At 64.7% G+C, this 56,188-nt stretch carries 52 protein-coding genes (2 of these 52 running past the window's edge); 25 read left to right on the top strand and 27 right to left on the bottom strand.

The genetic code is table 11. The features are described 5' to 3' along the window. Positions 1 to 231, top strand: the end of a protein-coding gene (locus tag TP2_RS01750; protein WP_038072675.1) for a LysM peptidoglycan-binding domain-containing protein. Its footprint begins 1,014 nt before the window's first position; only the last 231 of its 1,245 coding nucleotides appear in the window; its start codon lies off the left edge, out of view; its stop codon occupies positions 229 to 231. A 138-nt stretch (positions 232 to 369) separates the two neighbouring features. Continuing rightward, positions 370 to 2,220, top strand: a complete 1,851-nt coding sequence (locus TP2_RS01755) for an ABCB family ABC transporter ATP-binding protein/permease (protein WP_038072679.1) — start codon at positions 370 to 372, stop codon at positions 2,218 to 2,220. Positions 2,221 to 2,485: 265 nt separating this feature from the next. Here TP2_RS01755 and TP2_RS01760 read toward each other — a convergent pair whose 3' ends face one another. After that, complete coding sequence (locus tag TP2_RS01760) at positions 2,486 to 6,040, bottom strand: efflux RND transporter permease subunit (protein WP_051692106.1); 3,555 nt, start codon at positions 6,038 to 6,040, stop codon at positions 2,486 to 2,488. Next, a complete protein-coding gene (locus tag TP2_RS01765) occupies positions 6,037 to 7,182 on the bottom strand; it encodes an efflux RND transporter periplasmic adaptor subunit (protein ID WP_051692107.1) in 1,146 nt (381 codons plus the stop codon). The genes TP2_RS01760 and TP2_RS01765 overlap by 4 nt, the downstream gene beginning before the upstream one ends. Before the next feature lie 186 nt (positions 7,183 to 7,368). On the opposite strand from TP2_RS01765, the gene TP2_RS01770 reads away from it, so the two are divergent. From TP2_RS01770 to der, 3 genes are all read left to right on the top strand, one after another. Beyond that, positions 7,369 to 8,046, top strand: coding sequence for a hypothetical protein (locus TP2_RS01770; RefSeq protein WP_038072680.1), 678 nt, complete (start codon positions 7,369 to 7,371; stop codon positions 8,044 to 8,046). Between the two features lie 82 nt (positions 8,047 to 8,128). Next, positions 8,129 to 9,460 carry an outer membrane protein assembly factor BamB family protein gene (locus TP2_RS01775; protein ID WP_240473681.1) on the top strand — a complete coding sequence of 444 codons (1,332 nt, stop codon included), beginning with the start codon at positions 8,129 to 8,131 and terminating at the stop codon, positions 9,458 to 9,460. Between the two features lie 49 nt (positions 9,461 to 9,509). Continuing rightward, positions 9,510 to 11,027, top strand: coding sequence for a ribosome biogenesis GTPase Der (gene der / locus TP2_RS01780; protein WP_038072681.1), 1,518 nt, complete (start codon positions 9,510 to 9,512; stop codon positions 11,025 to 11,027). Between the two features lie 86 nt (positions 11,028 to 11,113). Here the strand turns inward: der and TP2_RS01785 are convergent, their stop codons facing one another. Together TP2_RS01785 and serS are read right to left on the bottom strand one after the other, a co-directional pair. Continuing rightward, a complete protein-coding gene (locus TP2_RS01785) occupies positions 11,114 to 11,326 on the bottom strand; it encodes a hypothetical protein (RefSeq protein ID WP_038072682.1) in 213 nt (70 codons plus the stop codon). Between the two features lie 82 nt (positions 11,327 to 11,408). After that, the gene (serS, locus tag TP2_RS01790) at positions 11,409 to 12,698 is read right to left on the bottom strand and encodes a serine--tRNA ligase (protein WP_038072684.1); all 1,290 of its coding nucleotides are present in this window, start codon (positions 12,696 to 12,698) and stop codon (positions 11,409 to 11,411) included. A gap of 201 nt (positions 12,699 to 12,899) precedes the next feature. Between serS and TP2_RS01795 the strand changes: the two genes are divergently transcribed. The 3 genes from TP2_RS01795 to TP2_RS01805 all read left to right on the top strand — a co-directional run bounded on the left by TP2_RS01795 (position 12,900) and on the right by TP2_RS01805 (position 18,241). Then, positions 12,900 to 13,880, top strand: coding sequence for an efflux RND transporter periplasmic adaptor subunit (locus TP2_RS01795; protein ID WP_038073328.1), 981 nt, complete (start codon positions 12,900 to 12,902; stop codon positions 13,878 to 13,880). Then, positions 13,870 to 17,127: an efflux RND transporter permease subunit gene (locus TP2_RS01800; protein WP_051692109.1), complete on the top strand. Its 3,258-nt coding sequence runs from the start codon at positions 13,870 to 13,872 to the stop codon at positions 17,125 to 17,127. Before TP2_RS01795 ends, TP2_RS01800 begins: the two co-directional genes overlap by 11 nt. A 229-nt stretch (positions 17,128 to 17,356) precedes the next feature. Beyond that, positions 17,357 to 18,241, top strand: coding sequence for an HNH endonuclease (locus tag TP2_RS01805; RefSeq protein ID WP_240473682.1), 885 nt, complete (start codon positions 17,357 to 17,359; stop codon positions 18,239 to 18,241). A gap of 7 nt (positions 18,242 to 18,248) precedes the next feature. Here TP2_RS01805 and TP2_RS01810 read toward each other — a convergent pair whose 3' ends face one another. From TP2_RS01810 to TP2_RS18820, 3 genes are all read right to left on the bottom strand, one after another. Next, positions 18,249 to 19,295, bottom strand: coding sequence for a YeeE/YedE family protein (locus tag TP2_RS01810; protein ID WP_038072688.1), 1,047 nt, complete (start codon positions 19,293 to 19,295; stop codon positions 18,249 to 18,251). 45 nt (positions 19,296 to 19,340) lie between these two features. After that, a complete protein-coding gene (locus TP2_RS01815) occupies positions 19,341 to 19,646 on the bottom strand; it encodes an ArsR/SmtB family transcription factor (protein WP_038072691.1) in 306 nt (101 codons plus the stop codon). A 196-nt stretch (positions 19,647 to 19,842) separates the two neighbouring features. Continuing rightward, on the bottom strand, positions 19,843 to 20,310 hold the full coding sequence (locus TP2_RS18820) for a YbbN family protein (protein ID WP_240473683.1): 468 nt from the start codon (positions 20,308 to 20,310) through the stop codon (positions 19,843 to 19,845). A gap of 98 nt (positions 20,311 to 20,408) precedes the next feature. Between TP2_RS18820 and TP2_RS01825 the strand changes: the two genes are divergently transcribed. The 10 genes from TP2_RS01825 (at position 20,409) to TP2_RS01870 (ending at position 29,980) form a co-directional block, all read left to right on the top strand. Further along, complete coding sequence (locus TP2_RS01825; protein WP_038072693.1) at positions 20,409 to 21,146, top strand: cytochrome c biogenesis CcdA family protein; 738 nt, start codon at positions 20,409 to 20,411, stop codon at positions 21,144 to 21,146. 17 nt (positions 21,147 to 21,163) lie between these two features. Next, positions 21,164 to 21,718: a thioredoxin family protein gene (locus TP2_RS01830; RefSeq protein WP_038072696.1), complete on the top strand. Its 555-nt coding sequence runs from the start codon at positions 21,164 to 21,166 to the stop codon at positions 21,716 to 21,718. A gap of 234 nt (positions 21,719 to 21,952) precedes the next feature. Then, a complete protein-coding gene (gene soxX / locus TP2_RS01835) occupies positions 21,953 to 22,432 on the top strand; it encodes a sulfur oxidation c-type cytochrome SoxX (RefSeq protein ID WP_038072697.1) in 480 nt (159 codons plus the stop codon). A gap of 34 nt (positions 22,433 to 22,466) precedes the next feature. After that, positions 22,467 to 22,886, top strand: coding sequence for a thiosulfate oxidation carrier protein SoxY (gene soxY, locus TP2_RS01840; RefSeq protein ID WP_038072699.1), 420 nt, complete (start codon positions 22,467 to 22,469; stop codon positions 22,884 to 22,886). 23 nt (positions 22,887 to 22,909) lie between these two features. Beyond that, positions 22,910 to 23,239 carry a thiosulfate oxidation carrier complex protein SoxZ gene (soxZ, locus tag TP2_RS01845; protein ID WP_093469887.1) on the top strand — a complete coding sequence of 110 codons (330 nt, stop codon included), beginning with the start codon at positions 22,910 to 22,912 and terminating at the stop codon, positions 23,237 to 23,239. Between the two features lie 132 nt (positions 23,240 to 23,371). Further along, positions 23,372 to 24,232: a sulfur oxidation c-type cytochrome SoxA gene (gene soxA / locus TP2_RS01850; protein WP_051692110.1), complete on the top strand. Its 861-nt coding sequence runs from the start codon at positions 23,372 to 23,374 to the stop codon at positions 24,230 to 24,232. Positions 24,233 to 24,383: 151 nt separating this feature from the next. Next, entirely contained in the window at positions 24,384 to 26,075 is a 1,692-nt protein-coding gene (gene soxB, locus TP2_RS01855) for a thiosulfohydrolase SoxB (RefSeq protein WP_038072705.1), read from the top strand. A gap of 59 nt (positions 26,076 to 26,134) precedes the next feature. Next, the gene (soxC, locus tag TP2_RS01860; RefSeq protein ID WP_038072706.1) at positions 26,135 to 27,445 is read left to right on the top strand and encodes a sulfite dehydrogenase; all 1,311 of its coding nucleotides are present in this window, start codon (positions 26,135 to 26,137) and stop codon (positions 27,443 to 27,445) included. Next, on the top strand, positions 27,426 to 28,547 hold the full coding sequence (locus tag TP2_RS01865; protein ID WP_038072707.1) for a c-type cytochrome: 1,122 nt from the start codon (positions 27,426 to 27,428) through the stop codon (positions 28,545 to 28,547). The genes soxC and TP2_RS01865 overlap by 20 nt, the downstream gene beginning before the upstream one ends. A gap of 194 nt (positions 28,548 to 28,741) precedes the next feature. After that, on the top strand, positions 28,742 to 29,980 hold the full coding sequence (locus TP2_RS01870) for a glycerate kinase type-2 family protein (protein WP_038072708.1): 1,239 nt from the start codon (positions 28,742 to 28,744) through the stop codon (positions 29,978 to 29,980). A 252-nt stretch (positions 29,981 to 30,232) separates the two neighbouring features. Here the strand turns inward: TP2_RS01870 and TP2_RS01875 are convergent, their stop codons facing one another. From TP2_RS01875 to TP2_RS01885, 3 genes are all read right to left on the bottom strand, one after another. After that, positions 30,233 to 30,826, bottom strand: coding sequence for a retropepsin-like aspartic protease family protein (locus TP2_RS01875; protein ID WP_051692111.1), 594 nt, complete (start codon positions 30,824 to 30,826; stop codon positions 30,233 to 30,235). Between the two features lie 74 nt (positions 30,827 to 30,900). Next, positions 30,901 to 31,536: a MarC family protein gene (locus TP2_RS01880; RefSeq protein ID WP_038072713.1), complete on the bottom strand. Its 636-nt coding sequence runs from the start codon at positions 31,534 to 31,536 to the stop codon at positions 30,901 to 30,903. Between the two features lie 37 nt (positions 31,537 to 31,573). Next, complete coding sequence (locus tag TP2_RS01885; protein ID WP_051692112.1) at positions 31,574 to 31,972, bottom strand: helix-turn-helix transcriptional regulator; 399 nt, start codon at positions 31,970 to 31,972, stop codon at positions 31,574 to 31,576. A gap of 190 nt (positions 31,973 to 32,162) precedes the next feature. On the opposite strand from TP2_RS01885, the gene TP2_RS01890 reads away from it, so the two are divergent. From TP2_RS01890 to TP2_RS01905, 4 genes are all read left to right on the top strand, one after another. Beyond that, complete coding sequence (locus TP2_RS01890) at positions 32,163 to 32,390, top strand: twin-arginine translocase TatA/TatE family subunit (protein WP_038072716.1); 228 nt, start codon at positions 32,163 to 32,165, stop codon at positions 32,388 to 32,390. A gap of 72 nt (positions 32,391 to 32,462) precedes the next feature. Next, on the top strand, positions 32,463 to 33,002 hold the full coding sequence (gene tatB / locus TP2_RS01895; RefSeq protein WP_038072723.1) for a Sec-independent protein translocase protein TatB: 540 nt from the start codon (positions 32,463 to 32,465) through the stop codon (positions 33,000 to 33,002). Further along, positions 32,999 to 33,868, top strand: coding sequence for a twin-arginine translocase subunit TatC (tatC, locus tag TP2_RS01900; RefSeq protein WP_038072725.1), 870 nt, complete (start codon positions 32,999 to 33,001; stop codon positions 33,866 to 33,868). The genes tatB and tatC overlap by 4 nt, the downstream gene beginning before the upstream one ends. Beyond that, complete coding sequence (locus TP2_RS01905) at positions 33,865 to 34,707, top strand: ATP-binding protein (protein ID WP_038072727.1); 843 nt, start codon at positions 33,865 to 33,867, stop codon at positions 34,705 to 34,707. The genes tatC and TP2_RS01905 overlap by 4 nt, the downstream gene beginning before the upstream one ends. A gap of 27 nt (positions 34,708 to 34,734) precedes the next feature. On the opposite strand, the gene TP2_RS01910 is transcribed toward TP2_RS01905, so the two are convergent. The 3 genes from TP2_RS01910 to rocF all read right to left on the bottom strand — a co-directional run bounded on the left by TP2_RS01910 (position 34,735) and on the right by rocF (position 38,097). After that, on the bottom strand, positions 34,735 to 36,045 hold the full coding sequence (locus TP2_RS01910; protein WP_038072730.1) for an NAD(P)/FAD-dependent oxidoreductase: 1,311 nt from the start codon (positions 36,043 to 36,045) through the stop codon (positions 34,735 to 34,737). Positions 36,046 to 36,115: 70 nt separating this feature from the next. Further along, positions 36,116 to 37,165 carry an ornithine cyclodeaminase gene (locus TP2_RS01915; RefSeq protein WP_038073343.1) on the bottom strand — a complete coding sequence of 350 codons (1,050 nt, stop codon included), beginning with the start codon at positions 37,163 to 37,165 and terminating at the stop codon, positions 36,116 to 36,118. 5 nt (positions 37,166 to 37,170) lie between these two features. Further along, positions 37,171 to 38,097: an arginase gene (rocF, locus tag TP2_RS01920; protein WP_038072731.1), complete on the bottom strand. Its 927-nt coding sequence runs from the start codon at positions 38,095 to 38,097 to the stop codon at positions 37,171 to 37,173. A gap of 121 nt (positions 38,098 to 38,218) precedes the next feature. Here rocF and TP2_RS01925 point away from each other — a divergent pair, with 121 nt between their 5' ends. Continuing rightward, positions 38,219 to 38,644 carry an Lrp/AsnC family transcriptional regulator gene (locus tag TP2_RS01925; protein ID WP_038072732.1) on the top strand — a complete coding sequence of 142 codons (426 nt, stop codon included), beginning with the start codon at positions 38,219 to 38,221 and terminating at the stop codon, positions 38,642 to 38,644. A gap of 49 nt (positions 38,645 to 38,693) precedes the next feature. Here TP2_RS01925 and TP2_RS01930 read toward each other — a convergent pair whose 3' ends face one another. From TP2_RS01930 to gltX, 7 genes are all read right to left on the bottom strand, one after another. Next, complete coding sequence (locus TP2_RS01930) at positions 38,694 to 39,884, bottom strand: LysM peptidoglycan-binding domain-containing protein (protein WP_051692113.1); 1,191 nt, start codon at positions 39,882 to 39,884, stop codon at positions 38,694 to 38,696. A 54-nt stretch (positions 39,885 to 39,938) separates the two neighbouring features. Beyond that, complete coding sequence (locus TP2_RS01935) at positions 39,939 to 40,598, bottom strand: protein-L-isoaspartate(D-aspartate) O-methyltransferase (RefSeq protein ID WP_038072733.1); 660 nt, start codon at positions 40,596 to 40,598, stop codon at positions 39,939 to 39,941. After that, positions 40,595 to 41,380, bottom strand: coding sequence for a 5'/3'-nucleotidase SurE (gene surE / locus TP2_RS01940; protein WP_038072735.1), 786 nt, complete (start codon positions 41,378 to 41,380; stop codon positions 40,595 to 40,597). The genes TP2_RS01935 and surE overlap by 4 nt, the downstream gene beginning before the upstream one ends. A 128-nt stretch (positions 41,381 to 41,508) precedes the next feature. Beyond that, positions 41,509 to 42,183: an SDR family NAD(P)-dependent oxidoreductase gene (locus tag TP2_RS01945; RefSeq protein ID WP_038072737.1), complete on the bottom strand. Its 675-nt coding sequence runs from the start codon at positions 42,181 to 42,183 to the stop codon at positions 41,509 to 41,511. 86 nt (positions 42,184 to 42,269) lie between these two features. After that, positions 42,270 to 42,815 (bottom strand): DUF1284 domain-containing protein, encoded by a 546-nt coding sequence (locus TP2_RS01950; protein ID WP_420804577.1) that lies wholly within the window; start codon positions 42,813 to 42,815, stop codon positions 42,270 to 42,272. A gap of 52 nt (positions 42,816 to 42,867) precedes the next feature. Then, positions 42,868 to 44,163, bottom strand: coding sequence for a citrate synthase (gltA, locus tag TP2_RS01955; RefSeq protein WP_038072739.1), 1,296 nt, complete (start codon positions 44,161 to 44,163; stop codon positions 42,868 to 42,870). A 79-nt stretch (positions 44,164 to 44,242) separates the two neighbouring features. Then, positions 44,243 to 45,637, bottom strand: a complete 1,395-nt coding sequence (gene gltX, locus TP2_RS01960; RefSeq protein ID WP_038072740.1) for a glutamate--tRNA ligase — start codon at positions 45,635 to 45,637, stop codon at positions 44,243 to 44,245. A 112-nt stretch (positions 45,638 to 45,749) separates the two neighbouring features. On the opposite strand from gltX, the gene TP2_RS01965 reads away from it, so the two are divergent. After that, a complete protein-coding gene (locus tag TP2_RS01965) occupies positions 45,750 to 47,864 on the top strand; it encodes a ComEC/Rec2 family competence protein (RefSeq protein ID WP_240473685.1) in 2,115 nt (704 codons plus the stop codon). Between the two features lie 112 nt (positions 47,865 to 47,976). On the opposite strand, the gene lexA is transcribed toward TP2_RS01965, so the two are convergent. The 6 genes from lexA to TP2_RS01995 all read right to left on the bottom strand — a co-directional run bounded on the left by lexA (position 47,977) and on the right by TP2_RS01995 (position 52,846). After that, a complete protein-coding gene (lexA, locus tag TP2_RS01970) occupies positions 47,977 to 48,690 on the bottom strand; it encodes a transcriptional repressor LexA (RefSeq protein ID WP_038072741.1) in 714 nt (237 codons plus the stop codon). Between the two features lie 89 nt (positions 48,691 to 48,779). After that, the gene (locus TP2_RS01975; RefSeq protein WP_038073350.1) at positions 48,780 to 49,964 is read right to left on the bottom strand and encodes a molybdopterin molybdotransferase MoeA; all 1,185 of its coding nucleotides are present in this window, start codon (positions 49,962 to 49,964) and stop codon (positions 48,780 to 48,782) included. Between the two features lie 2 nt (positions 49,965 to 49,966). Further along, entirely contained in the window at positions 49,967 to 50,437 is a 471-nt protein-coding gene (gene moaC, locus TP2_RS01980; protein WP_038072746.1) for a cyclic pyranopterin monophosphate synthase MoaC, read from the bottom strand. Then, a complete protein-coding gene (gene trpC, locus TP2_RS01985) occupies positions 50,434 to 51,231 on the bottom strand; it encodes an indole-3-glycerol phosphate synthase TrpC (RefSeq protein WP_038072748.1) in 798 nt (265 codons plus the stop codon). Before trpC ends, moaC begins: the two co-directional genes overlap by 4 nt. After that, positions 51,228 to 52,250 (bottom strand): anthranilate phosphoribosyltransferase, encoded by a 1,023-nt coding sequence (gene trpD, locus TP2_RS01990; RefSeq protein WP_038072751.1) that lies wholly within the window; start codon positions 52,248 to 52,250, stop codon positions 51,228 to 51,230. The genes trpC and trpD overlap by 4 nt, the downstream gene beginning before the upstream one ends. A 2-nt stretch (positions 52,251 to 52,252) precedes the next feature. Continuing rightward, positions 52,253 to 52,846 carry an anthranilate synthase component II gene (locus tag TP2_RS01995; RefSeq protein ID WP_038072752.1) on the bottom strand — a complete coding sequence of 198 codons (594 nt, stop codon included), beginning with the start codon at positions 52,844 to 52,846 and terminating at the stop codon, positions 52,253 to 52,255. Positions 52,847 to 53,010: 164 nt separating this feature from the next. Here TP2_RS01995 and TP2_RS17815 point away from each other — a divergent pair, with 164 nt between their 5' ends. After that, positions 53,011 to 54,741 (top strand): divergent polysaccharide deacetylase family protein, encoded by a 1,731-nt coding sequence (locus TP2_RS17815; protein ID WP_051692114.1) that lies wholly within the window; start codon positions 53,011 to 53,013, stop codon positions 54,739 to 54,741. Positions 54,742 to 54,865: 124 nt separating this feature from the next. Here TP2_RS17815 and trpE read toward each other — a convergent pair whose 3' ends face one another. Continuing rightward, on the bottom strand, positions 54,866 to 56,188 hold the 3' portion of the coding sequence (trpE, locus tag TP2_RS02005) for an anthranilate synthase component I (RefSeq protein ID WP_038072753.1). The gene runs 189 nt beyond the window's last position; the window shows 1,323 of its 1,512 coding nt (coding positions 190-1,512); its start codon lies beyond the right edge, outside the window; its stop codon occupies positions 54,866 to 54,868.

Below are 56,188 nucleotides of genomic sequence, written 5' to 3' on the forward strand. Positions count from 1 at the left end.
GCGCAAGCTGTCTCGCAGGCGGGCGGCGCAGGCGATGCGGTGAAAGTGGTGCAGATCGTCGAGGGCAATACGCTTTGGGCGATCGCGCGCGAGGTCTATGGCGATGGCGTTCTTTATGTGCGGGTCTTCGATGCCAATCGCGACCAGATCCGCAACCCGGACCTGATTTACCCGGGGCAGGTCTTCACCATTCCCGCCCCCGGCAGCGCGTCCGGAGCCGCTGCGCAGTAACGCACAGGGCGATCGCGAGGCTGGACTTCGCCCCGCCAGCCGCTAGGTTGCGCGCAGGTTTCCCGCGTGGAGGGGCGCTGCCCCGCTTCCTGCGGAAGCCCCCGAGATATTTTCGTCAAGAAGAAGAGGAGGGGCGTGATGCCTCCGTCACAGATCACCACCACGGGCAAGATGAATGCTGACGAGCGTGCCCGCGGCTGGCGCACGATCCGCGCGGTGCTGCCCTACCTCTGGTCGCATGAAGCGCCCTGGGTGAAGCGGCGCGTGATCTTCGCGATGGTAATGCTGGTGATCGCCAAGATCATCTCGGTTTCGACGCCCTTCGTCTATCGCGCGGCGGTCAACACGCTCTCGGGTGACGCGGGGGCGAACCCGGCCTGGGCGCTGGGGCTTGGCGCGGTGGGGATCACGATCGCTTACGGCATGGCGCGGCTGATGACGGTGGCCTTCGGCGAGCTGCGCGATGCGATCTTCGTGAAGGTGGCGCAGCGCGCCTTGCGCCATCTGGCGCTTCAGACCTTTACCCATATGCATCAGCTGAGCCTGCGCTATCACATCACGCGCAAGACCGGGGGGCTGAGCCGGATCATCGAGCGCGGGGTGAAGGGCGTCGAGTTTCTGCTGCGCTTCATGCTATTCTCGGTGGGCCCTCTGATCCTCGAGCTGACGCTGGTGGCGATCATCTTCGCGGTGGTTTTCGACTGGCGCTATGCGGCGGTCGTCATCGTGACCATCGCCGCCTATATCAAGTTCACCTTCAAGGTCACCGAATGGCGGGTCGCGATCCGGCGCGCGATGAACCAGGCGGATACGGCGGCGAACCAGAAGGCGATCGACAGCCTTCTGAACTTCGAGACGGTGAAATATTTCGGCGCCGCCAAGCGCGAGGCCGAGCGCTACGACGAGTCGATGAAGGGCTACGAGGCGATGGCGGTGAAGACCGGGCAATCGCTGGCGGCCCTCAATGCGGGTCAGACGCTGATCATCACGGCCGGGCTTGTGACGGTGATGGTCATGGCCGCGATGCAGGTGCAGGCGGGCACGCTGACGGTGGGCGATTTCGTCATGGTGCAGGCCTATATGATCCAGATCACGATGCCGCTGGGCTTTCTCGGTACGGTCTATCGCGAGATCCGGCAGGCGCTCGTCGATATGGGCGAGATGTTCGATCTGCTGCAGCAACCCGCCGAGATCGAGGACAAACCGGGCGCAGATGTTTTGAAAGTGAAAGGCGGCGAGATCCGCTTCGAGCAGGTCGAGTTCCACTATGACAGCACGCGGCCGATCCTGAAGGGGATCTCCTTCGACGTGCCCGCCGGGCAGACGGTGGCGCTGGTTGGGCCCTCGGGCTCGGGCAAGTCGACGATCGGGCGGCTGCTGTTCCGCTTCTATGACGTGACGGGCGGCAGGATTGAGATCGACGGTCAGGACCTGCGCGACATCACGCAGGAGAGCCTGCATCAGTCGATCGGCGTGGTGCCGCAGGATACGGTCCTCTTCAATGACACGATCCGCTACAACATCGCTTATGGTCGCGCCGATGCGAGCGAGGCCGAGATCGTGGCCGCCGCAAAGGCTGCGAAGATCCATGATTTCGTGATGAGCCTGCCCGAGGGCTATGACACGGCCGTGGGCGAGCGCGGGCTGAAGCTTTCTGGGGGCGAAAAGCAGCGGGTGGGGATCGCGCGCACGATCCTGAAGAACCCGCCGATCCTGCTGCTGGACGAGGCGACCTCGGCGCTCGATACGCAGACCGAGCGCGATATCCAGACCAGCCTCAAGGCGATGGGCGAGGGGCGCACGGTGATCACCATCGCGCACCGTCTGTCCACGATTGCCGATGCCGATCAGATCATCGTTCTGGAGAAGGGCGAGATCGTCGAGCGCGGGCGCCACGAGGAGCTGCTGGCGCAGCGCGGGCGCTATGCGGCGATGTGGGCGCGCCAGTCGGCGGAAGAGGAAGACGAGGCGGAGCAGGGGGCTGCGTGAGCGAAGATGGGCACGGGTGCCTTGATGGGCGCGGGGCGACTAGCCCCGGGCCGCGCCCGTCCGGCCTTCGCGATGCTCAGGCGTTCGCCGGGGCGTCCTTCCACTGGAAGGCCGCTCGATCCCGGCTCACCCCTCCCCCCGGGAGGGCGCATTGGCGATGTCATCGCGAGCACGCGCGTCACTCAAGCTTTTGAGATAAAGCGCCCGGCCACCATTGGATCGAAGCGCCCACCCAAGGGTCGGGCGCGGCCCTCGTTTCAAAGGATCACTCCGCCGCGTCGGGCTTTGCCACCAGATGCGGTTTCACCCCTCCCTCGTGTTCGCCATCATCCCAGATGATCTCGCGGCCGCGCATCTTGCGCATCGCACGCTCCAGCGCGAGGTCGCGCGCGGCCCGGCTGTCGGTGCCCTGCATCAGCGCCGAGAGCGCCTTCGTGCCGCGATAGGCGCCGGTGTTGAACCAGACCCGGATCGACAGCAGTGCGGGCGTCAGCACCAGCGTCAGCACCGTTGCGGTGCCAAGCCCGAACACCACCGCCGTCGCGAGCTGCTTCCACCACAGCGCGGTCGGGCTGTCGATCGAATAGCCGCCATTGAGGAAATCGAGCGACAGGCCGAACATCATCGGCGTCAGGCCCGCCATCGTGGTGATCGTGGTCAGCAGAACGGGCCGCAGCCGCGCCTCGGCGGTGCGGATGATCGCCTCGAGCTGCGGCATGTAGCGGGAAAACTCCTGATAGGTGTCGATCAGGATGATGTTGTTGTTCACCACGATCCCGGCGAGTGCCACGATCCCCACGCCGGTCATGATGATCGAGAATTGCTGGCCCATCACCAGCATCCCGATCAGCACGCCCGCAGTGGACAGAACGACCGCGAGCAGCACCAGAACCGCGTTGTAGAAGCTGTTGAACTGCGCGAGCAGGATCACAAACATCAGCGCGAGCGCCCCCGCGAAAGCCTTCATCAGGAAGTCCTGACTCTCGTTCTGCTCAACCAGATCGCCCGACCATTCATAGCTGACGCCCTGCGGCAGGACGGCCTCGGTCTCGAGCCACTCGCCGAGGGCCGCGATGCGTTCATTGCCGGTGATCGGCTCGCCCGCGTCATTGGTAAGGCCGTCCAGCACATCGGCCTTGATGTCGTAATAGCGGGTCTGGTCGATCCGGTCGATCTGGCCCAGTTTCGGCGCAGGCGTGCGGGTGATGAAATTCGCCAGCGGCACGAGCCCTTCGGTGGTGCGCAGCTTCAGCGTGTCGAGGGTGGAGAGCACCCGATCCTGTTCGGGCAGGCGCACGCGGATCTCGATTTCCTCGTCGGATGAGGGCACGCGCATCGTGTCGAGCAGGATGCCGCGCGTGACCAGCTGCACCATGCCGCCCACGGTCGCCACATCCGCGCCGAAACGGCCCGCGCGGGTCACGTCCACGTCGATCACCCAGTCGATACCGGGCAGCGGGCGGGTGTCCTCGATCGCGGTGACGCCTTTCATGTCGGCCATATGCGCCTCGACATAGCGCACGGCCGCGTCGAGCTGGGCGAAGTCATTGCCCTTCAGCCGCAGCTGGATCGGCTTGCCCGAGGAAGGCCCGCGATCCTGCGCCAGATATTCGGATTTGATGCCGGGGATCGTGGCGATCTTCGCCATGATCTTTTCCATCACCACCTCGCCTTCGAGGTCCGGGTCGTCCTTGCGCTCGGCCCAGGGGATCATCTCGACCTGGATCTGGCCGATCGTGTCGCGCGGCGCGCTGGCCCCGCCATTGTTCTGGTTCAGCCCGCCTTCGCCCGCGAAGGAGAAGACCGCGCCGACGCCCGGCTCGCCAAGCGCCATTCCCTCGGCCTCGCGCAGCAGCGCGTCCTTTTCGGCCAGCGACAGGTTCCCGCGCCCGCGCACATAGATGATGGCCTGCTCGATCTCGCTATCGGTGAAGAATTGCGTGCCGTTATTGTTGCGCCCGTAATAGCCGAAGGTGAAAATCACCGCGCCCACGATCACCGCCACGGTGATCAGCGGCATGATCGGGTTGCCCGCGATCAGCGCGGTGAAACGGCCGAAGGGGCGGCGGCGATAGCCGGCCTCCACGGGTTTGGGCGCGCGCTGCGGCTTGGCGGCGGTGAAGGTGATCGAGCTCGCCATGCTCGCCAGCACGAAAAGCGCGATGCCCGGCAGCGATGCGGCAAGGTTACCCGATGCGCTATGCGTGCCCGAGAAGAAATCGGGGTTGAGCGTCAGGATCGCGCCGAGGAAGACAAGCGCCGCCGAGGCCACGGCCAGCGCAAGGCGCAGCGCATAGGGCCAGCCCTTGATGACGCGCGCGCCCATGTCGAGGCGGCGGCTCATCCGACCCGCGACGCCGCCCACGACGGGCAGATAGACCAGTGCCACCACCAGCGAGGCCGAGAGCACGAAGATGATCGTGACGGGCAGCATCCCCATGAATTCGCCCGGAACTCCGGGCCAGAACAGCATCGGCAGGAAGGCACAGAGCGTGGTGGCGGTGGAGCTGACGACTGGCCAGAACATGCGCTTGGCGGCTTCCGTATAGGCGGCCATCGGACCGGAGCCTTCCGAAATCCGCTTGTCGGCATATTCCACGACGACAATCGCACCATCGACAAGCATCCCCACCGCGAGGATCAGCCCGAACATCACGATATTCGAGATCGGCACGCCCATCGCGCCCAACAGAAGGAAGGTCAGCAGGAACGAGGTCGGAATCGCGAAACCCACCAGCAGCGCCGAGCGTGTGCCCAGCGTCGCCAGCACCACGATCATCACCAGCGCGATCGCGGTCAGAACCGAGCCCTCCAGCTGGCTGACCATCGCGCCCACCGTCTTCGACTGATCGAGCGAGATCCCCACATCGACGGCGCGTTGCAGGGGTTCCGGCCAGCGGCTTTCGGCCTCGGCCACGGTCTTGCGCAGCAGGTCCACCGTGTCGATGATGTTGTAGCCCTTGCGCTTGACGATCTGCAGCGCGACGGTCGGTTCGCCGTTGAAGCGCGCGGTGCCGGTGCGGTCCTCGAAGGTCAGGCGGATATCGGCCAGATCGCCCAGCGTGACGACACTCTCGCCGTTCTTCTTCACGGGCAGGGCATAGACATCCTGCGCGGTCTCGAAGGTGGCGGGGATTTTCACCGAAAACGCGCCGCCATCGGTCTCGACCTCGCCTGCCGCGATCAGCTGGTTATTGGCCTGCACGACATTGATCAGCTCGGGGGCGGTGACGTTATAGGCCTCGAGCTTGAGCGGGTCGATCACGACCTCGAGCATCTCGTCGCGCTGGCCCGCGATCTGGGCCTCCAGCACGGGCTCGAGCCCCTCGACTTCGTCCTGAAGGTCGCGGGCGAGTTGTTGCAGGGTGCGTTCGGGCGCATTGCCCGAGAGCGTCAGAACGACGATCGGAAACTCCGAGAAATTGATCTCGTTGATCGAGTATTTCTCGAACCCGTCGGGGAATTTTCCCTCGGCGGTGTTCATCGCGTCGCGCACGTCGGCGATGATCTTCGTCTTGTCCCAACCGAAGTCGAATTCGAGCATGACGCCCGCGTAATTCTCCTTCGCGATGCCGGTCATCTTGTCCAAGCCATCCAACCCCGCCAGCTCGGTCTCCATCGGCTTGACCAGCAGTTTCTCGGAATCGGCGGCCGAGATGCCGGGGAAGGGGACCGAGACGAAAAGCATCGGGATCTCGATATCGGGCTCGCCCTCCTTGGGCAGGCCGATATAGGCGCTCAGCCCCGCAGCGATGGAGATCACCACGAAGGCGATGACCATCCGTGCGCGGGCCGCGGCCCAATCGACGATCCCGGTCATTGCGCGCTCTCCGGCGCGGGCGTGCCGGGGACGGGCGTGTCTTCTGCAACATCGCCGGGCGCATGATCGACGAGCGTGACCGCGACGGGCGAGCCCTCGGTGACGTATTCCTGACCGACCACGATCACCGTGGCGTCTTCGGGCAGCCCCGCGAGCCAGACGCCTTCGGGCGTGTCGCGCAGGAAGGTGACGGGCGCGAAATGGGCCTTTCCATCGACCGCAAGACGCACGCCCAGCTTGCCGTCATCGTTCAGTGTCATCGCGGAAGCCGGCAGGAAATGTGCCTTGGTGCCATCGGCGGCCACGATCATCTCGACGGTCTGGCCCTCGCGGATCGAATTGTCTGCATTGGCGACCTCGGCCTCGACGCGGAAGGTGCGGGTCGCGGCATCGGCTGATTGCGAGACGAAGGTGACCCGGCCCAGAACTTCGCGGCCGGTGGCCAGACGGGCGCCGACGCGGGCGCCGTCGTGGACGCGGTCGATCTCGGTCTCGGGCACGAAGCCCACCAGCTTGATCGGGTCGAGTTGGATCACGGTTGCGCAAAGACCGCCCGAAGAGAGAAGCGCACCCAGTTCGGCCGTGTCTTCCTCGATCCGGCCCGCGAAAGGTGCTGTGATCTCGAGCCGCGCGAGTTCCGTCTGCGCGGCCTCAACGGCAGCCATCGCGGCCTCCAGCGCGGATTGCGCCGAAGCCGCGGCCGTGTCCGAGCGATACCCGCCGGCCTGCAATTTCTGTGCTGCCGTGGCGTTGAGCTTCGCCTCATCCAGCCGGGCCTGCGCCTCGGCCAAAGCGGCGGGCCGCGTGCCGGGATCGAGTTTGCACAGGATCTGCCCCTGTTCGACCTGCGCTCCCTTGCCGAGCGGTTCGGAAATCACCTTGCCGGTTGTCTCGGCGCGGACCTCGACGCGGCGCGCGGCCTCGGTCTGACCGCGTGTCAGCACGCCCTGATCGACGGGTTGCGCGGTCGAGGCGATCGCCTGCACCGGCACGGCGGGCTCGCCTTCGGCCTGCGCGGCTTGTTCTTCCTGTGTCGGGCTCGCGGCGTCGCCGAGATAGCCCATCAGCCGGTCACGCTCGAACACCAGAAGATAGAGCGCCACGAGGACGAGGATCGCGTTGAGGATCGGGATCGGGCGCATCGTGCGGGCTCCTGTGCCGTGGCTTTGGTTCTCCCCGAATACGCGCGGGTGAACCATCGAGTTCACATTACTGAGAGGAGGACGTGATCTCAAGCGCGAAGCCCCGCGACCTTGCGTCCCGCGCGGGCCTTGGCAGCGCCGGGGGAGGCGTGTAAGAGGGGCCGACAGCAGCGAGGAGAGGCACGCGTGAGCGAGACCGACAGTTTCATCGAGGAAGTCACCGAGGCCGTCCGGCAGGACAAGCTCTTTGCCGCCTTCAAGAAATGGGGATGGGTCGGCGGTGTCGTGATCCTCGCGATCGTCGGCGGCACGGGTTGGAATGCCTGGCAGAAAGAAAAGGCTCAGACCGAGGCGCGCGCCTTTGGCGACAAGCTGATGACGGCGGTGGCCGCCGAGGATCCAGGTGCGGCGCTGGCGAAGATCGACGCCGAGGGCGGCAGCCGTCTGGCGGTGCGCGACCTGATGCAGGGCGATGCCGCTCTCGAGGCGGGCAAGCCGGAAGAGGCTCTCAAATTCTATGACGCGGTCGGCGCGCAGGCCGATGTGCCGCGTTCGCTGAGCGAGCTTGCGCAGCTCAAGGCGGTGATCGCGGCGGGTGACAAGATGGATCCCGCGAAACGCGATGCGGTTCTGGCCGCGCTCGCCACGCCCGGCGCGCCTTATCGTCTGCTGGCAATGGAGCAGCAAGCGGCGGTCAAGCTTGCGGCGGGCGATCGCGACGGTGCCATCGAGATCGCGAAACAGATTCTCGCGGATGCCGGGCTAACGCCGGGCTTGCAACAACGCGCGACAGAGTTGATTGTGGCGCTGGGCGGCGAAGTGCCGACCGAGCCGGGGCAGACCGCTCCGGCGCCGCAAGAGTAAAGGGTTGAACCAAAGAGGTCTTTGCCGCGCGCGCGGGTGACGCGATCGCGGGCAGGGGATCCGAAGGGCAGGGGGAACGGGCGTGAATCTGAGCAAACAGGCGATCTGCGTTCTGGGGCTGGCTGCGGTCGTTTCGGGCTGCTCCAACAAGGAAGTGATCCTGTCGGGCGACCGCATGTCGCCGCGCGATGCGCTGCTGGCCGCAGAGGGACAGCCGGTCGTGGCGGAGGCGGATCAGCAGCAGGCCCTGCCGATCAAGCTGCCAGGTGTCGTGAGCAATGCCGAATGGCCCCAGCGTGGCGGCTCGGCGACCCATAGCCTGTTCAACGCGGCGATCGGCTCGGGGACCAACCTGATCTGGTCGGCCGATATCGGGGCGGGCAATGCGCGCCGCTACCGCATCACCGCCGATCCGATCGTGGCGGCGGGCAAGATCTTCACCCTCGACAGCCAGGCCCGTGTGACCGCGACCGCGACGAATGGCGGGCGCGTCTGGCAGACCGACATCACGCCTCCGGGCGACCGCGAGGGCGATGCCTCGGGCGGTGGCGTGGCCTATGCCGATGGCACGGTCTTCGTGACCTCCGATTTCGCCGAACTCGTCGCGATCGATGCGGCCAGCGGCGCGATCAAGTGGCGGCAATATTTCGACGCCGGGATTGGCGGCGCCCCGACCGTGCGCGATGGCGTGGTCTATGTGGTGGCGCGCGACAGCTCGGCTTGGGCGATCCGTGCCTCGGACGGCAAGGTCGTCTGGCAAATGCCGGGTCCGCCGGCAAGCTCCGGCATGACGGGCGTCTCGGCCCCGGTTGTGACGGATCGCATGGTCGTCTTCCCCTTCCCCTCGGGCTTCCTTGCAGGGGCGCTGCGTAAATCGGGCATGTCGATCTGGCAGGCGAAGGTCGCGGGTGCGCGTCCGGGCGTGGCCTATGCTTCGGTCGTGGATCTCACCGGCGATCCCGTCGTCGTGGGCGATACCCTCTATGCCGGGTCTTCGGCAGGCAAGCTTGCAGCCTTCGACGTGGACTCGGGCGAACGGCTGTGGACTGCGACCGAAGGGGCCAACAGCCCCGTGCAGGTTGCGGGCGGCTCGATCTTCCTGACTTCGGACAATGGCAAGCTGGTGCGCCTCGATGCGGCGTCCGGCGCGCAGATCTGGTCCAAGGACCTGCCTTATTACGAGAAGGAAAAGGTCAAGAAGCAGCGCACGATCACTGCCAACTATGGCCCGGTGCTCGCAGGCGGCAAGCTGTATGTGGCCTCCTCTGACGGGACGCTGCGGGTCTTCAACCCGGTCGACGGCGCGCTCATCGGCGAGGCAACGATCCCGGGCGGGGCCTCGACCGACCCGGTCGTGGCGGGCCGTACGCTTTACGTTGTGGGCGGCGACGGGAAACTGCACGCTTTTCAGTGAGGCTTTTAGGGTGTAAGGGGGCCGCTCGTATACGCCCAAGGAGGGCATCATGAGCTTTACCCTGGCCATTGTAGGCCGCCCGAATGTCGGCAAATCGACGCTGTTCAACCGGCTTGTCGGCAAGCGGCTCGCGCTTGTGGACAACATGCCGGGCGTCACGCGCGACCTGCGCGAAGGCGACGCGCGTCTGGGCGATCTGCGCTTCATCGTGATCGACTCCGCCGGTCTCGAACTGGCCGAGGATGACAGTCTTCAGGGCCGGATGCGCCGCCTGACCGAGCGCGCGGTGGAAGAGGCCGATATCTGCCTGTTCATGATCGACGCGCGTGTGGGTGTGACGCCCGCCGACGAGATTTTCGCCGACATCCTGCGCAAGAAGAACGCCCATGTGATCCTCGCGGCCAACAAGGCCGAAGGGGCCGCGGGCGATGCCGGCGCGATGGAGGCGTGGAGTCTCGGTCTGGGTGAGCCGCTGCGCATCTCGGCCGAGCATGGCGAGGGGCTCGACGATCTCTATACCACGCTGGTGCCGCTGGCCGACGAGTTCGCCGAGCGCCATGCCGCGAATGCGCCCGAGACCGATGTCATCATCGACGAGGAAATCGAGGAAGGCGACATTCCCGCCTACCAACCGCCCTCGGCCGCAAAGCCGCTGCAACTCGCGGTGATCGGCCGCCCGAACGCGGGCAAATCGACGCTGATCAACAAGATCCTCGGGGAGGATCGCCTGCTGACCGGACCCGAGGCCGGGATCACCCGTGATGCGATCTCGGTCACGACCGAGTTCATGGGCACGCCGATGCGGATCTGGGACACGGCGGGGATGCGCAAGAAGGCGCGTGTGACCGACAAGGTCGAGAAACTCTCGGTCGCGGACGGCTTGCGCGCCGTACGCTTCGCCGAGGTCGTGGTCGTCCTGCTCGACGTGAATGTTCCCTTTGAAACGCAAGACCTACGGATCGCGGATTTCGCGGAGACCGAAGGTCGCGCCGTGGTCGTGGCCGCGAATAAGTGGGATCTCGAAGAGGACAAGCCAGAGAAGCTGAAAGAACTGCGCGAGGCGTTCGAGCGCCTTCTGCCGCAGCTCAAGGGCGCGCCGCTCGTCACCGTTTCGGCCAAGACCGGCAAGGGGCTTGATCGCCTGCACAATGCGATCCTGAAGGCCCATGAGATCTGGAACCGCCGCGTTCCGACCGCAAAGCTGAACAACTGGCTGCGCGCGATGACCGAGGCGCACCCGCCGCCCGCACCGGGCGGTCGCCGCATCAAGCTGCGCTATATCACGCAGGCGAAGACCCGTCCGCCGGGCTTCGTGGTCAAGACGACCTATGCCGACAAGATTCCCGAGAGCTACGAGCGCTATCTGATCAACGGGCTGCGCGAGAGCTTCGACATGCCCGGCACGCCGATCCGTCTCTACATGCGCGATCAGGGCAAGGATAACCCCTACAAGGATCGCAAAAAGTCGATCCCGTCGCGTCTGAAGAAGCACGTCGATGCGAAGAAGCGTGCGGCCCACAAGGATGCGGCCAAGAAAGTGCGGGATTCGAAGAAGAAGGGCGACTGAGCCCGTTCGATGTCCCCATCGAGACGGTGAAGAGGCGCCGGGAGGATATCACCCCGGCGCACTTCGGCCGTAGCGCTCGGAAAGCCTCAGAGAAATCCGAGACGATCCAGCGCCGATTGCGCGGTCGCGCGCTCCTCGGCGTTTTCCGAGACGAGCGCGGCATTGATTTCGACCATCAGTTTCGAGAGGGTCTTCTCGCTGCGCATTTGGGAAATGCGCCCGGGAACCTCCTCGGCACCCAGTTCGAGAATGCGGCTCAGGGCGTGATCGCGCCCGTTTCCTGCAGTCGTTTCCGTCATTTGCAGCCCCCCGGCGACTCACTTGCTCGTGAGGAGCGTAGCCGTTTCCCGGGGGGATGTCTTGCGTCGCCGCGCCGCAGCGTCAGACGAGCTTGCCGTCCACCAGACGCGTCTTGCCGCCCAGATAGGGGTGCAGCGCCGCCGGAAGCGTGACCGAGCCATCCTCTTCCTGGCCGTTCTCCAGAACTGCGATCAGGCAGCGCCCGACCGCGAGGCCCGAGCCGTTGAGCGTCGCGATGAACTCGGGTTTGCCGCCATCGGCGGGCTTGTAACGCCCGTTCATCCGGCGTGCCTGGAAGGTGCCGCAGGTCGAAACCGAGGAGATCTCGCGATAGGTGTTCTGGCCGGGCAGCCAGACCTCGAGATCGTAGGTCTTCTGAGCGCCGAACCCCATGTCGCCAGTGCACAGCACGATGCGGCGATAGGGCAGACCGAGTGTCTCCAGCACGGCCTCGGCGCAGCTTGTCATGCGCTCATGCTCGTCGATCGCGGTCTCGGGCGTGCAGAGCGTCACCATCTCGACCTTCTCGAACTGGTGCTGGCGCAGCATGCCCGAGGTGTCCTTGCCCGCCGAGCCCGCTTCCGAGCGGAAGCAGTTGGTATGGGCGCACATGCGCTGGGGCAGGGCGTTTTCCTCCATCACCTCGCCGCTGGCGTAGTTCGTCAGCGTCACCTCGGCGGTGGGGATCAGCCACCAGCCATTGGTGGTCTGGTAGCTGTCCTCGGCGAATTTCGGGAGTTGCCCGGTGCCGAGCATTGCTTCGTCGCGCACCAGAACGGGGGTGATGTTTTCCGACAGGTCATGCTTGTCGACATGAAGGTCGAGCATGAACTGCGCGAGCGCCCGGTGCACGCGCGCGACACCGCCCTTGAGAACCACGAAGCGCGAGCCGGAGAGTTTCGCGGCCGTTTCGAAGTCCATAGCCGTACTCACGGCGGGCAGTTCGTAATGCTCTTTTGGCGTGAAGGAGAAGTTGCGCGGGTTGCCCCAGCGCTTGATCTCGACATTTTGATCTTCGTCCTCGCCTTCGGGCACATCGGCCAACGGAAGGTTCGGAACGGTCATCAGCAGGTCGCGCAGCTTGGCGTCGAGCTCGCCCGCCTCGGTCTGCATCTGCGCCACCTCGGCCTTCTTCTCGGCCACCAGTGCGCGCAGGCGCTCGAACTCGGCCTCGTCGCCCTTGGCCTTGGCCGCGCCTACCTGTTTGGAAGCGCTGTTTTGTTCAGCTTTGGCGGTCTCGGCGGCGTGAATGGCCGTCCGGCGCGCCTCGTCGAGCGCGAGGATCTCGGGCGAGAGCGGCGAGAGCCCCCGGCGCGCCAGCTGGGCGTCGAATTCGGCGGGGTTTTCGCGGATTGCGCGGATATCGTGCATCTCACTCTCCAAGACTGTTGCGGAAACGGCTTTAGCGCATGAAAGTGGGGCCGAAAACCCCCGGCGATGCGGCCATGACACAGGTCAAGGCATGAAGGCTTGCGTAATGGTCGAATTTCGCTGTATGGGCTCACATTCAAGAACCGGAATATAACCGGGTGCATTGCTGCCGTACCCGGGGGAAGGGAATCCGAGATGACGTTGAAATTCCTGCCGTTGGCATTTGCCGCGCTGCTCCTGCCGGGGATCGCGCTGGCTCAGGATGGCGCGATCAAGGTTGAACCGCAGATCGTGACGGATTGGAAATCGGTCTATGGCCAGGTCGAGGCGAAGAACACGATCGCCGCGCGGGCGCGGATCTCGGGCACCATCACGGAGCTTGACGTGACCGAGGGCGACACGGTCACGGCCGGTCAGGTGATCGGCAAGATCGTTGATCAGACCATCGACTACCAGATCGGGGCTGTCGACGCGCAGATCAACGCGCTCGAGGCGCAGCTCGCCAATGCCCAGACCGAACTCAAACGCGGCGAAGAGCTCAAGGCACGCGGGGTCTCGACCACGCAGAACGTCGATCAGCTCCAGACGCAGGTGAATGTCTATGAAGGCCAAATCGCGGCGCAGAAGGCGCAGCGCAAGGTCTACGAGCAGCAGCAGCAATTCGGCACCGTGACCGCACCGATCGACGGCAAGGTGGTCTCGGTTCCGGTGACCAAGGATGCGGTCGTGATGGGCGGCGAGACGATCGCGACGATCGGTGGGGGCGGTTTCTTCCTGCGCCTCTCGGTTCCCGAGCGCCACGCTGACACGCTCAAGACCGGGGACACGATCATGATCACCGGCCCCGAGGGCCAGCAGATCGAGGGCAAGCTCGCCAAGATCTACCCGCTGATCGAAGGCGGCCGCGTTCAGGCCGATGTGGAGGTGCCCGATCTGGATTCGCGCTTCGTTGCGGCTCGTCTGCTGGTGAAGCTGCCGATGGGCAACCGTCAGGCGATCATGATCCCGGCGAGCTATATCGTCACGCGCACCGGCCTCGATTTCGTACGTGTTCAAGAGGATGGCGGGAATATCGAACGCACCGTCGTGCCCGGCGTGCGCGTGAACATGGATGACCAGGAGATGGTCGAGATCCTTACGGGCCTCAACCCCGGCGATACGGTGGTGCCCTATGAGCAATAAGACCGAGACCGGGCCCGAAACGCCCGAAGAGGACGAGATCCACGGCAAGCTCGGGATCGCGGGCGGGCTGACCAAGGCGTTCATCCGCTCCGCACTCACGCCGCTGATGATCCTCGCCGCTGTTGCGGTGGGTCTCGTGGCGCTGATCTCGCTGCCGCGCGAGGAAGAGCCGCAGATCTCGGTGCCGATGGTGGATATCCATATCCAGGCGCCGGGTCTGAAGGCGCAGGATGCGATGAAACTCGTGACCGAGCCGATGGAAACCATCGTGCAGGGGATCAACGAGGTCGAGCACGTCTATTCGCGCACGCAGGATGATTATTCGCTGGTGATGGCGCGCTTCAAGGTCGGCACCTCTTCGGATGCCGCGATCCTGCGCGTGCATGAAAAAGTCCGTGCCAATATCGACCGTATTCCCAAGGACATCCCCGATCCGGTGATCGTGGGCCGCGGGATCGACGACGTGGCGATCGTGTCGCTGACCCTGACCGGCAAGAACGGGGCCGATGTCGACAGCAACGAACTGACCCGGATCGCGCGCGAGCTTCAGACCGAGGTCACGAAGATCGAGAATGTCGGCCTGACCTATGTGGTGGGCGATGCGACGAGCGAGATCCGGATCGAGCCCGACCCGGACAAGCTCGCGCTCTATGGCGTGACGCTGCAACAGCTCTCGAACAAGGTCACTCAAGCGAACCGCGCCTTCAACACCGGCACGATCCGGCACGAGGGCAAGCAGATCTCGCTCTCGGCGGGCGAGACGCTGGTGGCGCCAGCGGAGATCGCGGGGCTGCTTCTGACGACGCGTGACAACCGCCCCGTCTACGTGGCCGATGTCGCGAAGGTCTCCTATGTGCCTGATGCCTCCGATCATATCGTCTCGAACGTGCAGCGCGACGCGGATGGCAAGCTGGAGCGTACCCCGGCGGTGACGCTCGCCATCGCCAAGCGGGCAGGCTCGAACGCGGTGGTCGTGGCCGAACAGATCATGCATCGGGTGCACGATCTGCATGGCACGCTGATCCCCGAAAATGTCGAGGTGAAGGTCACCCGCGACTATGGTGAGACCGCGAACGAGAAGGCCAATGAACTTCTGTTCCACCTTGGCCTCGCGACCGTGTCGATCATCGGCCTCGTGCTGGTGGCGATCGGCTGGCGCGAATCCATCGTGGTGGCGGTCGTGATCCCGGTGACGATCCTGCTGACGCTCTTTGCGGCCTATGTGATGGGCTACACGCTCAACCGGGTGTCGCTCTTCGCGCTGATCTTCGCGATCGGTATTCTCGTCGACGACGCGATCGTGGTGATCGAGAATATCGCGCGACATTGGGCAATGAAGACGCCCGGCTCGCGTATCACCAAGGCGATCGAGGCTGTGGCCGAAGTGGGCAACCCCACCATCGTCGCGACCCTGACCGTGGTGGCGGCACTTCTGCCCATGCTCTTCGTGTCGGGGCTGATGGGCCCCTACATGTCGCCGATCCCGGCGGTCGCCTCGGCGGCGATGATCTTCTCCTTCTTCGTGGCTGTCATCATCACGCCCTGGCTGATGGTGAAGGTCGCGGGCAAGGCGGAGCTGCATGGTCATGGAGAAGATGACGACGCTTATGGCGGGCACAATCACGGTGGCAAGCTCGGCGCGCTCTACTCGAAATTCGCGCGTCCGATCCTGAAAACGAAGGGCCGTGCGGGGCTGTTCCTGCTGATCGTGACGGTTCTGTCCTTCGGTTCGCTGGGGCTGCTCTATACCAAGCACGTCACGGTGAAGCTGCTGCCCTTCGACAACAAGTCCGAGCTTTCGGTGGTGATCGACATGCCCGCGGGCACCTCTGTCGAGGAGACCGACTCGGTCGCTCAGCAGGTCGCGAGCATCATCACCGAGATGCCCGAAGTGATCTCGGCGCAGACCCATTCCGGGACTGCAGCACCGTTTAACTTCAACGGGCTTGTGCGGCACTACTACCTGCGCAGCCAGCCCAATCAGGGCGACGTTGAGATCCAGCTGCTGCCGAAAGGCGAGCGCGACCGGACCAGCCACGAGATTGCGCTGGAGATCCGCGACAAGATCAAGGCGATCAAGCTGCCCGAGGGCGCAAGCCTGAAGACGGTCGAGCCGCCGCCCGGCCCGCCGGTGATCGCGACGCTGCTGGCCGAGGTTTACGGGCCGACGCCGGAAGTGCGCCGTGCCGCGGCGCGCCAGATCCAGAAGGCCTTCGAGGAAGTCCCCTTCATCGTCGACGTGGATAACAGCTTCGGTATCCAGCCCGACAAGCTGCGCGTGACAGTGAATTCGGACGATCTTGAATTCTACTCGGTCTCCGAGGGCGATGTCTGGGATACGCTGGCGATGCTCAACGGCTCGACCACGGTGGGCTATTCGCATCGTGGCCAGGAGCGCCAGCCGATCCCGATCGTGATGGAGCGCTCGAAGTCGAACAAGGTGATGAACGAGAGCACGCTCTCGACTCCGATCCCGGCCAACGTTCTGCCCGGCGCGCGCGGCGTGGTGGAACTGGGCGACGTGGTGGATGTGAAGAAGGAGAAAGCCTCCTATCCGATCTTCCGCCATAACGGACGCGAGGCCGAGATGGTCACGGCCGAGCTCGCCGGCAAGTTCGAGGCACCGCTCTACGGCATGCTCGCGGTCGATGACATCATCAACAACATGCAATGGCCCGAGGGTGAGAAGCCCGTGATCTCTCTGCATGGTCAGCCCCAGGACGAAAGCCACGTGACGCTTCTTTGGGACGGCGAGTGGGAGGTGACCTGGGTGACCTTCCGCGACATGGGGGCGGCTTTCGCGGTGGCACTTCTGGGGATCTATATCCTCGTCGTCGCGCAGTTCGGCTCGTTCCGCCTGCCGCTGGTGATCCTGACGCCGGTGCCGCTGACCTTCCTGGGCATCATGGTGGGGCACTGGATTTTCCACGCGCCCTTCTCGGCCACCTCGATGATCGGTTTCATCGCTCTGGCGGGGATCATCGTGCGCAACTCGATCCTGCTGGTGGATTTCATTCGGCACGGGGCGCATGAGGGCAAGGACAAGATCGAGTTGCTGATCGAGGCGGGGGCCATCCGCTTCAAACCGATCCTGCTGACCGCAGTCGCGGCGATGATCGGCGCGGTGGTGATCTTGGCAGACCCGATCTTCCAGGGCCTCGCGATTTCGCTGCTGTTCGGCCTGCTCAGCTCGACCCTGCTGACGGTGCTGGTGATCCCGGCGATCTACCGGATCTTCAAGACCTGATCCAATCAGGTCGTCTGAAACGAAAACCGCCCGCGCGAAGACCTCGCGCGGGCGGTTTCTTTTGCCATCCATCGGTTGGGTCAATCGCGCCACGCGAGCTATTGCGAAAGCCTATTGCCGAAATCTCGAATAAATTCATTGCATTTGTTCTGAGACGGGATTTCCTGGCGTCATGGTGAAACTCGTTCTCTTGCACAAGGCGGACTCGATCTACGAGGACGAGCCGGACGTGGTCTATGACTTTCCGAGACCCTATCTGCGTGCGATGCAGGAGGCTGTCGGAGACTGGGTCGTCTATTACGAGCCTGTCAAAGCCGGGCCGCGGGGATATTTCGCCGTCGCAAAGATTGACAGCGTCATTCCCAAACCGGGGCCCAAACCGGGGGCTGAGGGGAGATTCCTCGCCTTCATTACGCCTGGAACCTACCTTCCCTTCGACTATGAGGTTCCGCGACTGCAAGGCGGACGCCCGCTCGAACAGGCACTATGCGAACTCGATGGCAGCCCGAAGAAGGGTGGTGCCGTGCAGCGGGCTGTTCGGCGTCTCCCGGAGGATGAGTTCGCGCGGATCGTCAATCTCGGTCTGCCGCAGGATCTCGAACGGCAGGAGGCGATGCGTTATGAGGCGGCAAATCCCGGCATGGCGGAAGAGCCTTTGATCTTTGAGCGTCCGGTGTTGGAAAGGCTCACACGCAGAGCGTATCGGGACGTTGCTTTCCGACGGAAAGTTCGGGATGCCTATGACTACCGCTGTGCCATTTCGGGTTTGCGCTTGCGCAACGGAGGCGGGCGCCCGGAAGTGCAGGCGGCCCATATCAGGCCGGTGGATCAGAAGGGGAGCGACTCGGTTCGAAACGGGCTCGCATTGTCGGGTACGCTCCACTGGATGTTCGACCGCGGCCTGATTTCCATCGCGGAAGACTGCGAGACCATCCTCGTGTCGCGCAACAAGGTGCCTGCCGATGTCGTCGACAGGCTTATCCGTCCTGATGGAAAACTCCTGAAGCCGACAGACCCTCGTGATCGCCCACATCCCGAGAACCTGCGCTGGCATCGGGAGAACCGATTTGGGCAGGTGATGGGGGATGAGCCGAACCCATGGGATCGGCTCTGAGGTGGACTTATTCCGGCTGGAAGCCGTGGATCAGCTGGCGCAGCCCGATCAGCCCACCGATCACGATCGAGGCGAGGGTGACGGGGGCGGAGAAGGCGAGCACCGACATCGCGCTGACGCCCTGACCGATCGAGCAGCCGAGCGCGATCGTGCCGCCAATGCCCATCAGAGCCGCGCCACCCACCTGACGGCCAAGCTCGCGCGGGTCTTCGCAGGCTTCCCATTTGAACAGGCCACGAATGAGCGAGCCGAGGAAAGCTCCGCCCAGCACGCCCGCGACGAGCCCGACCGAGAAGGTGATGCCACCCGCGGTCGAGGTCATGAAATAGAGGATCGTGCGGCCCAGCGGCGCGGTGAAGGAAGGGGCTTCGACCCCGACCTCGCCCATGCTCTCGGCGTAGATCAGTGAGGTGCCGACGAAGCTCCAGACAATCGCGAGACCCGCGGCGATGCCCCAAGCCACGCGGCGCTTGTCGGCGCGCAGGGGTTTGTAGCTCAGGCCCCAGGCAAGGAAACCGGCGGCGACGGGCAGGGCAAAGACCAACGGTGGCAGACCGGTGCGCGCCGAAAGCCAATGCGCGATGCCTTGCGGTGTCTCGGCTGGTTGCTGGTCGAAGATCAGCGTGCGCAGATGGGCGAGCGGACCCGAGAGGGTGACGAAGGCGAAGATCCCCATCACCACGACCACGACGAGCGCGCGCAGATCGCCGCCGCCGAAACGCACCAGCGCCCCGAAGCCGCAATTGCCCGCCAGCGCCATGCCATAGCCGAAGATCAGACCGCCCACGATCGAGGCGAGCGGAGACCATTTAACCGTGTGATAGAAGCTGCGCGTGATCTCGGCATAGCCCAGAGCCTCGGCGACGAAGGAACCGGTGATCGACACGGCCAGCACGACGCCCCAGAGGCGCAGGCGGCGTTGGTCCTGGCCATAGGCCGCGCTTTCCAGCGCCCCAAGCGTGCAGAAATCGCCCAATCGCGCTGCGAGGCCCAGAATGCCCCCGCCGATCAGTCCGACCATCGCCGCCCAGGCACCCATCGGAATTTGTTCCATCGCCGACCTCCATTCCAGGCGGCGCAGCCGCCCGGTCGTCTTGCCTCAGCGTCGCTCGCTGTTGCAGAACATGTCATAGATCACTTCGACGAGGCGACGCGCGCGCGGGTCCGAGAGGGTGTAATAGATCGCCTTGCCATCGCGACGGGCGCTCACGAGCCCTTCGAGACGGAGTCGGGCGAGCTGTTGGCTCACCGCCGCCTGACGCGATTCGAGGAGATTTTCTAGCTCGGTCACCGATTTCTCGCCCGAGCTGAGATGACACAGGATCATCAGGCGCCCTTCATGGGCGAGTGCCTTCATCAGATTGGAGGCATCCTGTGCGCGGCCCAGCAATTCTTCGGCATCCATGCGGGCGCATTTCCCATTGGCCGCCGAGGCGGAGGGAGTATCTGCTTGCCCATCTGGTGCCATATGCCGCACCTCTTCATCCTTCCCTTTTGCCGCGATCCATGCCGCCGCCGAATTGATCGAATGACTCAGGCTTTAGCATGGCGATTCGGCGGAACATAGTCTCGAGCCTAAAAAAACGTCATGCGACCTTTGTCTAGCCATTCGGGTCGGGCAGGTCCGCGCCCGCGTCCTGCAGCGCCTGACCCAGAAGCCCCCAGAAGAAGTCCTCGCTCGCATAACCTTCGATCCGGTCGATCTCGACCCCGTCGCGCAACAGGATGAAGGTGGGCGTGAAGAGCGGTTTGCCCTTTGTGATCGTAATGCCTTCAGGGAAAGGCTTGTGCAGGTCGACCCGCTCAAGTGGCGCAACCTGACCCTCGGGCGTTTTGGGGTAGATCGGGCCCAGATCGTGCTCCCACATGCGGCAATAGACGCAGCCGACCTGTTCGACCATCAGAAGCTTGAATTCGCTTTCGGCCGGGGCGGTTGCGGCGGCCTCGGTGCCTGTCGCGGTGACCGGCTGTGCCGTCTCCCCGTCAGCCCGTGCGTCGCGGGGCATCCCGCTCAGCCCGACAATCACCGCCGCGGCGGCGAAAATCGTATGCGATACAATGCGAGACATTGACGCACCTCCCTTTACATATAAAGATCGTAATGTGTTTGACGGGGCCGTTCAAGAATTCGGTTGGGAGGCCGGGCTTCGTCGCTTTGGGAGGTTCCATGCCGATCGATATTACCTATGGCGGTGCATTTTTCGCCGGCCTTTTGTCCTTTCTGACGCCCTGTATCCTTCCGATGGTGCCCTTCTACCTGTCGTATATGGCGGGGCTGTCAATGTCCGAACTGCGCGGTGATGGCAAGATCGCTCCGGGTGCACAGGCTCGGATGGTGGCATCCTCGGTCGCCTTCGCGCTTGGCGTGACGACGATTTTCGTGCTGATGGGCATGGGGGCGACAGCGCTCGGGGCGGCTTTCCGTGAATGGATGGGGCCGCTGAGCTGGGTCGCGGCGGTGATCCTGCTGGTGTTTGGTCTGCATTTCCTCGGCATCATCCGCATTCCGTTCCTCTATCGCGAAGCCCGCATGGAATCGAAGGCGGACCCGACGACCTTCCTCGGCGCCTATGTGATGGGCCTGGCTTTCGGCTTCGGCTGGACGCCCTGCGTGGGCCCGGCGCTTGCTGCGATCCTGATGGTCGCCTCGGGCATGGGCGAGATCTCGAAAGGGGGCTTGTTGCTCTTTGCTTACGGGATCGGGATGACGCTGCCTTTCATCATCGCGGCCTTCTTCACTCGCCCCTTCCTCGCCTTCATGGCCAAGCATCGCGCAAAGCTCGGCTATGTCGAAAAGGCGATGGGGGTTATGCTGATCCTCTTCGCGGTGCTCATCGTGACCGGTGGGCTGCGCTATATCGGCGAGTTTCTGATCAATGTGATGCCCAGCGGGAGCCTGGGCTGAAGCAAGGGAGTAAGATCATGCGTCATTTTCTGACCGCGGCTTTCACCGCTGCGATGCTGGCCCTTCCAGTCCATGCCGCCGAGATCGGCGATGACGGGCTGCACAAGGAGCCCTGGTTCCAGGAAACCTTCAAGGACATGTCCGACGACCTCGCCAGTGCCAATGATGCGGGCAAGCGGTTTCTCGTGATCTGGGAGCAGCGCGGCTGCATCTACTGCAAGAAGATGCATGAGGAAGTCTTCTCCGATCCTGAAATCGCGAAATACATCACCGACAACTACTATGTCGTGCAGATGAACCTCTTCGGCGATGTCGAGGTCACCGATTTCGACGGCGAGTCGATGCCCGAAAAGGACATGGCGATGAAATGGGGGGTGATGTTCACGCCCACCATGATGTTCTTCCCCGAGGAGGCTGGCGACGAGCCCGCCAACAAGCAGGCGGTCGCGCAGATGCCGGGCGCCTTCGGGAAGGGCACGACGATGGCGCTTCTCGAGTGGGTTAAGAATCACGGCTATGAGAGCGGGCAGAACTTCCAGAAATATGTGGCCGAGAAGGTCATGGCGAAGTGAACGCCAACTTGCCGGTCATGACGTGACTGTGATCGGCTCCTTGCCAGTGCAGAAATCGTGCTGCGAGCGCGAATGCCCCTGATTTTCCGTGGAAAATCGGGGGTATACTTTTGTATGCGTCGATATTTCCCGGCGAACATATTGGAAAATATGCGGTTTTTTGAATTTATGCATTGCGCCACTGTGACGCACTCGCTTAAAAGTGAGTCAGGGAGAGAATTTGGGAGGACTTCAATGAACCGCCACGTCGCGTGGGCCGCACTGGCCGCAACCTTCACCGCGAGCGCCGCATTCGCCGCCGAGACTGCTCCGATGGACGTCAAGTTCGACGATGCCGGCGGTGTCGAGGCATCGCTGACTGGCCAGCCGGGTGACCCTTCGAAGGGCGCCGAGGTGGCCTCGACGAAGTCGCTGGGCAACTGCGTGTCCTGTCACGTCGTGTCCGCGCTCGACGCTTCGTTCCAGGGCAATATCGGCCCCGAGCTGAACGGCGCGGGCGATCGCTGGAGCGAAGCACAGCTGCGCGGCATCGTCATTGATGCCAAGCACACGTTCGAAGGCACGGTGATGCCGGGTATGTACAAGACCGGCCCGTTCATCCGTCCGGGCGACGGCTACACCGGCAAGGCCGCGCCTGCCGATCTGCCGCCGATCCTGAACGCGCAGCAAGTAGAAGATGTGGTCGCTTTCTTGATGACGCTCAAGGAAGAGTGACCCTGTACGAGAAACCCGAGAGGAGAGACTAGATATGACCATGACCAGACGTGATGCGCTGGCGCTGGCGATGGGCGGCGTTGCCGCGACCATGCTGCCGCTGCCCGCGCTGGCCGACGCTTCGGCCGATGCGATCGCGAAATTCACCGGCGGCGCGGCCGTGGGCGAGGGTGGCCTCACCCTGACCGCTCCGGAAATCGCCGAAAACGGCAACACGGTTCCGATTTCGGTCGACGCGCCCGGCGCCACCGAGATCTCCGTTTACGCCACCGGCAACCCGACCCCGGAAGTCGCCACCTTCAAGTTCGGCCCGCTGGCCGGCTCGCAGATGGCCTCGATCCGTATCCGTCTGTCGAAGACGCAGGACGTGGTCGCGATCGCCAAGATGGCTGACGGCAGCTTCGTCCAGGCGAAATCGACCGTGAAGGTCACCATCGGCGGCTGCGGCGGCTGAGTAACGGAATCTGAGGAGTTACCATCATGGACGGCGTTAAACCCCGCGTGAAAGTGCCGAAGAAAGCTTCGGCTGGTGAATCGATCACCATCAAGACCCTGATCTCGCACCCGATGGAATCGGGTCAGCGCAAGGACAAGGATGGCAAGGTCATCCCGCGTCAGATCATCAATCGCTTCACTTGCGACTTCAACGGCGAGAACGTGATCGACGTCACGCTCGAGCCCGCGGTCTCGACCAACCCCTACATCGAATTCGATGCGAAAGTCCCGGCGGCCGGTGAATTCAAGTTCACCTGGTACGACGATGACGGGTCGGTCTACGAAGACACGAAGTCGATCGAAGTCGGCTGATCGGGCTGCGGCCCTCGCGATCGTGAGGGCCAAGGCACGCGAGGGAGCGTGCTGACAGACCAAGGACAGACCTCCGTGCCCGTTTGGGGAGATCGACGGGCACGGGGAGCACACCCAGGGAGGACACAGAACATGACGTTGCGCTTCAGCCGCACCATCCTTGCCGCCACCGCAGCCTTCGCGCTCAGCTCCGCTGCGCTGCACGCCGAAATGGCGGATGACGAACTTAACATCAACGGCGACACCCCGATCACGGTGAAGGCGCCTGCCGCCTCGCACCTGGAAGGCCATCTCGACGAGGTCTATTCGGGCTGGCTGTTCCGTACGGATGATACCCGTGCGATGGAACAGGACGATTTCGACAACCCGATCATGATCTTCGCCGAGAAGGGCATGGACAACTGGAGCGTCGCCGACGGCTCCGAGGGCAAGTCCTGCGCAGACTGCCATGGCGATATCAGCGAAGGCATGAAGGGCGTGCGCGCCACGATGCCGAAGCTCAACGCTAAGGGCGAGCTGTGGTCGATGGAAGACTACATCAACGACTGCCGTACCAACCGCATGGGCGCCGAAGCCTGGGGCTGGGATAGCGGTCCGATGCACAACATGACCGTCGCCATCTCGGTCCAGTCGCGTGGCATGCCGGTCAATGTCACGATCGACGGCGATGCCGCTCCGTTCTGGGAGAAGGGCAAGGAGATGTATTACACGCGCTACGGCCAGCTCGAGCTGTCCTGCGCCTCCTGCCACGAAGAGAACTACGGCAACTTTATCCGGGCTGACCACCTCAGCCAGGGTCAGATCCAGGCCTTCCCGGTCTACCGTCTGAAGAATGCCGGCGTTGTCTCGATCCACAACCGCTTCAAGGGCTGTATCCGCGACACGCGCGCCGAAACTTTCGGTGTCGGTTCGCCGGAATTCCACGCGCTCGAGCTCTACGTCGCCTCGCGCGGCATGGGCCTCGACATCGAAGGCGGCGGCGTCCGTCCCTGATCTTGATGCGCGGGACAGGGTTTGCCCTGTCCCGCCTTCTTTTATCCAAACATATTCAAAATTCACTATCTGTTTGATTTCGTTTGTCAATTTTTGAACTGAAAACGGCTCTGTCCGTCGTGCGGGCGGGGAAAAGAAGGAGAGAAACGGCATGATTTCCCGGCGGGAATTTCTTCAGGCGAGCTTGGCCGCCTCGACTATCCTCGGCGCTTCGGGCCTGTCGCGCTGGTCGCGTGCGATGGCGCAGCAGTCGCTCACTCAGGATCAGCTCCTCGAGTTCGAACCGCTGGGCAACGTGACGCTGATCCACATCACCGACATCCACGCGCAAGCCGTGCCGATCTATTTCCGCGAACCCGAGATCAACCTCGGCGTGGGCGATGCCAAGGGCCGCGCGCCGCACCTGACCGGCAAGGCGTTCCTCGAAGAATTCAAAATCGAGCCGAACACGCCCGAAGCCTATGCGCTGACCTATGACAACTATGTCGATCTGGCCCGCAGCTACGGCAAGATGGGCGGTATGGACCGTGTTGCGACGATCGTGAAAGCGATCCGCGCCGAGCGTCCGAACGCGATCCTTCTCGACGGTGGCGACACCTGGCACGGCTCGCTGACCGCGCTCAAGACCGCCGGTCAGGACATGGTCGACATCATGAACAAGCTCGGTGTCGACGCGATGACCTCGCACTGGGAATGGACCTATGGCGAAGACCGCGTGAAAGAGATCGTGGACACGCTGCCCTTCCCCTTCCTCGGTGCGAATATCTTCGACGCCGAATGGGACGAACCGGCCTTCGAACCCTACAAGATTTTCGAGCAGAACGGCACGCAGATCGCCGTCATCGGTCAGGCCTTCCCCTACCTGCCCATCGCGAACCCGAAATGGATGTTCCCGGACTACTCGTTCGGCATCCGCGAGGAACGCATGCAGGAAGTCGTGGACGAAGTGCGCGGCAAGGGCGTCGATCTCGTCGTCTGCCTGTCGCACAATGGCTTCGACGTTGACCACAAGATGGCGAGCCGCGTGAAGGGCATCGACGTCATCCTGACCGGTCACACCCATGACGCCGTGCCGGAGCCGGTACTGGTGGGCGAGACGATCATGATCGCCTCGGGCTCCAACGGGAAATTCGTCTCCCGTGTCGACCTCGATGTGCGTGACGGCAAGATGATGGGCTTCCGCCACAAGCTGATCCCGGTCTTCTCGGACGTGATCGAGCCCGACAAGGAAATGGCCGATCTCGTTGCGTCGACCCGCGAGCCCTACAAGGCGGAGCTGGAAGAGGTTCTGGCCGAGACCAACTCGCTGCTTTACCGCCGCGGCAACTTCAACGGCACCTGGGATGACCTGATCTGCGAGGCGATGCTCGAAGAGCGCGACGCCGAGATCGCGATGAGCCCGGGCGTGCGCTGGGGCACGACGCTGCTTCCGGGTGACAAGATCACCATGGAAGACCTGCTGACCTGCACCTCGATGACCTATGGCGAAAACTATCGCATGGAGATGACCGGCGAGACGATCAAGACCATCCTCGAGGATGTCGCCGACAACATCTTCAACACCGACCCCTACTATCAGCAGGGCGGCGACATGGTTCGCGTGGGCGGCATGGGTTACCACATCGACGTGAACGCGCCGATCGGTCAGCGCATCTCGAACATGACGATCCTCAAGGACGGCTCGGACGTCGACATGGGCCGCAATTATGTCGTGACGGGTTGGGCTTCGGTCAATGAAGGGACCGAAGGGCCGCAGATCTGGGACGTGGTCGCCGACCACCTTCGCAAGATCAAGACCGTTGACCTGAAACCGAATGACTCGGTGGTCGTGACCGGCGCTTGAGCCGGTCCCGCCCAGCGATGATTGCCCCTTTCCCGGGGTTTGAGACTGGAGGAGTAGATATGGACGACAAGGAACGCCAGGGTAACCCGGCCGCCAGTGCCGCCCTCAGCCGCCGCGGATTTCTTCGCGCCGGGGCTGCGGTCGGTGCGATGGCCGCGGGTGCCGGTGCAGCGCGCGCAGAAACGCAACCCGATCCCCTGATCACCGAGGTTCAGCCTTGGGCTTCGGGCTGGGGCGACGGGGTCGATGCGACCCCCTACGGTCTGCCGATTCAATTCGAAGACGACGTGATCCGTCGCAACGTGGGCTGGCTTACCGCCGACGTGATCTCTTCGATCAACTTCACGCCGATCCACGCCCTCGACGGCACGATCACCCCGACCGGCTGCGCCTTCGAGCGTCACCACTCGGGCGCGATTGAGCTCAAGAAGGAAGACTACCGCCTGATGATCAACGGTCTTGTCGACAAGCCGCTGGTCTTCACCTACGAGGATCTCGAGCGTTTCCCGCGTGTGAACGCGACCTACTTCCTGGAATGCGCCGCGAACTCGGGCATGGAATGGGCCGGTGCGCAGCTCAACGGCGCTCAGTTCACCCAGGGCATGATCCACAACATGCAATATTCGGGCATCCCGCTGCGCGTGCTGCTCGAAGAGGCAGGGATTACCAACCTCGGCGACAACATCAAGGACAAGTGGGTCTATGTCGAAGGCGCCGACGCGTCCTCGAACGGCCGCTCGATCCCGCTGGAAAAAGCGCTCGACGACTGCCTCGTGGCGATCAAGGCGAACGGCGAAGCCCTGCGCAAAGAGCATGGCTACCCGGTGCGCCTCGTGGTTCCGGGCTGGGAAGGCAACATGTGGGTGAAGTGGCTACGCCGCATCGAAGTCACCGACGAGGCCGTCCAGTCGCGCGAAGAAACGTCGAAATATACCGACACGCTCGCCAATGGTATCTCGCGCAAGTGGACCTGGGTCATGGACGCCAAATCGGTCGTCACCTCGCCCAGCCCGCAAATGCCGATCAAGCACGGCCCGGGCCCGCTGGTCATTACCGGCATCGCCTGGTCGGGCCGCGGCCACATCACCAAGGTCGACGTGTCGATCGACGGTGGCGCGAACTGGCAAGAGGCGCGTCTGGCAGAGCCGGGCGTCGACAAGGCGCTGTCGCGCTTCTACCTCGAAATCGACTGGGATGGTAAGGAGATGCTCCTGCAATCCCGCGCGACCGACTCGACCGGCTATGTCCAGCCGACCAAGGATGCGCTGCGCGCGATCCGTGGCGAGAATTCGGTCTATCACAACAACGGTATCCAGACCTGGTGGGTCAAGGAAAACGGGGAGTCCGAGAATGTCGAAGTGTCGTCGTAATCTGCTGCTGGCCACGCTTCTGGCCGCTCCGCTCGTGGCGACGCCTGCCCTGGCCGAGAAATTCGGTCTGGGGCGCGAGGCTCTGCCCGAGGAAATGAAGGCCTGGACCCTCGAGGTCTTCCCCGACGGCAAGAACCTGCCCGAGGGCTCCGGTTCCGTCGAGGATGGCGAAGGCATCTTCGCCGACAACTGCGCGGTCTGTCATGGTGACTTCGCCGAAGGCGTGGACAACTGGCCGAAACTCGCAGGCGGCGAAGGCACGCTGGCCGACAAGGATCCGCTGAAGACCGTCGGGTCCTACTGGCCGTATCTCTCGACGGTGTTCGACTATGTTCACCGCTCGATGCCCTTCGGCAACGCGCAGACGCTCACCGTCGACGAGACCTACGCGATCGTGGCCTATATTCTCTACTCGAACGACATCGTGGATGACGATTTCGTGCTGACCAAAGAGAATTTCCTCGACGTGGAAATGCCGAACGCCGACGGCTTCATCGTGGACAACCGCGACGAGGTCGAGCTGCCGGAATTCACCAAGGCGGCCTGTATGTCGGACTGTAAGACCGATGTGCATATCACGCGCAAAGCGACCGTGCTTGATGTGACCCCGGACACGGGTGAGGACGACACTGCTGCGGCCGATGCGCCCGCAGACACCGTCGTTGCTTCGGCCGAGACCGAGACCCCGGCAGCTGAAGCTGCGGCTCAGGACGCGCCTGCCGCGGCTGAAGCCACGGCCGAAGCGGCTCCGGCAGCCACCGAGGAGACGCTCTCCGCCGATCCCGCGCTGGTTGCCGCCGGTGAGAAGGTCTTCAAGAAGTGCAAGGCCTGTCACCAGGTCGGCGAGGACGCCAAGAACCGCGTCGGTCCCGTGCTCAACGGGCTGATCGGGCGTCAGGCTGGCACCGTCGATGGCTTCAAGTACTCGAAGTCGATGATCCAGCACGGTGAAGATGGTCTGGTCTGGACCGAGGAAACCGTCGAGGCCTATCTCGCCGATCCGAAGGGCTATATCCCGAAGAACAAGATGTCCTTCGCTGGCCTCAAAGACCCGGAAGACGTGAAGGCGGTGCTCGCCTATATCGAAAGCCAGGGTGGCTAAACGCTCCCCGGTGAGGGCCCAAGGGCCCTCACCTCAAAACCGGCAGGGGCCTTCCGCCTGCTCGTGTTTCGACGCCCGCGCTCCCCGCGGGCGTCTCTCTTTTTGGTGACTGCCTTGGGGGCTGACTGCCCCCCACCGGGCTTGCAGCCCGGCTCCCCCCGTGGATATTTGAAGCAATTGGAAGGGGAGGGATCATGGATATCGACGAGCGCGCACGAAAGATTTTCGATGCCGGGGTCGCGGCGGCTGATCCCGCAGCGGGTGTCGCGGATGCGATGGGCTGGGCCGCGGCGGATGGGCCGAAACGGGGCGGGCGTTGGCAGGTGATTGCGCTCGGCAAGGCGGCGTTGGCGATGAGTGCGGCCGCGCTCGATGCGTTGCCAGAGGGCACGCAGGCGCTGGTGGTGACCAATCCCGAAAATGCCGAAGCAGCCAAGATGCGCGCGGGGCTGCGCCTGATCGCGGGCGATCATCCGGTTCCGGGCGCGGGCAGCGCAGAGGCGGGGCGCGCGATCCTCGAGACCTTGCGCGGGCTGTCCCCGCAGGATCGGGTTCTCGCGTTGATTTCCGGGGGAGGCTCGGCGCTGGCGGTTGCACCCGCCGGAGGGTTGAGCCTTTCCGACAAAGCCGAGGTCAGCCGGCTGCTTTTGGGGTGCGGGGCTGATATCACACAGATGAACCTGATCCGCCAGCAGCTTTCCGAGCTGAAGGGTGGCGGCTGGCTTGCGGCCTCGGCTGCGCCGGTGACGGGGTTGATCCTGTCCGATGTGCCGGGCGACGATCTGCGGGTTATCGCGTCGGGGCCGACCGTGGCACCGATCGGCACGCGGGCTGAGGCGGCGGAGCTTTGCCGTGAGCTGGGCATCTGGGAGGCGTTGCCGGAGGCGGTGCGGGCGCATCTGGAGCAATCGGGAGATGCCCCGGCGCTGCCAGAGGGGCGCAACCGCCTGATCGGCGCGAACGGGATCTCGGTCGCGGCGATGGTCGCTGAGGGCGCGCAGGAGGGGCCGTTCGCACTGGAAGGGGATGTTGCAGCTCTCGCGCCGCGTGTCGTGGCGCTTCTCGACACGATGGCCCCGGGCCAAGCGCTGGTCTTCGGTGGCGAGACCACGGTGACTTTGCGCGGGGATGGTCTGGGTGGGCGCAATCAGGAATTGGCGCTGCGCGTGGCCTGCGAGGCCGAGGCTGCAAGCGTGCCGGGCGACTGGCGGTTCCTGTCCGGTGGCACGGATGGGCGCGACGGGCCGACGGATGCGGCGGGCGGTCTGGTGGGGCCGGGGAGCTGTCAGGCGGCGCGGGATGCGGGCATCGACCCGAAGGCGGCGCTGTCGCGCAATGACAGCTATCACGCTTTGAAGGCGGCGGGGGCTTTGCTTGTCACCGGGGCGACCGGGACGAATGTCGCCGATCTCGCCGTGTTGGTGAAAGGCTGAGTTCAGCCGCGCTCGGCGACCGGAGCGTTCGACGCGGGACGCAGGCGGAGATAGGCTTCGCGGATAAGGGCGATCGCAATGACGGCGAGGGCGAGCGTGTCGAAGGAAACCATTTTGCGATCCTTGTGACGAAGCCTGTCGAGGCGGTTTCGCGAAGGCAGCCCCCCGCACCTCATCAAATTGCTAACACAATGCGGCACAAAAAAGGCACGATCGCGGCGATTGCGGGTCACCTTGCACCGAAGCGCGCGATCAGCGTTCGAGGATCAGCGTGCCGCGGGCGAACTCGACCTTCGCGAAACGGGTCAGATAGGTCATGCCCAGAAGCGAGGTGTCCATCGATCCGCGATTGACCACGGCGCGCAGGTTGGAATCGTGAATCGGGCCAAGATCGAAGCTTTGCAGCCGCACCGGGGCGGTCGCGACGAGCCCGTTAGCCGTGCGCGCCTGCCCGATATAGGCGAGCTGGCCGGTGTCGATCCCGGCGCGTTCTGCGTCGCGCTGGGTCATCACGATCTGGCTGGCGCCGGTGTCGACGACGAAACGGATCGGTTTGCCGTTCACCTCGGCCGTCAGGTAGTAATGCCCGTCCTGCGCCTGCGGAACCTCGATGCGGCCATCGCTCATCACCGCCTGTTCGGGGATCGTCACCTGTTTTTGGATGTCGGACCAGAGCCCGACCGCGGCGAGCGTGCCCAGAAAGATCAGCCCCCAGATTGCGGCCTGTTGCAGTGTGCGCCCAGGACGGCGCCGGATCTCGAGCACGAAATAGCCGCCCACCGCGACCAGCAGCAGGCCGAGATAGACCAGCCGCCCCCAATTCTCGCTGATGACCTGTTCCACCATTTGCTCTCGTTACGCAGGGTCTCTTTGCAAGGATGTAGGGCGTGTGTGTGCGCTTTCCCAGAGGGCGGTTTGCCTCAGGCGAGCCCCATCAGCCCCGCGCCGCGCAGCCCGTCGAGGATGAACTGGATCGCAAGGGCGGCCAGCAGCATGCCCAGAAGCCGTGTGACGACCATCGTGCCGGTACGTCCCAGAGCGCGCTCGATCGGGGTGGCGAGCAGGAACATCACGAAGACGCAGGCCAGGACACACAGCATCACGCCGATGATGATCATCACATGCAGCCAGTCGGCATCGGCGCGCCCCGCGAGCAGGATCATCGTCGCCATCGCGCCGGGGCCCGCCAGAAGCGGCGTGGCCAGCGGGAAGACGGACGGGTCATGTTCGGGCTCGACCTCGTGCTCCTCGCCCTGTTTCTCGCGCCGTTTTGTGCGGCGTTCGAACAGCATGTCGAGTGCGGTCAGGAACAGCAGTACCCCGCCCGCGATCCGGAAGGCGGGCATTGAGATCCCGATCCCGGCAAGGATCTTGTCACCGAAGATCCCGAACAGCGTCAGAAGTGCGGCCGCGATCATGAGCGAACGCAAGGCGATGCGCAGTCGCGCGCGGGGGCTTTCCCCCAGGGTGAGCGCGATGAAAACCGGCGCGAGCCCGATCGGGTCGATGATGACGAAGAGCGTCACGAAAGCGGTGATGTATTCGGCGCCGATCATCGGATCTCCGGAGCGTTGGCAGAGTGGTCCGGCGACCCTAGCGGGAACCCTCGGCGCCCGCCAGCCCTTCCCCCGCGTCTTTGGGGGCGTCTTCGGCAGGGGGCGAGGGCAGGGCGGCGCGGATCTTCGCGGCGAGGCTCGCGGCGCCCGCAGCAAGGCGCGGATCTTCGACCGCCTCGGCCAGGGTCAGCAAATGCTCGAGCGCGGAGAGCTCTTCCTTGGTCAGCACCAGCGGCGGCAGCCCCATCGCGCGGCGCAGGATGTAGCCCACGCCCCGCTCGCCCTCGACGGGGACGCCGTAGGCGGAGATCTCGGCCATGTCGCGCCAGATCGTGCGCTCGGACACATCCAGCCGCGCGGCAAGGTCGCGCGCGCGGTGCATCTTGCCGTCGCGCAGGATGGCGATGATCTGTTGTAACCGCTCGTCGCGGGTCATCGGAGCGCCTCTCGCTGGAATGGGGGCGACCATAGCGCCGCCGGGGGCAACTGACAATGAACTGTCAGTAATCTGCGCCCGAGCGCCGCAGAGCGGCGGAATCGGTCTAGGATTGGTCCGCGCATGGACCTAAAACATGGCGCTGACATGAGAGGCGGGCGGCGGGCCCGCGCCCAGAGGGGGAAAGACAATGCTCAACAATATCGGCCTTCCCGGCCTTCTTCTGATTGCGGTCGTGGTGCTGGTGCTGTTCGGCCGCGGCAAGATTTCGTCGCTGATGGGCGAAGTCGGCAAAGGGATCACCGCCTTCAAGAAGGGCGTCAATGACGGCACGAAAGAGATCGAGGACGCAAGCGCCGAGGATGCGCGCGACGTGACCCCCGAGACCGAGGCCGAGAAAGAAAAAGACAAGGCCTGAGCCGGAGCGCGTGCAGGCGGGCGGTATCGCGCCCTGAGCGCGCCTGAGATCTGGCTGGAGGCCTGAGCACCCATGTTTGACATCGGTTGGAGCGAACTTCTGGTGATCGGCGTCGTGGCGCTGATCGTGGTGGGTCCGAAGGATCTGCCCAAGATGTTCCATCAGCTTGGCCGCTTCACCGCGAAGGCCAAGTCGATGGCGCGCGAGTTCTCGCGGGCGATGGAGGATGCGGCGAAGGATACCGGTCTCGACGAGGCCGCAGGTTCCGTGCGCGATCTGAAATCGCTGGCGTCCAAGAAATCGCTGGGCCTCGACGCGCTGGAAAAGGCCGCCGACAGTTTCGAGAAATGGGAGCCGAAGCTGCCCGATACCTCGAAGGCCAACGCTCTCAAGCCCGATCCTGAGGCCGCGCCGCCCACATCCGAGGCCAGCGCGGCCAAGCCTGCGGCCAAGAAACCGGCAGCCAAGAAGGCCGCGCCCAAGGCGGCGGCCAAACCGGCAGCGAAATCGAGCAGCAAGACAGCCGCCAAACCCGCCACGAAAGCGGCGGCGAAACCGGCTGCGAAGAAGGTGGCGGCGAAGAAACCCGCGGCCAAGAAGGATGACGCATGAGCGATCATGAAGAGATCGACGACAGTGCCGCCCCGCTGATCGAGCACCTGGCGGAGCTTCGCACACGCATCCTCTATTCGCTCGGGGCCTTCGTCGCGGCGATGGTGGTCTGCTACACGGTCTGGAACCCGATCTTCAATTTCCTGACCCGCCCGGTCTGTCACGCGCTGGCCTCGCGCGGCGAGCAATGCGGTCTTTACCTGATCAAATTGCAGGAAGGCTTCTTCGTCGCGGTCAACATCTCTTTCCTGGGCGGTTTTGCTCTGGCCTTCCCGATCATCGCCTATCAGATGTGGCGCTTCGTGGCGCCGGGGCTTTATCGCAACGAAAAGAACGCGTTCCTGCCCTTCCTGATCGCTTCGCCGATCATGTTCTTCCTTGGCGCGGCCTTTGCCTATTACGTGATCCTGCCGCTCGCCTTCAATTTTTTCCTTGGCTTCCAGCAGGGCGAGATCGGGGCGACGACTGGCGCCAATGAGATGGCCGCGATCGGTTTCCAGGGCTCGGTGCAGGAATATCTCAACCTGACGATCAAGTTCGTCATGGCCTTCGGGATCTGCTTCCAGCTGCCCGTTCTGCTGTCGCTGATGGGCAAGGCGGGGCTGGTCTCCTCGGGTGGTCTGGCGGGCATGCGCAAATATGCCGTCGTCGCGATCCTTATCGTGGCCGCGATTGCCACGCCTCCCGACGTGATCTCTCAGGTGATCCTGTTCACCGTGGTCTATGGCCTGTACGAGGTCTCGATCCAGCTCGTGAAACGGATCGAGAAGACCCGCGAAGCCCGGATGCGTGCTGAAGGTACCTGGATTGATCCCGACGAGTGGGACGAGGACGAGGAAGAGGACGAGAAGGGCGACAAGGCATGAGTGACGAGGCGCTGATCCGCATCGCCCATGCGCTCGAGCGTCTCTCGCCCGCGCCGCAGCCCGCGCCCGATTTCGCCACGGCCGACGCCTTCATCTGGCATACATCGCCCGACCGGCTGGAGCCGGTCGCGCAGGTGGCCCGCGTCGATCTGAGCCTGCTGCATGGCATCGACCGCTCGCGCGACACGCTTCTGGCCAACACGCTGCAATTCGCGCGCGGGGCTGCTGCGAATAATGCGCTTCTCTGGGGCGCGCGCGGGATGGGGAAATCCTCGCTGGTGAAGGCTGCCCATGCGGCCGCTGTGACCGAAGGGTTGCCGATCAAGCTGGTGGAACTGGCGCGCGAGGATCTGCCCTCGGTCGGGCGTCTGCTCGCGCATCTGCGCGCGGCTCCGGACATGCGCTTCATCCTGTTCTGCGATGACCTCTCGTTCAGCCATGACGACCAGCATTACAAATCGCTCAAGGCGGTGCTCGATGGCGGGATCGAGGGCCGGCCCGCGAACGTGATCCTTTATGCGACCTCGAACCGCCGCCACCTGATGCCGCGCGACATGATCGAGAACGAACGCTCGACCGCGATCAACCCTTCCGAGGCGGTGGAAGAGAAAGTCTCGCTGTCGGATCGTTTCGGGCTGTGGCTGGGCTTCCACCCCTGTTCGCAGGACGAATATCTCGCGATGATCCGGGGCTATTGCGACAGCTACGGCGTGGAGATTTCCGACGAGGAACTGCGCGCCGAGGCCATCGAATGGCAGGCCACGCGCGGGGCGCGGTCGGGCCGTGTCGCATGGCAGTATTTCACCGATCTGGCGGGGCGGCGCGGGATCGCGCTCTAACCGGCTCCGGGGCGCGGGGAAGGGGGCTTACACTCCCAGCTTGTCGCGCAGCGCGTACCACCACGACCCCGCGACAGAGTAGGGCACGCGGAAAGTGCGCCCGCCGGGGAAGGGAATCCAGGGCAGTTTCGCAAACGTATCGAACCGGGTCAGATCACCGTTGATCGCCTCGGACAGGATGCGCCCGAAGGTGTGCGAGCCCGTCACGCCATGCCCCGAATAGCCATGCGCGAAATAGGTGTTCGCCCCGATCCGGCCCATCTGCGGCACCCGGCTGAACGAGAGCGCGAAATTGCCCGACCAGGCATAGTCGATCTTCACGCCCTTGATCTGCGGGAAGACCTTTTCGAGGTTCTTCCAGAGCTTCGCCTTGATGTCTTTCGGATCGGCCCCGCCATAGACCGTGCCGCCGCCGAACAGCAGGCGGTTGTCGGCGGACATGCGGTAATAGTCGAGGATGTAGCGCACGTCCTCGATGCAGACGTCCGACGGCATCAGCGCGCGGGCCTGCGCTTCGCCCAGCGGCTCGGTCGCCATCACCTGCGTCGAGACCGGCATCACGCGGCGCTCCAGCGTCGGCACCACATGACCGAGATAGGCATTGCCGCAGAGCACCAGCGTCTTCGCGGTGATCTGGCCCTTCGTGGTCCTGATGACGGGGCGCGCGGCGTCCGTGTCGACCGAAGTGACGGGCGACATCTCGTAGATCGTGCCGCCGAGGCTTTCCACCGCCGCCGCCTCGCCAAGCGCGAGGTTCAGCGGATGAAGATGGCCGCCCTTATGGTCGATCATGCCCCCGGAATAGAGGTCCGAGGCCGCGTGTTCGCGCATCTGATCGCGGCTCAGCATTTCCTGGCTGTCGATGCCGTAGCTGCGCCAGAGCTTCCAGCGCGCCTCCAGCTCCTGCATATGCTTGGCCGTAAGCCCCGCGAAGACATTGCCGTGTTTCAGATCGCAGTCGATGCCATAGGTGGCGATGCGCTCGCGGATGATGTCGCCGCCTTCCATCACCAGACCGGCGACAAAAGTCGCGGTGTCCTTGCCATAGCGGCGCTCAATCGTGTCGAGGCTCGCGTTCAGCCCGTTCACGATCTGCCCGCCATTGCGCCCCGAGGCGCCCCAGCCGATGCGTGCGCCCTCGACCACGGTGACGCTGTAGCCCTTCTCGGCCAGATGGAGTGCGGTCGAAAGCCCCGAGAACCCGGCGCCGACGACGCAGATATCGGCCTCGACCTCGCCCACGAGTTCAGCACGCAGCGGGGACGGGTTGGCCGATGCCGCGTAATAGCTGCCGGTATGGCTGCCGTCGCCCGCATAGGGATGGTTGGGATAGGTCATGTCGCGCTCTCGTCTGAGGTGGGCATTTTCGCCCTCGGTGCCACGCACCGCGCCCGAGCGCAAGCGGGGCTCAGCCCGCCCGCGTCAGCATCCCGAACAAATCGCGCGGATCGTCGGGGTCTGCCAGAAGATCGAGCATCTGCGCATATTCACCCTGCTGCACGCGGTCATGGACGTAACGCAGCGCGCTGAAATCCTCGATCGCGAAGCCCACGGAATCGAACAGCGTGATCTGCTTGGCGTCGCGGCGGCCTTCGGCCTCGCCACGCATGACCTTCCACAGCTCGGTCACCGGGTGGTCCGCGTCGAGCGCCTGGATCTCGCCCTCGATGCGGGTCTGCGGCGGGTATTCGACGAAGATTTCCGAGCGGGTGAGGATGTCGCGATGCAGCTCGGTCTTGCCGGGGCAGTCGCCGCCGATCGCGTTGATATGCACGCCGGCGCCCACCATGTTGTCGGTCAGGATCGTCGCATATTGCTTGTCGGCGGTGCAGGTGGTGATGACCTGCGCGCCCTCGACGGCCTCCTCGGCCGAGCGGCATTTGGTAACGGTAAACCCTTGTGCGGTGAGGTTCTTCGCCGCCTTTTCGGTCGCCGCCGGGTCGATGTCATAGAGCCGCAGCGTGTCGATCCCGCAGATCGCGCGGAAGGCCAGCGCCTGGAACTCGCATTGCGCGCCATTGCCGATCATGCCCATGACCGTCGCACCTTTCGGGGCGAGGTATTTGCCCACCAGCGCCGAGGTGGCGGCGGTGCGCAAAGCCGTCAGCAGCGTCATCTCGGTCATCAGGAGCGGGTAGCCCGTCGCGACCGACGAGAGCACGCCAAACGCCGTCACGGTCTGATGCCCGGTGCGGCCGTTCGTGGGGTGGCCGTTGACATATTTGAACCCGTAATTCTCGGCATCGGCCGTCGGCATCAGCTCGATCACGCCCTCCGCCGAATGGGAGGCCACGCGCGGGGTCTTGTCGAAATCGGGCCAGCGGCGGAAATCCTCCTCGATATAGGCGGCGAGGTCGCGCATCACCTGCTCGGGGCCGATCGCGTTTACCAGTCGCATCATGTTGGCGACCGAAACGAAGGGCACGAGGGCCAGTTTCGAGGGGGCGAGAGGGGTCATATCCATCAGTAGCTCCGTGTCATGCGGTCGAGAACGCGCCGGCCGAAGAGGCTCGCGGCGAGGTCGCACAGCAGTTTCGCCGTGCGCCCGCGTTCATCGAGGAAAGGGTTGAGCTCGACGATGTCGAGCGAGGTCAGGAGGTCGCTGTCACCGACCTCTTCCATGATCAGATGTGCTTCGCGGAAGGTGGCGCCGCCCGGAACGGTCGTGCCCACGGCAGGCGCGATCCCGGGGTCGAGGAAATCCACGTCGAAGCTGACATGCAACAGCCCGTTGGCGGCACGCACCCGGTCGAGGAAGGCGCGCAGCGGGGCCAGCACGCCGGTCTCGTCGATCGCGCGCATGTCATGGACTTCCATGCCGATCTTCTTGATCCGGTCGCGTTCGGCCGGATCGACCGAGCGGATGCCCATCATGCAGAAATTCTTCGGATCGATGGTCGCTTCCAGCGGCGGGAAGGCTTCGAAATCGGGCTGGCCGGTAACATAGGCGACCGGTGTGCCATGCAGGTTGCCGCTGGTGGTGGTCATCAGCGTGTGCAGATCCGGGTGCGCATCGAGCCAGAGCACGAAAAGCGGGCGGTCAAGCGTCTTGGCGTGACGGGCCAGCCCGCTCAGGGTGCCTGCTGCCAGCGCGTGATCGCCACCGATGAAGATCGGGCGGTCGTGGTTCTGTGCGGCCTCAAACGCTGCTTGCGAGAGGGCCTCGATCCAGGCGCGGGTCTCGGCGAGGTCATGGATTGCGGGGTTCTTGTGCGGCACGGGCTCCTGCGGGTCGATCGAGAGATCGCCGAGGTCGTTCACGTCCCAACCCAGCTCGGTCAGGATATCGCCCAGCCCTGCAATACGCAGACTGGCCGGCCCCATGATGCAGCCGGGTTGCGAGGCGCCAGTTTGAATGGGCGCGCCCAGAATCGAAGCTGTGCGTGTCATCGTGATCTCCCTTGTTGGTCCTAAGATGCCGAAATGGGGTGCGGGTTTCTCTTGTCAATTTGCGCAAATCGGAACTATTTTTGATCACTTTGATCAGTACTCTGCGCAAAACGGAGGCAACATGCAGCTCGACGATACGGATCGCGCGATCCTCGCAGCCTTGCGCGCGGACGCGCGGCTCTCGGTAACCGATCTCGCGCTCAAGGTTGGGGTGTCTCGCACGACTGCGCGCACGCGGCTCGAGGCACTGGTCGCCTCTGGCCAGATCCGGCGCTTCACCATCGAGACCGAGACGGATGTCGAGGGGCAGGTGCGCGCGATCACGATGGTTGAATTGCAGGGGAAGATGTCGCGCGCGGTGATCCGGGCGCTGCACCGTATTCCCGAAGTGGCAACGGTCTACGCGACCAATGGAAACTGGGATCTGGTGGCCGAGATCCATGCCGAGACGCTGGGCGCCTTCGACCGGGCGCTGCGCGATATCCGGGAGATTCCGGGGGTGCTCAACAGTGAAAGTTGCCTGCTGCTCGCGCCGGTCGCAGGCTGAGAGGCAGAATGACGAGCGGGCTGACGAAAGGGTCAGCCCGCACATCGGATCAGTTCAGGTATGGCATCGGGTCGACCGAGTCGATCCCCTTGCGCACCTCGAAATGCAGGTAACCGGGATCGCCGGGGGCAATCTTGGCGATGGTCTGCCCGCGCTTCACGCTCGCCCCCTTCGAGACGGTGATGCCGGTCACGTTGTAATAGACCGTGACGAGCCCGTCGGGATGTTTGATCGCGAGGAAGGAGACATCGTCGGTGTCCTGGCTGATCAGCAGGACCGAGCCGCCTTCAGCTGCCTTGACCGCAGTGCCGGGGGCCGCGGAAATGTCGATCCCGTCATTCTTGCCCTTCTTGTAGGGGCGGATGATCGCGCCTGAAACCGGCATCATCATCTGCGCGCTGTCCGAGGCCTTGGTGCGATCGGCGCCCAGATCGGGGGCGGCGGTCGTTTTCACCGGCTCGGAGGCCTTGGGCGGGGACTGGTTGGGCAGAGGCTCGGTCGCCGAGGGCGGAACCGGAGTGGGCGAGCCCGTACCTGGCGCTGTGGTCGAGGTCGCGGTCTCGACCCGTGCGGGCTGGCGGTTCGCCGCGACCGGGATCATCAGCACCTGACCTTCCCGCACGCTCAGATCGTTGGGCAGACCGTTCCAGTCGGCCAGCGCCTTGACCGGCACGCTGTAGTAACGCGCGATGGAATAGGCCGTCTCGCCGCGCGCGACCTTGTGACGGATCGGCTCGGGCGTGGTGACCGGGGTGGCGGGCCTCGGTGCGGTTGTGGTCGCGGGCTGGTTGGCCTGCGCCTTGTCGATCGCGTTCGAGGCAAGCGAGGTGATGTCGATGGTTTCGGCGGTGAGCGCGCTGGGATTGGACGCAGTGCCTCCAGCGGCGACCTTGTTCGGCAGCGCCAGAACCTCGCCCGATCCGAGCGTCGCATTGGGCGCGATGGCGTTGTAACGCGCAAGCGCGGCCGGGTCGGTCCCGATGCGCTGCGCGATGCTCGTCACGGTATCGCCGCGCCGGGCCACCACGACCTGATAATTGGGATAGGTGATGATGCCGTTGGCATCGGGGCGCGGGCGGTCCTGCACGGCCTGCTGGGCGGCGGCGGTCGTGTCGAGCCCGCCATTATTGCCATAGCCGCGCAAGTCCAGGTCAAACCCGTTGGGGTTACATGCGGCCAGCGCCGTCAACGCAACGCCTCCGGCCAAAACCAGCCGCAACCGGGAAAAATTCGATGCCATCCGCTCAGTCCTCACTGTCTTCGGGCCTCTGGAGGGCCCTTCGATACCTGCCACTCAATCGCTCGCCATGCCCTCGACGAGGGGAACGAACCGCACCGGGCGCAATTCTTCATAGTCGAAACCTGTCTCGAGCCGGCGCACCCGGATCAGGCTCTGCACCGTGTCCGACTGGCCCACGGGCAAAACCATGATACCTCCGATCTTGAGCTGGGCCAAGAGCGGCCCCGGAGGGTCTTCGGCTGCCGCGGTCACGATGATTCTATCGAACGGGGCCTGATCGGGCAGCCCGCGCGAGCCATCTCCCGCGATCGCCACGATATTGGGCAGCGCAAGCACCGTGAACACGGCCTCGGCCTCGCGCACCAGCCGCCGATGGCGGTCGACCGTGTAGACGCGGCGGGCAAGCTGGCTCAGGATCGCCGCCTGATAGCCCGAGCCGGTGCCAATCTCGAGCACGGTATCGCGTGGGCCCGCCTGCAGGGCCTGGGTCATCAGCCCTACGACCGAGGGTTGGCTGATCGTCTGGCCGCAGGCGATGGGCAGGGGCATGTCTTCATAGGCGCGATCGGCAAAAAGCCCGCGCACGAAGCGCCCGCGGTCGATCTCTTCCATCGCCGAGAGCGTGCGCGCATCGGTGACCCCCTTCGAGCGCAGCGCGAAGAGGAAGCGCATCTTGCGCTCGGCCAGATCCTCCTGCGACGGCTCCTCGCTCATCCCAGACGGGCCTCCAGATCGGCCAGAACGTCATGCGCGGTCAGATCCGCCCGCATCGGTGTGACCGAGATATAGCCATCGAGGTTCACCGCTGCATCCGTGCCGGGCTGGGTCGGGGTGTGCTGCGGGCCGCCCTTGATCCACAGGAACCGCCGCCCCGAGGGCGCGTGATGCGCTTCGGTGGAGAAATAGCAATCCTTGCGGAAGCCCTGGGCCGCCACCTTGTGACCCTTCACATGCGCGGCGAGGACGGGCGGGAAATTCACATTGTAGAAGACCCGGTAATCCCCATCGTCCCAGATCCCGTTGTCGAGCAGCCTGCGCACGAGCGCCGCACCATGGACGCGGGCGGCCTCGAACATGTCGGGCGCGTTGAACACCTCCGGCCCGAGGAATTGCGACATCGCGATCGCGGGCACGCCTTGCAGCGCCGCCTCCATCGCGCCGCCCAGCGTGCCGGAGTAGAGCGCATTATCGGCCGAGTTGTTGCCCCGGTTCACGCCCGAGAGCACCAGATCAGGGCGCTGGCCTTCGAGCACATCGTAAAGCCCTGCCATCACGCAATCGGCGGGGCTGCCCTCGGCTGCAAAGCGCCGCTCGGAGAGCTTCGAGATCATCATCGGGCGGGTATAGGAGATGCAATGACCGACGCCGGATTGCTCGAAGGCGGGGGCCACGGTCCAGACCTCGCCATCCGGGCCTGCGATCTCTTCGGCGATTTCGCTCAGGACTTCGAGCCCCGGCGCGTCGATCCCGTCGTCATTTGTGATGAGAATGCGCATTCCGCCCCCGCTGTCCTGCCGTTCCACCCGATGCTTAACGCGGGGGCGGGCAAGGGTAAAGCGGACCCGCGCCACAGGGCGCGAGTGTCGCCAAAGCGCCGCAGGACGGTGGGATCAGATGTGGCCGATCAGAGCGCCGCGAGAATGCGTCGCGCCTCGTCATGACGATCGGCCAGCACCGAGCGATCTTCGCCCGGGAAAAACCGCCCGCGCAGAGCGGTTGCCATGGGCTTCGGCTCGGCGATGACCACGCGCGGCCCGATCTTCGCGGTCTCCGCCTGCCAGCTACGCACCATCGCCATCTGCGCGGCTTTCGTTGCGCCATAGACGCTGAAAAATTTCTGTCCCGCGCGGTGGTCGTCGAAGAACAGCGCCGTGCCTTGCCGGGCCAGCAATAGGGGCTCGATCAGCCCGATCAGCTGCGCCGTCGCCGTCATGTTCACCGCGGTCGATTTCGCAAGTTCTTTGGCGTCGATATGGCCTGCCGGGCACAGGGGGGCCGCATGGATTGCCGTATGCACCCAGAGATCGACGCCTCCCCAACGCGCGCCCACCGATTGCGCCAGATGCGCCATCTGCTCGGGCTCGGTCACATCGAGCGGACCGAGCGAGGCACTGCCACCCACGGCCTGGATCCGGTCATCCAGCTCTTCGAGAGCGCCCGAGGTCTTGGCGACAGCCATGATATGCCAGCCCTCGGCGGCCAGCGCCTCGGCAATCGCGGCGCCGATGCCCCGCGAGGCGCCGGTGACAAGGGCGAGTTTCTTGCCCTGAGAAGGGTCTTGAGTCTGATCCGTGCTCATGGCGCGGGTTGTGCCACCGCGCGTGGTTCCGCGCAAGCGTCGCATTGCGCTCTGCGACACCGGCACGCAGATTTCGCCATTGCGCGTCAGCGGTCCGCCTTGAGCCGATCCAGAGCCTTGGCGCACATGCCGCCGGCCAGCCACTGGCAGCCGGAGCAAATCTCGTTCAAGGCGCCCGCCGGCAAGGCCGCCATTCGATCCAAGGCCTCGCCCCAGCGCAACACATCCCCCGGCGCGACTTCGAGCGCGCGCGCATGGGCGGCGTCGAGCCGCGCGATCCGGTCTTGCGCCACGCAAAGCGCGCCGCGCCGCGAAGGGCAGGGCGCACAGATGTCATCTGCGGCTGCGACCACCTCGATCTTGACGTCCTCGCCGTCGGGGCGCCGCAAGCGCCCCCCGACGATCGCGCTCATATTCGCGGTGAAGCCTTCCGAATAGCCTTTCCCCTCGAAGCCCAGTGAACACAGAAAATGATGAGGGCGAAATTTCAGGCGCTCACACATGGGGCTTCTTCTTGATCCAAATATCTCGGGGTGAGCGCGCTGCGGCGCGCGAGGGGCAGAGCCCCTCCCTTGCCTTCCGTTGCCACGACACGGCGGCGGCGGGGCACACAGCCCATCCCCGTTTCCCATAGTGAACGGGCCGAAGGTTTCCCCTCGGCCCGCTCAAACCTAATAGAAAAGATCAGCGCTTTTCGACATCCACGTAGTCGCGGAAAGTCGCGCCGGTATAGAGCTGGCGCGGGCGACCGATCTTGTTGGTCGGATCCTCGATCATCTCTTTCCACTGCGAAATCCAGCCCACGGTGCGCGAGAGCGCGAAGATCGGGGTGAACATCGAGGTCGGGAAGCCCATCGCCTCGAGGATGATCCCCGAGTAGAAATCGACATTCGGATAGAGCTTCTTCGAGACGAAATATTCGTCCTCGAGCGCGATCTTCTCGAGCTCCTTGGCGACCTGAAGCGTCGGGTTGTCGTGGATGCCGAGCAGGTCGAGCACCTCGTCGGCCGATTCCTTCATCACCTTCGCGCGCGGGTCGAAGTTCTTGTAGACGCGGTGGCCGAAGCCCATCAGGCGGAAGGGATCGTCCTTGTCCTTGGCGCGCTTGATATATTCCGGGATCTTGTCGACAGAGCCGATCTCGCGGAGCATCTCGAGGCAGGCCTGGTTGGCGCCGCCATGGGCCGGGCCCCAGAGGCAGGCGATACCGGCTGCGATACAGGCGAAGGGGTTCGCCCCCGAGGAGCCCGCCAGACGCACGGTCGAGGTCGAGGCGTTCTGTTCGTGATCGGCATGGAGCGTGAAGATACGGTCCATCGCCTTCGCGAGTGCCGGCTCGACCTTGTAGGGCTCGGCCGGGACCGAGAAGCACATGTTGAGGAAGTTCTCGGCGTAGCTCAGATCGTTGCGCGGATAGACGAAGGGCTGACCGATCGAATATTTATAGGCCATCGCGGCGATCGTCGGCAGTTTCGCGATCAGGCGCATCGAGGCCACTTCGCGCTGCCAGGGATCGTTGATGTCGAGGCTGTCGTGATAGAAGGCCGACATTGCGCCCACGACACCCACCATCGTCGCCATCGGGTGGCTGTCACGACGGAAGCCGCGGAAGAAGTTGTGGATCTGCTCGTGGATCATCGTGTGACGGGTGATCCGGTATTCGAAATCCTCCATCTGCGCGCGGGTCGGCAGTTCCCCGTAAAGCAGCAGGTAGCAGACTTCGAGATAATGCGACTTCTCGGCCAACTGGTCGATCGGGTAGCCGCGATAAAGAAGCTCGCCCTTGTCGCCGTCGATATAGGTGATCTTCGATTCGCACGACGCGGTCGAGGTGAAGCCCGGGTCGTAGGTGAAGACATCGGCCTGACCGTAGAGCTTGCGGATGTCGAGCACATCGGGACCGGCGCTGGGCGAGAGCACGGGAAGCTCATAGGTCGTGCCGTCAAGCGAAAGCGTGGCGGTCTTCTGGTTTTCTGCCATGTAAAATCCCTTTCAATCGTCCGGCTGGGCCGCGCCGGGATGTCGCGTCCGGGTCAGGCCCGGAGAGGGCGGCCAGGCCTCAGGCCGCCTGATCGTCGAGACGGGCCAGAGTTTCCTCCTGGCCCAGAACGAGCATCATATCGAATACGCTGGGAGTGGCTGCGCGGCCGGCCAGAGCCGCCCGCATCGGGCCTGCGACCTTTCCAAGACCCAACCCATGCGCTTCTGCGACCTGTCCGACGACAGTCTCCAGTTCTTCCCGCGACCAATTAGCGCGTTGCAGCGCAAAGGTCAATTCTCTCAGTATACCACGGGATACATCATCGAGCGCCTTCGCCGCCTTCTCCTCGACCTCAATCGGCCGCTGTGTCAATGAGAAGTGCGCCTTTTCAAGGAGTTGCGGCAGAATTTTCACGGAGCCCTTGATGAAGGGCAGCGTGCGCAGAAGCGCATCTTTCTGTGCAGAATCGAGCGCGGGTTTTTCTGCGGCTGCGAGATAACCTTCGATTTCGCTCAGTAATTGGGCATCTTCGGTGATCGCGATGTGCTGGCCGCAGATATTCTCGAGCTTCTTGAAGTCGAGCCGCGCCGGCGCCTTGTTGATTCCGGTGATGTCGAACCATTCCTTCGCCTGTTCGTCGGTGAAGAACTCGTCATCGCCATGGCTCCATCCGAGGCGCGCGAGGTAGTTGCGCATGCCCGAGGCCGGGTAGCCCATTGCCTGATATTGCTCGAGCCCGACCGCGCCGTGGCGCTTCGACAGTTTTTTGCCGTCGGGGCCGTGGATCAGCGGGATATGCGCGAAGGTGGGCACGTCCCAGCCCATCGCGCGATAGACCAGCATCTGTCGCGCCGCGTTGACGAGGTGATCATCCCCGCGGATCACATGGGTCACGCCCATATCATGGTCATCGACGACAACGGCCAGCATGTAGGTGGGTGTGCCATCCGAACGTAAACAGATCATGTCATCGAGTTGATCGTTGCGGATCGTCACGTCGCCCTGCACGGCATCGGCGATTACGGTTTCGCCCTCGCGCGGGGCCTTCAGGCGGATCACATAAGGCGCGTCCGGGTAGGTCGAGGGATCGGCATCGCGCCAGGGCGAGGGGAACATCTTGCCCTTGTTTTCCGGCTGCTCGCGGAAGGCCGCGATTTCTTCCTGCGTTGAGAAGCACTTATAGGCCCCGCCCGTTTCGAGCATCTGGTGTGCCACCTCGGCATGGCGCGCAGCCCCCTCGAACTGGCTCACCACCTCGCCATCGTAATCGAGCCCGAGCCAGTCGAGCCCCTGCAAGATCGCCGTCGTCGCCTCCGGGGTCGAGCGTTCGCGGTCGGTATCCTCGATGCGCAGCAGGAACTTCCCTCCGCGTCCGCGGGCGTAAAGCCAATTGAACAGCGCCGTGCGTGCGCCGCCGATATGCAGGTAGCCGGTGGGCGAGGGGGCGAAACGGGTGACGATCTGATCGGACATCGGGGGCCTTTCTTCGCAGGGCTCTCTGGGCCTGCATTAACCTTTCGGAAACCATGACGCGCTTAGGCTGTCTCGCGTGGATGCATAAGCAGGGACGGGGCCGAGGACAAGCATGGCTTGGGATGCGCAGGCGCCCGATTGGGCGGAACCGCCGCAAACAGCCCCGCGCTGGCCGGTTTGGCTGCGCGCTTGCCTCGGCGGGATCGAGGATCCGCTTGGCGCAATGTCGCGGGCGCGGTTGCAACTCTTTCTCTGGATGCCGGTGGCACTTGCGGGGGGCGTCGGCGTCTATTTCGCGCGCCTGACGGAGCCCTCCGCCTCTGAATATGCGCTGGCCGCCGGTCTGGCCCTGATGGCGGCCGTGCTCGCCCTTCGCGCGGCGCTGCCGATGCGCTTCCCGGCGGCGCTGGTGATGCTTGCGGCCCTCGGGTTCCTTCTGGCCGGGCTACGTGCTCACTCCGTTGCAGCGCCGGTGCTTTCCTTTCGCTATTACGGTCCGGTGACGGGCCGGATCGTGATGATCGACCGCGCCGCCTCCGACCAGATCCGGCTGACGCTCGACACCGTACGGCTCGACCGCGTCAGCCCTGCGCGCACGCCCGCGCGGGTTCGCGTAACGCTCCATGGCGCGGTTCCCGAGGCGCTCGAGCCCGGAGCGCAGGTGATGATGAGTGCCCATCTCTCGCCGCCGCCACCGCCAGCGGCGCCCGATGCTTACGATTTCCGCCGCTCTGCCTGGTTCGATCAGCTCGGCGCGGTGGGCTACACGCGCAGCCCCGTTCTGCGCGCAGCACCACCCGATCCGCGCGACTGGGCGCTCGCCGCTCATCGAACGCGGATGCGCCTGTCGCAGGCGATTCAGGCGCGCATCACAGGCCAGCCCGGCGCGATCGCCGCCGCGCTGATGACCGGCGATCGCTCGGGGCTGAGCGAGGCCACGCGCGAGGCGATGCGCCGCTCGAACCTCGCCCATCTCATCGCGATCTCGGGGCTGCATATGGGGATGCTGGCGGGGTTCGTCTTCGGGCTGGTGCGCTATGGGCTCGCGCTGGCGGGCCGCCCGGCGCTGATCTGGGCCACGAAGAAACTCGCCGCCGTCGTCGCCCTGATCGCGGCGACGGCGTATCTCTGGCTCGCCGGACCCGCCGTGTCGACCCAGCGCGCCTGGATCATGGTGAGCGTGATGTTGGGCGCGGTGCTGATGGACCGCCGCGCGCTGAGCCTGCGCACGGTCGCGCTGGCCGCAAGTCTTCTGCTGATCTGGAAACCCGAGAGCCTGACCGAGCCCGGTTTCCAGATGTCCTTCGCCGCGACGACTGCGTTGATCGTGGCGCTCGGCCCTTGGACGCGCGCGGCTCGCCGTCTGCCGCGCCTGTTGCGACCCGTTCTGATGCTGGTCGCGACCTCGCTGATTGCGGGCGCGGCCACCGCTCCGATCGTGGCAGCGCAATTTCACCGGCTGTCGGAATATGGCGTGCTCGCCAATCTGCTCGCCGTGCCTGCAATGGGGCTTCTGGTGATGCCAATGGGCGTGCTGGCGGCGATCCTTGCGCCGCTCGGGCTGGCCGGACCCGCGCTCTGGGCGCTGGGGCTTGGCACGGGCTGGATCCTGCGCGTGGCCGACTGGGTCAGCGGGTTCGAGGGCTCGGTGCTCGCAATCGCGCAGCCCGATCCGCGGGTTATCCCGCTTCTTGCCCTTGGCGCGCTCGGTCTGATCCTGACGCGCGGCGTCGGTCGCAGCGTCAGCGTGATCGCGATCCTCGCCGCAGCGCTGCTCTGGAGCCGCGCTCCCACAAGTCGTCCTGCGCTCCTGATTGCGCCCGAAGCCCAGCAGGTCGGGTTGATGACGGCAGAGGGCCGCGCGCTCTCGAAACCCGGCGCGGGGTTCATCTCCGGTCGCTGGCTCGAAGCCGATGGCGATCCCGCTTCTGTCGAAGAAGCTGCCAAGCGCCCGGCCTTCACCGGTACCCGTGCCACGCGCCAGACGCAATTTCGCACCGCTCCGCTGATTCACCTCACCGGAAAATCCGCCCCCGACCGCCTGGACGAGGCCTGCACACCCGGCGCGATCGTGGTAATCGCCGCACGCATTCCTGAGGCGCCTCGCACATGCGAGCTTTGGGATCTGACGCGCCTGCGCGACACCGGGGCGGTGGCGATCGACAGCGAAGGCCGGATTACCACAGCCGCTCAGACGAAGGGTCGCCGCCTCTGGACCAGACCCTGATTTCCAACTGCCCGAAATATCCCCGCCGGAGGCAGATCTGCCGCTACCGCAGACGCGCGAAAACAGAAAAGGGCGCCCCGCTGGACGCCCTTGTTTGCTCCGACTGAGACGCTCAATAGCTGCGGATCAGCCCGACGAGCCGGCCCTGTACCCGGACCTGATCGTCACGCAAAAGACGCGTCTCGTAAGCCGGGTTTGCCGCCTCCAGCGCGATCATCCCGTTACGGCGATAAAACCGCTTCAACGTCGCCTCGTGCCCTTCGACCAGCGCCACGACGATGTCGCCATTGTCGGCGGTGCCCTGTTCGCGGATCACAACGATATCGCCATCGTTGATCCCGGCCTCGATCATCGAGTCGCCCTTGACCTCAAGCGCGTAATGCTCGCCGCGCCCGCCCAGCATGGCACCGGGAACCGCGACGTGATGCGAGACTTCCGAGATCGCCTCGATCGGGACACCGGCAGCGATCCGGCCCATTACCGGCAGTTCCAGCGCATGAACCGCCTCAACGGGCATCGCGCCACGCGGCGGGTCCACCTTGTTGCCCTTGATCACCTGCGGCGCGAAACCGCTCTCGCTGCTGATCGGTGCGCCGAGTTTCTTCTCCAAGGCCTCGGGGAGCTTCACGATCTCGATCGCGCGGGCCCTATGAGCGAGGCGACGGATGAAGCCGCGCTCTTCCAAGGCGGTGATCAGCCGGTGAATGCCCGATTTCGACCGCAGGTCGAGCGCGTCCTTCATCTCATCGAAAGAAGGCGGAACACCGTCCTTCATCATCCGTTTTTGAATGAATTCCAGCAATTCCAGCTGTTTGCGCGTCAACATTCGCGATCCTCCGATCCCGGGACAGGGCGTTTGTTCAAGGATTGTTCTACCCTTGTTCCCGCAGCCTGTCAACGCTTGCGCGCTTGGGCTCAGTCCAGCGGCAGGATATCGACCGTCTCGCCTGCCTTGCGCGGCCCATCGCCGATTGGTCGGATCAGCAGGCAATCGGCTTGCGACAGAATGCTGAGCATTGCCGAGTCCTGATTGTCGAAGGGCGTGACGCGGGGCAGGGGATTGCCCGGTTTGAGGCGCGCGCGCATGTAGTGCGTGCGCGGACCGGTCGGGCCGGTATCGACGGCCAGTTGCGCCTGTTGCACGCGGCTCTCGGGCGGCAGCCCCGCGAGCTTGCGCAGCATCGGACGCAGGAACAGCTCGGCGCAGACCGTGGCCGAAACCGGGTTGCCCGGAAGGCCGAGCATCGCCGCCCCGCCCATTCGGCCCGCCATCAGCGGCTTGCCGGGGCGCATCGCGATCTTCCAGAAACGGCGTTCAAGGCCCAGTTCCTCGGCCACGTCGCCCACAAGGTCGTGCGCCCCGACCGAGGCGCCACCAGAGGTCACCACCAGATCGGCGCCTTTCGCGAGTTCGAACACCGTGCGCAGGCTATCGCGGTCGTCGCGCGCGATCGGCAACATGCGGGCTTCTGCGCCCATGCGTTCGGCCAGAGCCGCGATGATGAAGCTGTTGGAGCAGATGATCTGGTCCGGCCCCGGTTCCTCGCCCGGCATCACCAGCTCGTCGCCCGTGGCGATGATCGCGACGACGGGACGGCGGCGCACGGTGACCTCCGAGACATTCATCGCCGCCAACAGACCCAGATCGCGGGCGGTCAGCGGGCGTTCGGGGCCAAAGCTCTCACCTTGCGCGAAATCCTGCCCCTCGGGGCGGATATTGTTATGCGTTTCAAGCTCTTGCGGCAGGGTGATCGTGTCGCCCTCGCGGGTGACGTTTTCCTGCAAAACCACCACGCCATTCGGCCCCGGCACCGGCGCGCCGGTGAAGATGCGTACCGCCTGACCGGGGGTGGGCGTGCCTGCGTAAGCACGCCCGGCAGCGGCCTCGCCTTCGACGGTGAGTTTAGCACCCGGCAGGTGATCGGCCACGTCGAGCCAGTAGCCATCCATCGCCGAGGCCGAGAAGGGGGGCTGGGTCAGCCGCGCACTCGCAGGCTCGGCCATCACCCGGCCCACGGCCGCGCGCAGCGGCACGACCTCGGTGCCGAGCGGTTCGACCAGCGCCAGAACCTTCTCCAGCGCGTCCTCGACCGGCAACAGGCTCATGCTTCATATCTCCCGGACTTGCCGCCGTCCTTCAGCACGACGCGGATGCCCTCGATCTGCATGGATTTCTCGACCGCCTTGAGCATGTCATAGACCGTCAGCGCGGCGGCCGACACGGCCGTCAGCGCCTCCATCTCGACGCCCGTCTGGCCCGAGGTCTTCACGGTGGCACGGATATGCACCCCCGGCAGCGACTCGTCGGGGTCCAGATCGAGCGTGACCTTGGTGATCGGCAGCGGGTGACACAGCGGGATCAGATCGGCGGTCTTCTTCGCCGCCATGATGCCTGCGATCCGCGCGATGCCCAGAACGTCGCCCTTCTTCGCGGTGCCTTGCAGCACATAGGCCAGCGTCTCGGGTTTCATCACCACGCGCCCCTCGGCCACGGCGATGCGGTCGGTCACCTCCTTGTCGGAGACATCGACCATATGGGCCTGACCCGCGTCATCGAAATGCGACAGGCTCATGCGACCTCCAGCAGCTTTGCGGTGGCGCCCGCGACATCGTCCTGCCGCATCAGGCTTTCACCGATCAGGAAGCGGCGCGCGCCGACCTCGGCCATCGCAGCCATGTCCTCTTGCGTGAAGATACCGCTCTCGCAAACGAGGTCGCGGCCTTCGGCGAGGATCGTCGGCGCAAGCTGGCGGGTGACATCAAGAGTGACCTCGAAGGTCTTGAGATTGCGATTGTTTACACCCAGAAGCGGCGATTTCAGATGCTTGAGCGCGCGGTCGGTTTCCTCGGCATCATGCACCTCGACCAGCACATCCATGCCCCAACCGAAGGCCGCGTCTTCCAGCTCGGCCGCCAAGCCATCCTCGACCGAGGCCATGATGATCAGGATGCAATCGGCCCCCCAGGCGCGGGCTTCCGCGACCTGATAGGTGTCGTAGAGGAAATCCTTGCGCAAAGCGGGCAGCGAGCAGGCCGCGCGGGCGGCCGTCAGGAACTCGGGCGCGCCCTGAAACGAGGGCGTGTCGGTCAGCACCGAGAGACACGCCGCGCCGCCTTGTTCATAGGCTTTGGCCAGCGCGGGCGGGTCGAAATCGGGGCGGATCAGCCCCTTCGAGGGCGAGGCCTTCTTGATCTCGGCGATCAGCCCGTAGCCGGCTTCGGCCTTGGCGGTAAGCGCATTCGCGAACCCCCGCGTGGGGGCCTGTGCCTTGGCCTGCGCCTCGACCTCCGCCAGCGGGCGCGCGGCCTTGGCCGCTTTGATCTCTTCGAGCTTGTAGGCCTTGATCTTGTCGAGGATCGTGCTCATCCGGCGACCTCCTGCGTGATCTTCGCGAGCGTTTCCAGCGCGGCTTTCGCCTTTCCGCTGTCGATGCTCTCGGCGGCCATCTCGGCTCCGGCTTTCAGGTCGGAAACCTTGTCGGCCACGACCAGCGCAGCCGCCGCATTCAGCAGCACCGCATCGCGATAAGCCGACGCCTCGCCCGCCATCAGCGCGCGCAGGGCGGCCGCGTTCTCGGCGGGCGTGCCGCCGACCAGATCCTTGAACGGATGCACGGGCAGGCCCGCATCCTCGGGGTGGATCTGCAGCGACTCGATCCGGCCGTTTTCCAGCGCCGCCACTTCGGTCGTGCCGCAGATGGTGATCTCGTCGGTCCCGTCCGAGCCATGCACGAGCCACGCCTTTTCCGAGCCCAGCATCTGCAGCGTCTCGGCCATCGGGAAGATCAGGTCGGGCGCAAACGCCCCGGTCAGCTGGCGCTTCACGCCCGCGGGGTTGGTCAGTGGCCCGAGGATGTTGAAGATCGTCTTGCAGCCAAGTTCCAGTCGCACCGGCATGACATGGCGCATCGCCGGGTGGTGGATCTGCGCCATCATGAAGCCAATCCCGGCCTCGGCCAGACCACGCTCGGTCGCCTCCGGACCCGCCATCACGTCGATGCCAAGCTCCGATTGCACATCCGCCGTGCCCGAGCGCGACGAGGCTGCGCGGTTGCCGTGTTTCGCGACCGGCACGCCCGCGCCCGCCACGACGAAGGCCGTCGCGGTCGAGATGTTGAGCGTGTGCATCCCGTCGCCGCCCGTGCCCACGATGTCGATCGCCCCCTCGGGCGCTTTGACCGGCACGCATTTGGCGCGCATCGCGGCGGCGGCGGCGGCATATTCCGACACGGATTCCCCGCGTGCCCGCAGCGCCATCAGCAAACCGCCGATCTGCGCGGGCGAGGCTTCGCCGTTGAACAGGATTTCAAAGGCCATCTCGGCCTGCGCGCGGCTCAGCGGGCCTTCGGAGGCCGCGAAGATCAGCGGCTTCATCGCTTCGCTCATGGTCATGCGGGCACCTTCAGGCTCACGCCTGCCTCTGTCAGAAAGGTCTTGAGCATGGCGTGGCCGTGCTCGGAGGCGATGGATTCGGGGTGGAACTGCACGCCTTCGATCGGCAGCTCGCGGTGACGCAGCCCCATGATCGTGCCGTCTGCCAGCTCGGCGGTCACTTCGAGGCAGTCGGGCAGGGTGTCACGCTCGACCACCAGCGAGTGGTAGCGCGTGGCGCTCAAGGGCGAGGGCAGGCCGGCGAAGACACCTTTGCCCTCGTGGTGGATCTCGCCCATCTTGCCATGCACGATCTCGGAAGCGCGAACGACCTTGCCGCCAAAAGCCTGACCGATGGTCTGATGGCCCAGACATACGCCGAAGAGCGGCAGTTTCGCCTCGGCGGCCGCCAGCGTCAGCGGCAGGCAGATGCCGGCCTGATCGGGATCGCAAGGCCCGGGCGAGAGCACGATCGCCTCGGCACCCATCCCCATCGCTTCCTGCACATTGAGCGCATCGTTACGCCAAACCTTCACATCGGCGCCCAGCTCGCCAAAATAATGCACCAAGTTATAGGTAAAGCTGTCATAATTATCGATGAGCAGCAGCATGGCCGGGCCTTTCGCTTGTGTCCCCCGGGATAACCCCGCCAGAATGGGGGTGAACCGGGGCTCGGGTCGGGCTATAGATGCTATCAGCGAAGGGCCGGGGTCAAGGGCAGTCACCCGGTAAAAAGCCGCAACCCAAAAGCGGCGCGCAGTGTGGAGACAGGCAGATGATGCGTTCTGTGATCAAGGGGATCGTGACGGGTGGGCTGGTCGCGGTGTTCGGCTTCGGCTTGCTGTCGCTGGTCTTTCCCACGCCGCAAGAACCGGGGCGTGACGTGAAGATCGCGGCGTCGACCGCGCCTGAGACCTCCGCCGCGGAAGTCCCTCCCAAGGAAAGCGAGCAGGCTGCGGCGCCGAGCGACCGTACACCTGCCATGCCAAGCCCCGCCGGCGCGCCGCTCAGCGCTCCGACCGCCACGCCGAGCGCGCCGGTCAGCCAGCCGAGCCTTGCGCCGCCGGCGCAGATCGCAGGCACCGAGCCCGCCGCGCGCCCCGAGGCCGCGCCCGTGACGCCCGAGCCCCAGCCCGCGCCCGAGGGTGCAAAGGTCGCGCTGGCCGAGCCGGTCGCTCCCGAACAGCCCGTCCCGGTACCGCCGCCCGGCGAGGTCGAGACACCCGCGCTTGCCCCGGCCGAGGCCACGGGCGATGCGGCGGTAACATTGCCTGCGCCTGCACCGGGCGTTACCGAGGAGGTTGCCGCGGCAGAGCCTGCGGAGCAAAGCGAACAGGTCTTCGAGCCAGAGCCCCTTCCCGATGCCGATATCGGCGCCGAGATCGCGAGCGGGGCGGACGAGGGAGAGGTTCCCCTGGCTACGGTCAGCGGGGCAGGCCAGACCGGACGTGAGCTCATGCCCCAGCCGGCCGACGCGCCGTCATCCGCCGAAACGGATGCGGGGACGCAACTGGCCGGTGCGCCTGCGCCGATGCCCGCGCTTCCCGATGCGCCTGCCATGATGCCCGACATGGCGCCCCCTGCCGAAGCCATGCCCGAGGCAGCTCCCGTACCCGACACGCCGCCTAGCAAGCCGCGCATCCTGACGCTTGACGACACGCCCAGCCTGCCCGGCAAGCCGATTGCTGGCTTCAAGAGCGCACCCGGCGTTGTGGTCGACCGACTGCCGCAGGTCAGCGGCTCTGCGCCGGAAGGCACACAGATCGCCGAGGCTCCGACGGATCACCCCGACGCTGCGAGCCTCACCCCGCTTGAACGCTATGCCGCGCCCTTCACGGAAGACCCCGGCAAACCGCTTTTCTCGATCGTGCTGATCGATCCGGGCGTGGCAGAAGGCGGGCTCGATGCCCAGACCATCGCCGCGACCGGTCTTCCGATGACAATCGCGATCGACCCGACGCGCGAAAACGCCGCCAGCGATGCCGAGACCTTCCGCAAGGCGGGCTACGAGGTCGCGATGCTGGCAGGCCCGCTGCCGCAAGGCGCGAGCCCCGAGGATCTCGAGGTTGCGCTCGAGGCGTGGAAACAGACCCTGCCCGAAGCCGTGGCGGTGATCGAGCGCCCGCAGCCCGAATTTCAGAACAACCGCATGCTGGCGCGCCAGATGGTCTCCGCGCTCGATCGCGACGGGCTGGGCCTGGTGACGCTCAAAGTGGGCTTCGATAGCGCCAACCAGATCGCGCAATCGGTGGGGCTGCCGCATGCGCAGGCTTGGCGGGTGGTCGATGGCGGCCGCGAGAAAGCGCCGGTGATCTCGCGGATGCTCTCGCGCGCGGGTTTCGAGGCCGATCGCGACGGGCAGGTCGTGGTGGTGCTCTCGGCGTGGCCGGAATCGCTTCAGGGGATCGACGATTGGTATGCGGGCGAGCAGGGCAAGTTCGCGCTCGCCCCGGTTTCCGCCGTGGCGCTGAAAAGCGTGGCAGGGCAGGCTGGCGCGGGCGAGTGAGAGCGACGCAGGCCAGTGCGCGGGCCAGTGCACTGACGCTCTGCTGACCCCATGATTTCAAAGAAAAAGGCCCGAAGCGCATAGCTCCGGGCCAACCCTGTTTCTCAGGCGAGGCTCGCTGATATTAGCTATTGCCGCGCGACTTCACGAAGAGGCCCGCATCCTCGGCCGCCTTCCTGAGGGCCTTGGACTTGTTGACGGTCTCCATCCATTCCGCTTCGGGGTCGCTGTCATAGACCACGCCGCCGCCTGCCTGAATGTAGAGCGTCTTGTCCTTCACCACCGCGGTGCGCAGCGCGATGCACATGTCCATCTCGCCATTGGCCGCGAAATAGCCCACGCCACCGCCGTAGATGCCGCGCTTCTCGGGTTCCAGCTCGTCGATGATTTCCATCGCGCGGACCTTCGGCGCACCCGAGACTGTGCCCGCAGGCAGGCCCGCCAGCAGCGCCGAAAGCGCGTCCTGATCATCCGACAGCTCGCCCACCACGTTCGAGACGATATGCATGACGTGGCTGTAGCGCTCGATGATGAATTTTTCGGTCGGGTGAACCGAGCCGATCTTCGAGACGCGCCCGACATCGTTGCGACCCAGATCGAGCAGCATCAGGTGCTCGGCCAGTTCCTTCTTGTCGGCCAGCAGATCCTCTTCCAGCGCCTTGTCCTCGGCGGGGGTCGCTCCGCGCGGACGGGTGCCTGCGATCGGGCGGATCGTCACCTCGCCCTCGCGCACGCGCACGAGGATCTCAGGCGAAGCGCCCACGATCTGGAAGCCCCCGAAATTCAGGAAGAACATGAAGGGGGAGGGGTTGGTGCGGCGCAGGCTGCGATACAGCGCAAAGGGCGGCAGCGGGAATTCCGCCGACCAGCGCTGTGCCGGGACCACCTGGAAGATGTCACCCGCGCGGATATATTCCTTGGCCTTCTCCACGGCGGCCTTGTAGCCCTCCTTGGTGAAGTTCGAGCGCATCTCGCCGACCTGAAGGCTCTCGCCCAGATCGCGGCTCTCGACCGGTGTGCGGTCAAGATCGCGCAGCGCATCCGAGACCCGCTCGGCGGCCTGCGCATAGGCCGCGCGTGCCGAGAGACCCGAGGACTGGAAGGCAGGCGCGCAAAGGATCACGTCGCCCTTCACCCCGTCGAGCACCGCAACGACCGATGGCCGCAGCAACACTGCATCCGGCACGCCGATCGGGTCGGGGTTCACGTTCGGCAGCTTTTCGACCAGCCGGATCGTGTCATAGCCCAGATAGCCGAAGAGGCCTGCCGCCGCGGCCGGCAGCCCGTCGGGCATGTCGATGCGGCTTTCCGCGATCAGCGCCCGCAGGCTCTCGAACGGATGGCCCGGAAGGTCTTCCCAGGTTTCGTCGAACCGCGCGGAGCGGTTGATGCGCGCGGTCTCGCCCCGGCATTCCCAGATCACGTCAGGCTTCATCCCGATGATCGA

It is taken from the genome of Thioclava pacifica DSM 10166, assembly GCF_000714535.1.
In the GTDB taxonomy this organism is placed as follows: Bacteria; Pseudomonadota; Alphaproteobacteria; order Rhodobacterales; family Rhodobacteraceae; genus Thioclava; species Thioclava pacifica.

Excerpts from the sequence above, each read along its gene's own strand:
- TP2_RS01800 (WP_051692109.1), top strand. The coding sequence starts at position 13,870 with ATGAGCAATAAGACCGAGACCGGGCCCGAAACGCCCGAAGAGGACGAG.
- soxY (WP_038072699.1), top strand. The coding sequence starts at position 22,467 with ATGACCATGACCAGACGTGATGCGCTGGCGCTGGCGATGGGCGGCGTT.
- TP2_RS01910 (WP_038072730.1), bottom strand. The coding sequence starts at position 36,045 with ATGACCTATCCCAACCATCCCTATGCGGGCGACGGCAGCCATACCGGC.
- TP2_RS01830 (WP_038072696.1), top strand. The coding sequence starts at position 21,164 with ATGCGTCATTTTCTGACCGCGGCTTTCACCGCTGCGATGCTGGCCCTT.
- TP2_RS01905 (WP_038072727.1), top strand. The coding sequence starts at position 33,865 with ATGAGTGACGAGGCGCTGATCCGCATCGCCCATGCGCTCGAGCGTCTC.
- TP2_RS01755 (WP_038072679.1), top strand. The coding sequence starts at position 370 with ATGCCTCCGTCACAGATCACCACCACGGGCAAGATGAATGCTGACGAG.
- TP2_RS01875 (WP_051692111.1), bottom strand. The coding sequence starts at position 30,826 with ATGGTGGAACAGGTCATCAGCGAGAATTGGGGGCGGCTGGTCTATCTC.
- der (WP_038072681.1), top strand. The coding sequence starts at position 9,510 with ATGAGCTTTACCCTGGCCATTGTAGGCCGCCCGAATGTCGGCAAATCG.
- TP2_RS01885 (WP_051692112.1), bottom strand. The coding sequence starts at position 31,972 with ATGACCCGCGACGAGCGGTTACAACAGATCATCGCCATCCTGCGCGAC.
- tatB (WP_038072723.1), top strand. The coding sequence starts at position 32,463 with ATGTTTGACATCGGTTGGAGCGAACTTCTGGTGATCGGCGTCGTGGCG.
- TP2_RS01935 (WP_038072733.1), bottom strand. The coding sequence starts at position 40,598 with ATGAGCGAGGAGCCGTCGCAGGAGGATCTGGCCGAGCGCAAGATGCGC.
- gltX (WP_038072740.1), bottom strand. The coding sequence starts at position 45,637 with ATGTCCGATCAGATCGTCACCCGTTTCGCCCCCTCGCCCACCGGCTAC.
- trpC (WP_038072748.1), bottom strand. The coding sequence starts at position 51,231 with ATGAGCACGATCCTCGACAAGATCAAGGCCTACAAGCTCGAAGAGATC.
- tatC (WP_038072725.1), top strand. The coding sequence starts at position 32,999 with ATGAGCGATCATGAAGAGATCGACGACAGTGCCGCCCCGCTGATCGAG.
- TP2_RS01925 (WP_038072732.1), top strand. The coding sequence starts at position 38,219 with ATGCAGCTCGACGATACGGATCGCGCGATCCTCGCAGCCTTGCGCGCG.
- TP2_RS01760 (WP_051692106.1), bottom strand. The coding sequence starts at position 6,040 with ATGACCGGGATCGTCGATTGGGCCGCGGCCCGCGCACGGATGGTCATC.
- TP2_RS01930 (WP_051692113.1), bottom strand. The coding sequence starts at position 39,884 with ATGGCATCGAATTTTTCCCGGTTGCGGCTGGTTTTGGCCGGAGGCGTT.
- rocF (WP_038072731.1), bottom strand. The coding sequence starts at position 38,097 with ATGACACGCACAGCTTCGATTCTGGGCGCGCCCATTCAAACTGGCGCC.
- TP2_RS18820 (WP_240473683.1), bottom strand. The coding sequence starts at position 20,310 with ATGTCTCGCATTGTATCGCATACGATTTTCGCCGCCGCGGCGGTGATT.
- TP2_RS01950 (WP_420804577.1), bottom strand. The coding sequence starts at position 42,815 with ATGGGAAACGGGGATGGGCTGTGTGCCCCGCCGCCGCCGTGTCGTGGC.
- trpD (WP_038072751.1), bottom strand. The coding sequence starts at position 52,250 with ATGAGCGAAGCGATGAAGCCGCTGATCTTCGCGGCCTCCGAAGGCCCG.
- TP2_RS01890 (WP_038072716.1), top strand. The coding sequence starts at position 32,163 with ATGCTCAACAATATCGGCCTTCCCGGCCTTCTTCTGATTGCGGTCGTG.
- TP2_RS01785 (WP_038072682.1), bottom strand. The coding sequence starts at position 11,326 with ATGACGGAAACGACTGCAGGAAACGGGCGCGATCACGCCCTGAGCCGC.
- TP2_RS01995 (WP_038072752.1), bottom strand. The coding sequence starts at position 52,846 with ATGCTGCTGCTCATCGATAATTATGACAGCTTTACCTATAACTTGGTG.
- TP2_RS01870 (WP_038072708.1), top strand. The coding sequence starts at position 28,742 with ATGGATATCGACGAGCGCGCACGAAAGATTTTCGATGCCGGGGTCGCG.
- TP2_RS17815 (WP_051692114.1), top strand. The coding sequence starts at position 53,011 with ATGATGCGTTCTGTGATCAAGGGGATCGTGACGGGTGGGCTGGTCGCG.
- moaC (WP_038072746.1), bottom strand. The coding sequence starts at position 50,437 with ATGAGCCTGTCGCATTTCGATGACGCGGGTCAGGCCCATATGGTCGAT.
- TP2_RS01825 (WP_038072693.1), top strand. The coding sequence starts at position 20,409 with ATGCCGATCGATATTACCTATGGCGGTGCATTTTTCGCCGGCCTTTTG.
- TP2_RS01880 (WP_038072713.1), bottom strand. The coding sequence starts at position 31,536 with ATGATCGGCGCCGAATACATCACCGCTTTCGTGACGCTCTTCGTCATC.
- TP2_RS01810 (WP_038072688.1), bottom strand. The coding sequence starts at position 19,295 with ATGGAACAAATTCCGATGGGTGCCTGGGCGGCGATGGTCGGACTGATC.
- surE (WP_038072735.1), bottom strand. The coding sequence starts at position 41,380 with ATGCGCATTCTCATCACAAATGACGACGGGATCGACGCGCCGGGGCTC.
- TP2_RS01865 (WP_038072707.1), top strand. The coding sequence starts at position 27,426 with ATGTCGAAGTGTCGTCGTAATCTGCTGCTGGCCACGCTTCTGGCCGCT.
- TP2_RS01765 (WP_051692107.1), bottom strand. The coding sequence starts at position 7,182 with ATGCGCCCGATCCCGATCCTCAACGCGATCCTCGTCCTCGTGGCGCTC.
- soxA (WP_051692110.1), top strand. The coding sequence starts at position 23,372 with ATGACGTTGCGCTTCAGCCGCACCATCCTTGCCGCCACCGCAGCCTTC.
- serS (WP_038072684.1), bottom strand. The coding sequence starts at position 12,698 with ATGCACGATATCCGCGCAATCCGCGAAAACCCCGCCGAATTCGACGCC.
- TP2_RS01965 (WP_240473685.1), top strand. The coding sequence starts at position 45,750 with ATGGCTTGGGATGCGCAGGCGCCCGATTGGGCGGAACCGCCGCAAACA.
- soxB (WP_038072705.1), top strand. The coding sequence starts at position 24,384 with ATGATTTCCCGGCGGGAATTTCTTCAGGCGAGCTTGGCCGCCTCGACT.
- TP2_RS01815 (WP_038072691.1), bottom strand. The coding sequence starts at position 19,646 with ATGGATGCCGAAGAATTGCTGGGCCGCGCACAGGATGCCTCCAATCTG.
- TP2_RS01945 (WP_038072737.1), bottom strand. The coding sequence starts at position 42,183 with ATGAGCACGGATCAGACTCAAGACCCTTCTCAGGGCAAGAAACTCGCC.
- gltA (WP_038072739.1), bottom strand. The coding sequence starts at position 44,163 with ATGGCAGAAAACCAGAAGACCGCCACGCTTTCGCTTGACGGCACGACC.
- soxC (WP_038072706.1), top strand. The coding sequence starts at position 26,135 with ATGGACGACAAGGAACGCCAGGGTAACCCGGCCGCCAGTGCCGCCCTC.
- lexA (WP_038072741.1), bottom strand. The coding sequence starts at position 48,690 with ATGTTGACGCGCAAACAGCTGGAATTGCTGGAATTCATTCAAAAACGG.
- soxX (WP_038072697.1), top strand. The coding sequence starts at position 21,953 with ATGAACCGCCACGTCGCGTGGGCCGCACTGGCCGCAACCTTCACCGCG.
- TP2_RS01915 (WP_038073343.1), bottom strand. The coding sequence starts at position 37,165 with ATGACCCCTCTCGCCCCCTCGAAACTGGCCCTCGTGCCCTTCGTTTCG.